This window comes from Klebsiella sp. PCX (assembly GCF_021869705.1).
Classification (GTDB): domain Bacteria; phylum Pseudomonadota; class Gammaproteobacteria; order Enterobacterales; family Enterobacteriaceae; genus Klebsiella; species Klebsiella quasipneumoniae.
Genome location: NZ_CP091527.1, coordinates 4,961,999 through 5,018,996, shown reverse-complemented (window position 1 = coordinate 5,018,996; position 56,998 = coordinate 4,961,999). Strand labels below are relative to the sequence as shown.

The 56,998-nt window shown below is 58.1% G+C and carries 51 protein-coding genes (2 of these 51 cut by a window edge); 21 read left to right on the top strand and 30 right to left on the bottom strand.

Annotation, left to right across the window (positions count from 1 at the left end):
• The 6 genes from GQR96_RS24000 to rfaQ form a co-directional block, all read right to left on the bottom strand.
• Positions 1 to 731, bottom strand: the 5' portion of a protein-coding gene (locus GQR96_RS24000; RefSeq protein WP_023319330.1) for a glycosyltransferase family 2 protein. Its footprint begins 46 nt before the window's first position; 731 of the gene's 777 nt are visible here — the first part of the coding sequence; the start codon lies at positions 729 to 731; its stop codon lies off the left edge, out of view.
• Positions 731 to 2,005 (bottom strand): lipid IV(A) 3-deoxy-D-manno-octulosonic acid transferase, encoded by a 1,275-nt coding sequence (waaA, locus tag GQR96_RS23995; RefSeq protein WP_065903753.1) that lies wholly within the window; start codon positions 2,003 to 2,005, stop codon positions 731 to 733. The genes GQR96_RS24000 and waaA overlap by 1 nt, the downstream gene beginning before the upstream one ends.
• Before the next feature lie 91 nt (positions 2,006 to 2,096).
• A complete protein-coding gene (locus tag GQR96_RS23990; protein ID WP_004205064.1) occupies positions 2,097 to 3,086 on the bottom strand; it encodes a glycosyltransferase in 990 nt (329 codons plus the stop codon).
• Between the two features lie 29 nt (positions 3,087 to 3,115).
• Positions 3,116 to 4,210: a glycosyltransferase gene (locus GQR96_RS23985; protein ID WP_065802753.1), complete on the bottom strand. Its 1,095-nt coding sequence runs from the start codon at positions 4,208 to 4,210 to the stop codon at positions 3,116 to 3,118.
• Between the two features lie 2 nt (positions 4,211 to 4,212).
• Positions 4,213 to 5,340, bottom strand: a complete 1,128-nt coding sequence (locus GQR96_RS23980; protein WP_065903755.1) for a glycosyltransferase family 4 protein — start codon at positions 5,338 to 5,340, stop codon at positions 4,213 to 4,215.
• The gene (gene rfaQ / locus GQR96_RS23975) at positions 5,337 to 6,413 is read right to left on the bottom strand and encodes a putative lipopolysaccharide heptosyltransferase III (RefSeq protein ID WP_017900048.1); all 1,077 of its coding nucleotides are present in this window, start codon (positions 6,411 to 6,413) and stop codon (positions 5,337 to 5,339) included. The genes GQR96_RS23980 and rfaQ overlap by 4 nt, the downstream gene beginning before the upstream one ends.
• A gap of 111 nt (positions 6,414 to 6,524) precedes the next feature.
• Between rfaQ and GQR96_RS23970 the strand changes: the two genes are divergently transcribed.
• Both GQR96_RS23970 and GQR96_RS23965 read left to right on the top strand, forming a co-directional pair.
• The gene (locus GQR96_RS23970; RefSeq protein WP_012540311.1) at positions 6,525 to 7,487 is read left to right on the top strand and encodes a polysaccharide deacetylase family protein; all 963 of its coding nucleotides are present in this window, start codon (positions 6,525 to 6,527) and stop codon (positions 7,485 to 7,487) included.
• A gap of 18 nt (positions 7,488 to 7,505) precedes the next feature.
• Positions 7,506 to 8,585 (top strand): glycosyltransferase family 9 protein, encoded by a 1,080-nt coding sequence (locus GQR96_RS23965; RefSeq protein WP_049092429.1) that lies wholly within the window; start codon positions 7,506 to 7,508, stop codon positions 8,583 to 8,585.
• Between the two features lie 44 nt (positions 8,586 to 8,629).
• On the opposite strand, the gene GQR96_RS23960 is transcribed toward GQR96_RS23965, so the two are convergent.
• From GQR96_RS23960 to rfaD, 5 genes are read right to left on the bottom strand one after another with little or no spacing between them, the layout of a single operon-like run.
• The gene (locus GQR96_RS23960; RefSeq protein ID WP_017900046.1) at positions 8,630 to 9,799 is read right to left on the bottom strand and encodes an O-antigen ligase family protein; all 1,170 of its coding nucleotides are present in this window, start codon (positions 9,797 to 9,799) and stop codon (positions 8,630 to 8,632) included.
• Positions 9,777 to 10,685: a sugar glycosyltransferase gene (locus tag GQR96_RS23955; RefSeq protein ID WP_017900045.1), complete on the bottom strand. Its 909-nt coding sequence runs from the start codon at positions 10,683 to 10,685 to the stop codon at positions 9,777 to 9,779. The genes GQR96_RS23960 and GQR96_RS23955 overlap by 23 nt, the downstream gene beginning before the upstream one ends.
• Complete coding sequence (gene rfaC / locus GQR96_RS23950) at positions 10,685 to 11,656, bottom strand: lipopolysaccharide heptosyltransferase RfaC (RefSeq protein ID WP_004205056.1); 972 nt, start codon at positions 11,654 to 11,656, stop codon at positions 10,685 to 10,687. Before rfaC ends, GQR96_RS23955 begins: the two co-directional genes overlap by 1 nt.
• Positions 11,657 to 11,659: 3 nt before the next feature.
• Positions 11,660 to 12,718, bottom strand: coding sequence for an ADP-heptose--LPS heptosyltransferase RfaF (gene rfaF, locus GQR96_RS23945; protein ID WP_004205055.1), 1,059 nt, complete (start codon positions 12,716 to 12,718; stop codon positions 11,660 to 11,662).
• Positions 12,719 to 12,726: 8 nt separating this feature from the next.
• The gene (gene rfaD / locus GQR96_RS23940; protein ID WP_004205054.1) at positions 12,727 to 13,659 is read right to left on the bottom strand and encodes an ADP-glyceromanno-heptose 6-epimerase; all 933 of its coding nucleotides are present in this window, start codon (positions 13,657 to 13,659) and stop codon (positions 12,727 to 12,729) included.
• A gap of 213 nt (positions 13,660 to 13,872) precedes the next feature.
• On the opposite strand from rfaD, the gene kbl reads away from it, so the two are divergent.
• The 3 genes from kbl (at position 13,873) to GQR96_RS23925 (ending at position 17,062) form a co-directional block, all read left to right on the top strand.
• On the top strand, positions 13,873 to 15,066 hold the full coding sequence (gene kbl, locus GQR96_RS23935) for a glycine C-acetyltransferase (protein ID WP_017900044.1): 1,194 nt from the start codon (positions 13,873 to 13,875) through the stop codon (positions 15,064 to 15,066).
• Positions 15,067 to 15,078: 12 nt separating this feature from the next.
• Entirely contained in the window at positions 15,079 to 16,104 is a 1,026-nt protein-coding gene (tdh, locus tag GQR96_RS23930; protein WP_004205051.1) for an L-threonine 3-dehydrogenase, read from the top strand.
• 169 nt (positions 16,105 to 16,273) lie between these two features.
• Complete coding sequence (locus tag GQR96_RS23925; RefSeq protein ID WP_017900043.1) at positions 16,274 to 17,062, top strand: glycosyltransferase family 2 protein; 789 nt, start codon at positions 16,274 to 16,276, stop codon at positions 17,060 to 17,062.
• A gap of 5 nt (positions 17,063 to 17,067) precedes the next feature.
• On the opposite strand, the gene GQR96_RS23920 is transcribed toward GQR96_RS23925, so the two are convergent.
• The 3 genes from GQR96_RS23920 to gpmM are packed head-to-tail and all read right to left on the bottom strand — an operon-like array spanning position 17,068 to position 20,853.
• Positions 17,068 to 18,024 (bottom strand): divergent polysaccharide deacetylase family protein, encoded by a 957-nt coding sequence (locus GQR96_RS23920; protein ID WP_004205049.1) that lies wholly within the window; start codon positions 18,022 to 18,024, stop codon positions 17,068 to 17,070.
• Between the two features lie 3 nt (positions 18,025 to 18,027).
• A complete protein-coding gene (envC, locus tag GQR96_RS23915) occupies positions 18,028 to 19,299 on the bottom strand; it encodes a murein hydrolase activator EnvC (protein ID WP_004205048.1) in 1,272 nt (423 codons plus the stop codon).
• A gap of 9 nt (positions 19,300 to 19,308) precedes the next feature.
• A complete protein-coding gene (gene gpmM / locus GQR96_RS23910) occupies positions 19,309 to 20,853 on the bottom strand; it encodes a 2,3-bisphosphoglycerate-independent phosphoglycerate mutase (protein WP_004205047.1) in 1,545 nt (514 codons plus the stop codon).
• A 245-nt stretch (positions 20,854 to 21,098) separates the two neighbouring features.
• On the opposite strand from gpmM, the gene GQR96_RS23905 reads away from it, so the two are divergent.
• The 5 genes from GQR96_RS23905 (at position 21,099) to cysE (ending at position 24,328) form a co-directional block, all read left to right on the top strand.
• Positions 21,099 to 21,530 carry a rhodanese-like domain-containing protein gene (locus GQR96_RS23905; RefSeq protein ID WP_004205046.1) on the top strand — a complete coding sequence of 144 codons (432 nt, stop codon included), beginning with the start codon at positions 21,099 to 21,101 and terminating at the stop codon, positions 21,528 to 21,530.
• Between the two features lie 104 nt (positions 21,531 to 21,634).
• Positions 21,635 to 21,886 carry a glutaredoxin 3 gene (gene grxC / locus GQR96_RS23900; RefSeq protein ID WP_002922429.1) on the top strand — a complete coding sequence of 84 codons (252 nt, stop codon included), beginning with the start codon at positions 21,635 to 21,637 and terminating at the stop codon, positions 21,884 to 21,886.
• Between the two features lie 60 nt (positions 21,887 to 21,946).
• A complete protein-coding gene (gene secB, locus GQR96_RS23895) occupies positions 21,947 to 22,414 on the top strand; it encodes a protein-export chaperone SecB (protein WP_002922428.1) in 468 nt (155 codons plus the stop codon).
• Complete coding sequence (gene gpsA / locus GQR96_RS23890; protein WP_004205045.1) at positions 22,414 to 23,433, top strand: NAD(P)H-dependent glycerol-3-phosphate dehydrogenase; 1,020 nt, start codon at positions 22,414 to 22,416, stop codon at positions 23,431 to 23,433. Before secB ends, gpsA begins: the two co-directional genes overlap by 1 nt.
• Before the next feature lie 73 nt (positions 23,434 to 23,506).
• Positions 23,507 to 24,328 (top strand): serine O-acetyltransferase, encoded by an 822-nt coding sequence (gene cysE / locus GQR96_RS23885; protein ID WP_002922426.1) that lies wholly within the window; start codon positions 23,507 to 23,509, stop codon positions 24,326 to 24,328.
• A gap of 102 nt (positions 24,329 to 24,430) precedes the next feature.
• Here the strand turns inward: cysE and trmL are convergent, their stop codons facing one another.
• The 5 genes from trmL to GQR96_RS23860 all read right to left on the bottom strand — a co-directional run bounded on the left by trmL (position 24,431) and on the right by GQR96_RS23860 (position 29,402).
• Positions 24,431 to 24,904 carry a tRNA (uridine(34)/cytosine(34)/5-carboxymethylaminomethyluridine(34)-2'-O)-methyltransferase TrmL gene (gene trmL, locus GQR96_RS23880; protein WP_004205043.1) on the bottom strand — a complete coding sequence of 158 codons (474 nt, stop codon included), beginning with the start codon at positions 24,902 to 24,904 and terminating at the stop codon, positions 24,431 to 24,433.
• A 242-nt stretch (positions 24,905 to 25,146) separates the two neighbouring features.
• Positions 25,147 to 26,331 (bottom strand): FMN-dependent L-lactate dehydrogenase LldD, encoded by a 1,185-nt coding sequence (lldD, locus tag GQR96_RS23875; RefSeq protein WP_004205042.1) that lies wholly within the window; start codon positions 26,329 to 26,331, stop codon positions 25,147 to 25,149.
• On the bottom strand, positions 26,331 to 27,104 hold the full coding sequence (gene lldR / locus GQR96_RS23870; protein WP_004205041.1) for a transcriptional regulator LldR: 774 nt from the start codon (positions 27,102 to 27,104) through the stop codon (positions 26,331 to 26,333). Before lldR ends, lldD begins: the two co-directional genes overlap by 1 nt.
• On the bottom strand, positions 27,101 to 28,756 hold the full coding sequence (gene lldP / locus GQR96_RS23865) for an L-lactate permease (RefSeq protein WP_004205040.1): 1,656 nt from the start codon (positions 28,754 to 28,756) through the stop codon (positions 27,101 to 27,103). The genes lldR and lldP overlap by 4 nt, the downstream gene beginning before the upstream one ends.
• Positions 28,757 to 29,039: 283 nt before the next feature.
• The gene (locus tag GQR96_RS23860; RefSeq protein WP_002922410.1) at positions 29,040 to 29,402 is read right to left on the bottom strand and encodes a YibL family ribosome-associated protein; all 363 of its coding nucleotides are present in this window, start codon (positions 29,400 to 29,402) and stop codon (positions 29,040 to 29,042) included.
• Positions 29,403 to 29,674: 272 nt separating this feature from the next.
• Between GQR96_RS23860 and GQR96_RS23855 the strand changes: the two genes are divergently transcribed.
• The gene (locus GQR96_RS23855) at positions 29,675 to 29,899 is read left to right on the top strand and encodes a hypothetical protein (protein ID WP_002922402.1); all 225 of its coding nucleotides are present in this window, start codon (positions 29,675 to 29,677) and stop codon (positions 29,897 to 29,899) included.
• Here GQR96_RS23855 and mtlR read toward each other — a convergent pair.
• The 3 genes from mtlR to mtlA all read right to left on the bottom strand — a co-directional run bounded on the left by mtlR (position 29,888) and on the right by mtlA (position 33,642).
• Entirely contained in the window at positions 29,888 to 30,484 is a 597-nt protein-coding gene (mtlR, locus tag GQR96_RS23850) for a mannitol operon repressor MtlR (protein WP_025999221.1), read from the bottom strand. The two genes, GQR96_RS23855 and mtlR, sit on opposite strands and share 12 nt — an antisense overlap.
• Entirely contained in the window at positions 30,484 to 31,632 is a 1,149-nt protein-coding gene (gene mtlD, locus GQR96_RS23845; protein ID WP_053809869.1) for a mannitol-1-phosphate 5-dehydrogenase, read from the bottom strand. Before mtlD ends, mtlR begins: the two co-directional genes overlap by 1 nt.
• A 102-nt stretch (positions 31,633 to 31,734) precedes the next feature.
• The gene (gene mtlA / locus GQR96_RS23840; RefSeq protein WP_017900038.1) at positions 31,735 to 33,642 is read right to left on the bottom strand and encodes a PTS mannitol transporter subunit IICBA; all 1,908 of its coding nucleotides are present in this window, start codon (positions 33,640 to 33,642) and stop codon (positions 31,735 to 31,737) included.
• A gap of 538 nt (positions 33,643 to 34,180) precedes the next feature.
• Between mtlA and GQR96_RS23835 the strand changes: the two genes are divergently transcribed.
• From GQR96_RS23835 to selB, 5 genes are all read left to right on the top strand, one after another.
• Entirely contained in the window at positions 34,181 to 34,549 is a 369-nt protein-coding gene (locus GQR96_RS23835) for a DUF3302 domain-containing protein (protein ID WP_004205035.1), read from the top strand.
• Positions 34,550 to 34,552: 3 nt separating this feature from the next.
• Complete coding sequence (locus GQR96_RS23830) at positions 34,553 to 35,689, top strand: HlyD family secretion protein (protein ID WP_004205034.1); 1,137 nt, start codon at positions 34,553 to 34,555, stop codon at positions 35,687 to 35,689.
• Between the two features lie 92 nt (positions 35,690 to 35,781).
• On the top strand, positions 35,782 to 36,390 hold the full coding sequence (locus GQR96_RS23825) for a glutathione S-transferase (RefSeq protein ID WP_065903759.1): 609 nt from the start codon (positions 35,782 to 35,784) through the stop codon (positions 36,388 to 36,390).
• A 105-nt stretch (positions 36,391 to 36,495) separates the two neighbouring features.
• Positions 36,496 to 37,884 (top strand): L-seryl-tRNA(Sec) selenium transferase, encoded by a 1,389-nt coding sequence (selA, locus tag GQR96_RS23820; protein WP_065903762.1) that lies wholly within the window; start codon positions 36,496 to 36,498, stop codon positions 37,882 to 37,884.
• Positions 37,881 to 39,722 carry a selenocysteine-specific translation elongation factor gene (selB, locus tag GQR96_RS23815; protein ID WP_064150999.1) on the top strand — a complete coding sequence of 614 codons (1,842 nt, stop codon included), beginning with the start codon at positions 37,881 to 37,883 and terminating at the stop codon, positions 39,720 to 39,722. The genes selA and selB overlap by 4 nt, the downstream gene beginning before the upstream one ends.
• Before the next feature lie 74 nt (positions 39,723 to 39,796).
• On the opposite strand, the gene GQR96_RS23810 is transcribed toward selB, so the two are convergent.
• Both GQR96_RS23810 and GQR96_RS23805 read right to left on the bottom strand, forming a co-directional pair.
• A complete protein-coding gene (locus tag GQR96_RS23810; RefSeq protein WP_065903764.1) occupies positions 39,797 to 41,746 on the bottom strand; it encodes a glycoside hydrolase family 127 protein in 1,950 nt (649 codons plus the stop codon).
• A gap of 9 nt (positions 41,747 to 41,755) precedes the next feature.
• On the bottom strand, positions 41,756 to 43,156 hold the full coding sequence (locus GQR96_RS23805; protein WP_004205029.1) for an MFS transporter: 1,401 nt from the start codon (positions 43,154 to 43,156) through the stop codon (positions 41,756 to 41,758).
• Between the two features lie 251 nt (positions 43,157 to 43,407).
• Here GQR96_RS23805 and GQR96_RS23800 point away from each other — a divergent pair, with 251 nt between their 5' ends.
• Positions 43,408 to 44,223 (top strand): AraC family transcriptional regulator, encoded by an 816-nt coding sequence (locus tag GQR96_RS23800; protein ID WP_004205028.1) that lies wholly within the window; start codon positions 43,408 to 43,410, stop codon positions 44,221 to 44,223.
• Positions 44,224 to 44,333: 110 nt separating this feature from the next.
• Positions 44,334 to 44,819 (top strand): 4Fe-4S dicluster domain-containing protein, encoded by a 486-nt coding sequence (locus tag GQR96_RS23795; protein WP_004205027.1) that lies wholly within the window; start codon positions 44,334 to 44,336, stop codon positions 44,817 to 44,819.
• Between the two features lie 42 nt (positions 44,820 to 44,861).
• Here GQR96_RS23795 and avtA read toward each other — a convergent pair whose 3' ends face one another.
• Both avtA and GQR96_RS23785 read right to left on the bottom strand, forming a co-directional pair.
• Positions 44,862 to 46,118 carry a valine--pyruvate transaminase gene (avtA, locus tag GQR96_RS23790; RefSeq protein WP_004205026.1) on the bottom strand — a complete coding sequence of 419 codons (1,257 nt, stop codon included), beginning with the start codon at positions 46,116 to 46,118 and terminating at the stop codon, positions 44,862 to 44,864.
• 167 nt (positions 46,119 to 46,285) lie between these two features.
• A complete protein-coding gene (locus tag GQR96_RS23785; RefSeq protein ID WP_017900031.1) occupies positions 46,286 to 48,319 on the bottom strand; it encodes an alpha-amylase in 2,034 nt (677 codons plus the stop codon).
• 313 nt (positions 48,320 to 48,632) lie between these two features.
• On the opposite strand from GQR96_RS23785, the gene GQR96_RS23780 reads away from it, so the two are divergent.
• Positions 48,633 to 49,451, top strand: coding sequence for a protein bax (locus tag GQR96_RS23780; protein WP_017900030.1), 819 nt, complete (start codon positions 48,633 to 48,635; stop codon positions 49,449 to 49,451).
• A 61-nt stretch (positions 49,452 to 49,512) separates the two neighbouring features.
• On the opposite strand, the gene xylR is transcribed toward GQR96_RS23780, so the two are convergent.
• From xylR to xylF, 4 genes are all read right to left on the bottom strand, one after another.
• Positions 49,513 to 50,691 carry a D-xylose utilization transcriptional activator XylR gene (gene xylR, locus GQR96_RS23775; RefSeq protein ID WP_004205023.1) on the bottom strand — a complete coding sequence of 393 codons (1,179 nt, stop codon included), beginning with the start codon at positions 50,689 to 50,691 and terminating at the stop codon, positions 49,513 to 49,515.
• A 233-nt stretch (positions 50,692 to 50,924) separates the two neighbouring features.
• A complete protein-coding gene (gene xylH, locus GQR96_RS23770; RefSeq protein ID WP_017900029.1) occupies positions 50,925 to 52,106 on the bottom strand; it encodes a xylose ABC transporter permease XylH in 1,182 nt (393 codons plus the stop codon).
• Positions 52,084 to 53,625, bottom strand: a complete 1,542-nt coding sequence (locus GQR96_RS23765; protein ID WP_069135575.1) for a xylose ABC transporter ATP-binding protein — start codon at positions 53,623 to 53,625, stop codon at positions 52,084 to 52,086. Before GQR96_RS23765 ends, xylH begins: the two co-directional genes overlap by 23 nt.
• A 63-nt stretch (positions 53,626 to 53,688) precedes the next feature.
• Complete coding sequence (gene xylF, locus GQR96_RS23760) at positions 53,689 to 54,684, bottom strand: D-xylose ABC transporter substrate-binding protein (protein WP_017900027.1); 996 nt, start codon at positions 54,682 to 54,684, stop codon at positions 53,689 to 53,691.
• Between the two features lie 495 nt (positions 54,685 to 55,179).
• Between xylF and xylA the strand changes: the two genes are divergently transcribed.
• Both xylA and xylB read left to right on the top strand, forming a co-directional pair.
• A complete protein-coding gene (xylA, locus tag GQR96_RS23755) occupies positions 55,180 to 56,502 on the top strand; it encodes a xylose isomerase (protein WP_004205019.1) in 1,323 nt (440 codons plus the stop codon).
• 92 nt (positions 56,503 to 56,594) lie between these two features.
• Positions 56,595 to 56,998: the 5' portion of a xylulokinase gene (gene xylB, locus GQR96_RS23750; protein WP_043522689.1), read on the top strand. It continues 1,051 nt past the right edge of the window; 404 of the gene's 1,455 nt are visible here — the first part of the coding sequence; its start codon is at positions 56,595 to 56,597; the stop codon falls past the right edge of the window.

The window sequence follows — 56,998 nt, the reverse complement described above, 5'->3', positions numbered from 1 at the left end:
TCGGTATATTTTGTAAACGTATACTGCGCGTTGACCATCGCCAGTAACCAGCCCTGCTTGCCGTCCAGCACCCCACCGCGCAGCAGCAGCGTTTTCAGGAACGCCCCCAGCGTATGGCTGAATATCCCCGCCATCGAGGTCTTCTTGCCCTTCTGATGGCGTTCCAGCGCCCACGCGGCGGCATACGCCAGCTGTTTTTGCTGGAAGCCAGCGAAGTCGCGGCACGTCAGATGCAGGAGATCGCCGGTCAACGGAATGACCTCGGCGCCCAGGCTATCCAGCGATTCATGGACCAGATTATCGTTATAGCGGTAACGGGCGCGTTCGTACAGGCGCAGGACGCGATCGGGGTACCAACCGCTGTGGCGCATAAAGCGTCCGAGAAAATAGTTACGCCGGGCGATGCTGTAGATGGCGCCGCGCTGCGGGGCTTCCAGTACCTTAAGAATAGCCTGCCTGAGTTCTGGCGTGACGCGCTCATCGGTATCGATCATCAACACCCAGTCGCCGGTGGCGTAGTCCTGCGCGCGCTGGCGCTGAATGCCATAGCCTCGCCAGTCGGTATGGGTATAGACCTGCGCCCCGAGGCGGCGAGCCAGCTCGACGGTGCTGTCAGTACTGCCGGAGTCGAGGACGATAATTTCATCCGCCCAGCTAACGGAGTCCAGACAATCCGGCAGCAGGTCCGCTGCGTTTTTGGCGATCATCACCACGGAAAGCCGGTTAGACATTAATGACTCCGCTGCGGCAGGTAAGGTTGCAGTAACTGTAGCAGACGCGACAGCGCGCCCTGGTTCTGGTGCAGCACTTCCACCGCGTGACGGCCATACCACAGGCGGTAGTCTTCATCGGTCAGGAGCGTGGAAACCTCTTTGACCAGCGAGTTCGCGTCGGTGACGGTGATCAGGCCATCGTCCTGCTGCAGCTTGGCGCAGATATCTTTGAAATTGAAGGTATGCGGCCCCATCAGCACCGGAATGGCGTGCGCCGCCGGCTCGAGCGGGTTATGGCCGCCGCGCTCCACCAGGCTGCCGCCGACGAAAGCGAGGTCGGCAATGCCGTAGAGCAGCATCAGTTCGCCCATGGTATCGCCAATAACCACCTGGGTACTGGAGGAGGGGATCTCGCTGGTGCTGCGTAGAGTGAAGCTCATTCCGGCTTTTTGCACCATGTCGCGGGCGTCAGGGAAGCGCTCCGGATGGCGGGGAACAAGGATCAGCAGCAGGTTCGGAAAGGTCTCCAGCAGCTTTTTATGCGCCTGGAGGATAATTTGCTCTTCGCCATCGTGGGTGCTGGTGGCAATCCAGACTTTGCGGTGCGGCGCCCATTGCCGACGCAGCGTCACCGCGCGCGCCGCCAGCTCTGGCGTAACGGAGATATCGAATTTCAGGCTGCCGGTGACCGCCAGCTGATTGCGCTTCAATCCCAGCGCGAGGAAGCGGTTGCCATCTTCTTCATTCTGCGCGGCGATAAGCGTAATACGGCTCAACAGGCGGCGCATAAAGCCGCCCAGTTTGGCATAGCCTTTGGCGGAACGTTCGGACAGGCGGGCGTTGGCAATCACCAGCGGGATCTTACGCTTATGCAGCGCGGCCACCATGTTCGGCCACAGCTCGGTCTCCATGACGATCACCAGCTTCGGCTGAACGGTGTCCAGGAAGCGGTTCATGGCGCCGGGCAGATCGTAGGGCAGATAGACGTGATGGACATCTTTGCCGAAGGCCGACATGGCGCGCTCGGAGCCGGTCGGCGTCATGGTGGTGACGGTGATCGGCAGAGAAGGGTAGCGGTGGCGCAGGGCGCGAACCAGCGGAATGGCGGCTAAGGTCTCGCCGACGGAAACGGAGTGCAGCAGAATGCCATCCGGCTCTACCTTGTTCTGACAGAAGCCATAGCGTTCCGCCCAGCGTTTACGGTAGGCAGGAGCCTTACGACTGCGCAGCAGCAGCCGCAGCCACACCAGCGGCTGAATAAGGTAAAGTAGGGTGGTATAAAGCAATTCCAAACTATTTATCCGTTCTCTGTTTTGGCGGGCAAATTCTAAGCATTTAGCCCGCGTAAAGCTATCTCTTTGGCGGAAACAGCGGGTTTTTGGTCTATCCCGCGTGGCGATAACGCTTAATACGCAGATAACGGCGTCCCAGGCGCCAGCGTAAACGGAAAGTACAGGCGTTTTTCCAGATTAACCGCCAGATACCGCGGTCGAAGAATTCTTTAATAATAACATGCTTTTTCGACTCATCTTTCATGCTGTCGAAGGTGTGGATGATCCCCAGGCCTTCTTTGGCGATCTGCCAGCGACAGGCGGCGATATGGCGCACTTTATCCGGGTAACGCTGGTTGATCGCCTCCAGCATCTCCAGAATTTTCATGTAATGGCGCGCCGAACGCATCAGCGTGTCGTCGTTGTCCGGCTTATGCGATACCGACTCAGAATGGATGTAGTAATCATAGAATTGCTGACTGGTGTACTGCACGCGCTCCGCGGCCAGCAGCGCCTCGGTGGTCCACGGGATATCCTGATGGCGCAGGCCGGGCTCGAAATGGAAGTGATGCTGGCGGATAAAATCGTGGCGATAGATATTGAGCCAGGTGACGTGCAGAAATTTCCGCGAGTCCAGGGCCTGCTTGAGCCAGACATGGCCCGGCAACACGCCGGTCGAGGGCAAGCGATCCAGCGGGAAGATCGGGTGGCTCTCGCGGCGCTTTTCGTACACGTAGGTGCCGTTGCAGGTGGCGACATCGAGATGTGCTTTCTCGGCCATTTCCAGCAGCGTGCGATACATGCCCGGATAGAGTTTATCGTCGATGTCCGGAAACGCGAGGTACTTGCCGCTGGCGGCGGCGAGGCCGGTATTACGCGCGACCGAGACGCCCTGGTTTTCCTGCTCCAGCACCTGGACGTTCTGCAGCCGATCCCGCCATTCGGCGATCACCGCCAGGCTGTTGTCCGTCGACCCATCGTTCACCAGGATCAGTTCATAGCTGTCCAGCTGCTGCTGTTCAATGCACTCAAAGAATTGCGCAAGAAATTTCTCACCGTTGTAGACGGCAGCCACGATGCTCAGTAAAGGCGTTTGACTCATAAATCTTCGATCCTGGTTAACTAACGGCGTCAGGTGCGCTGCAGCTGACGGTACTGCTGACAAATGGACACGACGCTGAATTTTTCCAGCGCGGCATCGTCGATGGCCGGCGGGTTATGGTAAATGCTTTGCATCGTCTGAGCCAGCGCCGGACTGGTGAGATCCGCCAGACCGCGGGCAAGTTCGCCGGTGAGGATCTCGGTGACGCCGCCGGGGCAGCGGGTGCTGGCGACCGGGGTATGTAACAGCAGCGCCTCCACTACCACATTGCCGAATCCTTCGCTATCCGAGCTCAAAACCAGCATCCGCGCGCCTTTGATCCACGGTAAGGGGTTTTTCTGAAAACCCTTGAACCACACCCGGTCTTCAATCTCAAGCGTTTTGGCCAGCTGGCGCAGGCGTTGCTCTTGCTCCGGTTTCCCCTGTCCTAACAGCACCAGCGGCGCGTCAATGCCGCTTTGCGCGTAGGCTTCGAGCAGGCGGTCGTGACGTTTACCGGGATGGAAGCGGCCGACGTGAATCAGGTAGTCGCCGTCCGGGCGCTCGCTGTCGGCTTCCGCTTCTGCGCGCAGGGCGGCGATATCGAAGGGGTTATAGATGGTTTTCAGCTGCGCCGGGCGTAGGGCGAAGGCTTCCACCAGATCGCGCCCCACGGCGTCGGAAACCGCCACCACGTTGCGCCCCTGGTAAATCCGCTTAATTTTCTGCTGCTTCATCCAGCGGTCAAAGCCGGTACGGTGACCGAGATAAGAGGCCGAGAAGACGCCGTGCAGGCAGAACCAGACGTTGCGCTCGCGCAGCGCCCGGCTGCGGGCGACGATGCGGTCGGTTTTATGCAGGTTGGAGAGCACAAGGTCAAATTGTCCCTGCTGCTCGGCCCGGATGACCGCGGCGTCCAGCTGGCGGGCGCGGCGGGACAGCTCGGTCAGCTTGCGCCAGGGTTTGCGGCAGCGATCGGCCACCACCTGGTAGTCGAGCCCCTCGGGCAAGGGGTACTCGCAGACGTCGCGTAGCGAAATGAGTGATACCCGATCGCCGTCGCGCAGGAACTGTGCCGCCAGGGTCAGGACCACTTTTTCCGCGCCGCCGCCGGGCAATCCATCAATCACAAATAAGATGCGCATCGTTATTTCACCAGATCCTGATAAAGGGAAAGCAGCTGGGTGGAGAGGCGCTCGCTGGTGCAGGCCATGATGCGCTCGCGGGCGCGGTCGCCTTCCACGGAGCCCAGCGCGCGGGCGGGGAGGGCCATCACCGCCTGCTGCAGCGCCGGGATATCCAGGGCGTCGCAGACGTAACCGTTGTGGCCGTTGACGATAAACTCCGCCCCGCCGCAGCCGGTGGTGGTGATCACCGGCAGACCGCAGGCCATTGCCTCGAGGATGACGTTGGGGAACGGATCGTAGAGAGTGGGCAGCAGCAGGCCATCGGCCATCTGATAGAACGGCAGCGTCTCCGACTGCATGCCGAAGAAGCGCACCCGCGCTTCGCAGTTCAGGCTTTTCGCCAGCGCCTGGTAGCGCGGCTGATCCTTATCTTTGCCAACCACCAGCAGATAGCGATCGGTCGGGGCGATGGCGCGGATCGCCGCCGCCAGCCCTTTACGCTCAAAGCCGGAGCCGACGTAAATCAGGCAGGTTGCCTGCAGCGGCAACTGCCATTTGGCGCGTAAGGCGGCAAAGGTGTCTTCGCCCGGCGGCAGGAAGCACTGGTTATCAATGGCGTTATAGATAACGTGGATCTTGTCCGCCGGCAGGCCAAAGTCTTCAATGATCTCGCGCTTGATCATCTCGGCGTTGCAGATCACCCCGCGCAGATGCGGGTCTTCGTACATCTCCCGTTCCGCTTTCATCACATAACGGTGGTAGCGGTCGGCGAACAGCAGGCGGCTTTTCCAGGCCGGTAAGATGCGCGAGCGCTGTTGCAGCCAGCGGCGATGAACGCCATCGCCGGCGCGGTAGAGATCGCAGCCGGGAATACGCTCATGGCTCTGCACCAGGTCGAAGGACTCGCGCTGCCAGAGCGCTCGCGCGGCGTTGGCAAACCCACGCTCGCGGCTGATGCGCCCCCATTTGCGTGGGTTACAGATATGGATCTGCCAGTCGGGCTTGACCGGCCCCTGCCATTCGCGGGTGATGACGTTCAGCTGCAGATGACTGCTGTCGAGGGCTTCCAGCGCGCGGGAGACAAACCGTTCTGCGCCGCCGTCCGGGCGGTACTTCTGCCGCACCAGAGCCAGCCTGAATTTACTCATGCCAGTACCTTTTTCGCCGCCGCGATCACGGCGTCGGTAGGAATTAAATCGAGATAACGTTCGTCGGTGTTGGTGTTGATGGCGTCCGGGTCGGGCAGCGGTCCGAAGTCGCCGGCCCAGATCACCTCGCCTTTCGCCTGCCACGGACGCCAGAAGGTCAGCTTCGAGGGGCCGAACAGGGCGACCAGCGGGGTGCCGAGAGCCGCTGCCATATGCATCGGCACCGAGTCGACGCCGATAAACAGCCGGGCGTGATCGATCACCGCCGCCAGCTGGCGCAGCGTTAACTGACCGGCTAAAGAGTGCAGCCGCGCCTGCGGGCAGCCGGCGATGATGGTCTCCACCATCTGCTTCTCTCTGTCGTCGGGGCCGGAGGTGAGCACCACCGCGTACCCTTCGGCGGACAGCGCGTTGATCAGCGCGCTCATCCGATCTTCGCGCCAGCATTTAAAGAACCAACGCGACGTTGGCTGGATGACGATGTAGTTATCCCGGAAGTCCTCCGGCAGCAGGGCGCGGCTGGTGGCCCAGTCTGCTTCGCTGTAGCCCATCCGCGCCGGCGCGTCGTTCAACTGGATACCGAGCGGAGCGAGGATAGAGAGATTCTGCTGTACCGTATGCAGCTGATTATGCTGTTGGGTGGCGGCCAGCGCGGTGTGGCAATAGCGCCAGAACGGGTGGCGACGCTTCGGAAAATCAAAGCCGATCCGCGTCGCGGCGCCGGTCAGTTTGCTGATAATCGCGCTCGGCCACTGGTCGGCAAGGTTAAGCACCATATCGTATCGCTGCTGGCGCAGCGTCTGAATGAGCTGCCATTGCATCTTCAACTGATGCTTTTTCCCCTGCTTTTTCCAGCGGCGGTCGAGACCATAAATTTGGTGAATATCGGGGTTGGCGGCGAGCATATCCCGGGTCTCTTCATACAGCAGGACATCCACGCAGGCGGCGGGGTACTGCTGTTTCAGCGCGTGAATAAGCGGGGTGATCAGCAGCATGTCGCCATGATGGCGCAGCTTAATGACCAGGATCCGCGCCGGGTTCAAGGGGCTGCGGGAGAGGGTTTCAGGCGTCATACTCTGTTCTTCATCCAGGATAAGGGTTCCGATTCTAGGGGATCAGACAGATTGAGAGAAGCGTTGTATTGCTCTACCATGACCCGATACGTATGGCCTGAGGACGTTTTCGTGCACAATCCCGCATTTCTCATCACGATTGATACAGAGGGCGATAACCTCTGGCAAAAACATGACAGCATCACCACCGAGAATGCGCGTTATCTCCCGCGTTTTCAGCAGCTTTGCGAAAAGTATGGCTTTAAACCGGTCTATTTGACCAACTATGAAATGGCCATCGACCCCTTTTATATCGAATTCGCCAGAGACGTGATTGCCCGCGGCACCGCGGAAGTCGGTATGCATTTGCATGCCTGGAACAGCCCGCCGACCGAGCCGCTGACCGCCGACGACTGGCGGCATAAGCCTTATCTCATTGAATACAGCGATGCCATGATGCGTGAAAAGGTCGACTATATGACGCATCTGCTGGAGGACACCTTCCAGACCAAAATGGTTAGCCATCGCGCCGGGCGCTGGGCCTTTGACGAGCGCTACGCGCGTCTGCTGGTGGAGCACGGTTATCAGGTGGATTGCTCGGTGACCCCGCGGGTGAACTGGAAGACCGCCAAGGGGGCGCCGCAGGGCGATGGCGGGACCGATTATCGCCGCTTCCCGCAGCATGCCTATTTCCTCGATGAAAATGACATCAGCCGCGAAGGCCACTCGCCGCTGCTGGAAGTGCCGATGAGCATTCAGTACAAGCACTCCGCGTGGATGAACAGCGTGAAGCAGGGCTACGACCGCCTGCGCGGCAAAGTGCGTTCCCCCTCCGTACACTGGCTGCGACCGATGGGCGGCAATGTGGAGACGATGAAAAAAGTCGTCGAACAAACGTTGACGCAGGGCAATGACTACGTGGAATATATGCTCCACTCTTCAGAGTATATGCCCGGCGGCAGCCCTACGTTCCAGAATGAACGGGATATTGAGCGTTTATACGCTGACCTTGAAGCCTTTTTTAGCTGGCTGGCGCCGCAGGTGAAGGGCATGACGTTGGCAGAATATTACCAGCGGAAAATCACACAGCGCTAACACAGCTCAAGGTACCGTATGCGTATCCTTAAACAACTGACGCGGAAAAAGAACGCTTTTTTCCGCGGCATTAAATTTAATTTAATTAACTATCGATACAGAAATAAGCCGGCGCGCAAACCCTTCGACCCGGCCCCTGTGCGCCGCGTGCTGCTATTGCGCCTGGACGATAAAGTCGGCGATATGGTGGTGACCACCGGCTGCGCCAGAATACTGGCCGAACGGGGATATCAGGTTTCGGTGTTAACCGGACCAATATGCTGCGAAATATTAGCCGGCTCAGAATTCATCGAGCAAGTATATTTATATCGACCACGCATGTCCTTAAATACGTTACGGGCGGCGGGTTTTGATGCGGTTATCGATTTTGATGACGTGACCAGCTATGAACGTTTTAAATTACTCGCCGATTTACGGGCGACCAGCGTGATTGGGTTTAATAAAGAGCCCTATAAACTTTACGATCATTCGATCGCTTTTTTTGACAGCAACAGCCATATTTCCCAGCGCTATAAACAGGTGGTGAAGCTTTTTGGCGTCGTTGACGACCAGCCATACGACTATCATCTCCCTGGCTGTCGCCATGAGCGGGAGAAGGTGGCGCGCTTGCTTTCCCAGGCCGGAGAGGTCGCACTGCGCATCGCCATTAACCCTTTTACCGCCTCCGAAGATAAAGACTTCTGTCGTCATCAGGTGGCGACCCTGGTCGAGCGGCTACATGCTCTGCCTTACCGGGTCTGTATCGTGATGGTGGGGCGCAGTGAGAAGATTCAGCAGCTGGGGCTGGATATGGCGCTGTACATCGCCGACAGCACCATCAACTCCGCCGTGGAGGTGATCCGCAGCTGTGATTTAGTCATTACGCCGGACACCTCGATCGTGCATATCGCCCGCGCCTTCGATAAACCGATGGTGGCGGTCTATAACAAACGTAAACTCAAGGATACCGGCCTGCCCGGCTATCATATCTGGGCGCCGGGCTATGACAAAGCGAGGCAGATCGTCTGTGAAGAAGCGAATGTCGCCGATGTGGCGATTGAGTCGGTGTGGCCGGTGATTAAAGAGCAGGCCGACCGGCTGGTCGCCGCCCGCAGTTAATATAAAAGTGACTATAAAAAAGGGCCGTCAGCGGCCCTTTTTTGTTAACGCTTTTCCGCCAGCCCTTTGCTGAGCGCAATGCCCAGCGGCAGCCAGAACAGCACCCAGGTCTCCCGGGGGTTGCTGATGATAAACATCCCCTGCGAGGCCATAAACACCAGAGCGTAAAACAGGATCGCCAGACTGTAGCGGCTGTCGGAGCGGCGCTTGCGCCACGCCTGCCAGAGTCCGCAGGCAATGACCGCCAGCAGCAGCAGTAAACCCACGATGCCGCCTTTCAGCAGGGCGCCCATATACACGCTGTGGGTGGTGGTGATGTGTTCGCCGCTGTAGTTGATGAAATCCAGTTCATAGCTGAAACCGCGTCCCAGCCAGGGCTGGCTGGCCATCTCCGACAGCGTATGGTGCCAGATACTCAGACGCAGCCCGCTTTGGGTGCCCAGCTCTTCGAAACGGGCGAGCAGCATGTCGCCCACCGGCGTCATGACTAAAAGCAGAGCCACCAGCACGGCCAGCGCCGCGGCGATCAGCAGGTTGCGGCGGGTGAAGACGTGCAGGTGCAGCGTACAGCCGACCGCCAGCACCAGGGCGATGATCGGCCCGCGGCTTTGGGTCAGCAGCATCATCACCAGCATGATGGCCACCGGCAGATAGAGCCAGTGGCTGGCTTTTTCTTTCAGTAGCATGCCGCAGATTAAGATGCCGATGCCGCAGTATCCGGCAAGGTCGATAACGTTTGTTGGCCCGGGGTTCTCGGGGGAGACCGCTCGTTCGGTGAGGACCAGCGTGTGGTCGAACATCAGCGTCCACAGCGAGAGCACGGTGATCCCGCCAACCACCGCCAGCATGGCCAGGCGGCGGGTTCGTTCGTCGCTAAGCAGCATCGCCATCAGCAACAGATAGCCCGTCAGATACACACCGTGGGTGATCGGCGAATCAATATGCTGCGGCGTATGGCCCCACAGGTTACTGAGGGCGTAATAGGTAAAGAAGGCCGCCAGCAGCGTCCAGGTCTGCCACTGCTCGCGTAACACGTCGGCCAGCGCCTGGCGATTTTCCTGGCGTACCAGCGACAGCAACAGCAGCAGGATCGATAAATGCAGCAGATTATTGGTCCGGGTGGACATACAAAAAATCGCGCTGAAAAATAAAAACAAAGGAAAGACAATCGAGTAACCCTGTCGGGCGAAGTTACTCACTTTTAAAGTACTCATTAAACGCAACCTTTTCGAAAATAGTATCCGGTACAGCGCTTTCTGGGGAAAAATTAATCACCCGGATCTGGCGTTGCTGCAGTACCTGCGCGGCATGTGCAAAGGAGGGCATGACGAGGGTATCCACTTTTGTTGCCAGGTAAGAAGGCAATTTTTCTTGTTGTGTTTCGTAGAATCGCGGCTGGTTAAAATTGGTCATATCCAGGCCGCTCACCAGGATAGTATTGAAGCCCAGCCAGGCGAGAACTTGCAGCGCCCAGTAGACCACCGTACCGGCATCAAAGACGCCCTGGCGAATATCGGTGCTAAAACAGATATCCGGGCGCTGGGGATGAAAGCACATCGCCGGATTCTGCTGGTAAGTGCGCTTTATCGCTTCGCTGGCGACTTTCGGCTGGTAAATCTTATAGCAACCGTCCTCAATCAACGCCAAACGGCAGCGCAGCGCGTCCGGATAGCGATCGACGATTTTGGCGATCCCATGCATGGTGGTGAACAGCAGAATGTCCGGTTGGCTGACGATAGCGCGGATAATGTCCGGCTTCTTATCGAAAAACTCCATGTCGACGATGGTATAGAGCGAAAAGTGCAGGCGGTCGGCAAGATGCCAGGCGCCATTGACGCCCATCACTGGGATCGTTTTCGACAACAGGGAAAAATCGATATTGCGGGTCGAAGGGCCGGTGGCGGTCAGCAGGACTTCACCCTGCATGCTGTTTTTCAGCGCGCTCAGGCTGACCAGCGGCACCGTTTTCCCTTTATAGCGCAACGCGCTTATTTCGCCGCTCGGCGCGCGGGTGATGCGGGTAAAAGGCCACAGATTTTCATTGTGACGATAAGCGCGAGGGCGGGTGTAGCGATAGATCTGCTTAAACAGAGATCCCATCAGAGCAGCCCCTGATTGTGCAGAAGAAGATGAACCCGGCTGGCGGTAATATCGCCGGTGCTGGCGCTGTTTTCCGGCCGCACGATGTGCTGGTTTTTACCGTATCCGCCAATCAGCCCCGGATCGGTCGGGCCGTAAAGCGTGAAGTTCGGTTTATCCAGCGCGGCGGTCAGATGACTGAGGCCGGTATCGACCGAGACGACGGCCCGGGCGCTGGCCAGAACCTGCGCTACCTGCTCAAGGCTCATGCGCGGCAGCACTTCAACATACTCCCGGCCTTCCGCCAGCCGCTTCGCCCGCGCCTCTTCGTGCGGGGCGCCCCACGGCAGCTTAATGCGGACGCCACTGTCGGCCAGCAGATCGAGCAGCTCCTGCCAGCGGTTTTCCGGCCAGTGCTTATCGTCGCGGGTGGTGGCATGAAGGAACACCAGATAGGGGGCGGCAGCGCTAGCCTCGTGCTGCAGGAAATGGCGCGCAATGGCGTAATCCCCCTGGGTTTGGGGTTTCGCGTAGCCGAGACTTTTGGCGAACAGCTCGCGGGTACGCTCCACGGCGTGCTGCTGTTTCGCAATGTGGTGGCGGCGGTTGTAAAACAGGCTGGCCAGCGGCTCGCGGGCCGTTTGCCAGTCCATACCATGCTTGACGCCGTGCGCCAGGCGGGTGACCAGCGCAGCGCTTTTCACCAGCCCCTGGGCGTCGATGATGGCGTCATACTTTACCGCCTGGACGGCCTCGCGAAAGGCTTTACGCTCCGCTTTGATCGGCGCGGAGAACCAGGCTTTACGCCAGCGGCGGATCGCCACCGGGATCACCCGCTCGACGCTTTCATGCCAGGAGGGGATCTGCGCGAAGCCTTCTTCCACTACCCAGTCGAAGCGGATGCCGGGGATAGCCTGCGCGGCGTCGGTCAGCGCGGGCAGCGTGTGCAGCACGTCGCCCATCGATGAGGTTTTTACAATCAATACCCGCATCCGCTACGCTTCCTCGTGCCCGGTTTTATCCGTCAACAATTCATTCAGCTCTTGCAGGACGCGCTCTGGCGTAATGTCGATCAGGCTCTGATGATAGCCTTCGGCGGCATCGCCTTTGCGCACTTTGTGGTAGCCGCTAATCAGGCGGATCACGCGCGCTTTATGCGACAGCGGCGGGGTAAAGTCCGGACTGCTCGGGCCATACAGCGCCACCAGCGGGCGGTCCAGCGCCGCGGCGACGTGCATCAGCCCCGAATCGTTAGTCACCACCGCTTTACAGGCGGCAATCAGGATCACCGCCTGCTCCAGCTGGGTTTCACCCGCCAGATTCCGGCACCAGGCCTGCTGCTCGCTGCTGAGGGCGGCGATGATCTCTTTGCCGGCCTCGTTATCTTTTGCCGAGCCAAATAGCGCAATCTGATAACCATCGTCGATGAGCTTTTTCGCCAGCGCAGCATAGTGATAGTGCGGCCAGCGTTTTGCCGGACCGAACTCCGCGCCGGGGCAGAAGCCGATGATCGGCCGATCGTTGGACAGGTTAAAGGCGCTGCAGGCCTGCGACTTTTCCCCTTCGTTGACCTGCAGCTGCGGCCACAGCAGCGGCTGCGGCAGATCTTTGGCGCAGCGCATCACGCCGTTGTCGTAGGCCAGCGCCACGTAGCGTTCCACCATCAGCGGCCAGGCGTCTTTGTCCAGCACCCGGGCGTCGTTGAGCAGGCCGTAGCGCATCTCGCCGCGCCAGCCGGTGCGCAGCGGGATGTTGGCAAAGAAGGGGACTAATGCCGATTTAAACGAGTTCGGCAGCACGTAAGCGCGATCGTAGCGACGCTCGCGCAGGCTGTGCCCGAGCTTGCGGCGTTCGCCGATAGCCAGCGCGCCGTGGCCCAGCGGCATCGGGATCGCTTCGTTCACTTCCGGCATGCGCGATAACAACGGACGGCACCAGGCAGGCGCCATCACGTCGATAATCGCCTGGGGATAGCGCGCCCTGAGCGTACGATAAAGACTTTGCGACATCATCATGTCGCCCACCCAAGACGGGCCTACCACCAGAATTTTCATGTTATCTCTTACGCGCCCCGATTCAGCCAGGCCATATACTCCGTTACGCCTTCGGCAACGGTTTTGAACGGTTTGTCATAGCCCGCTTTACGCAGGTTAGTCAGATCCGCCTGGGTGAACGCCTGGTAGCGGCCTTTCAGTTTGTCCGGGAACGGGATGTACTCGATGCTGCCTTTTTTGTGGTACGCCAGGGTCGCATCGGCGACGGCCTGGAAGGATTCCGCGCGGCCGGTGCCGAGGTTGAAGATGCCGGAAACGCCGTTTTCCCAGAACCACAGGTTGACGTCAGCCACGTCGCCGACGTAGACGAAGTCGCGCTTGAAGCCGTCGCTGCCTTCGAACAGTTTCGGACTTTCGCCATTATTCAGCTGGGTGTTGAGGTGGAAAGCGACGCTCGCCATGCTGCCTTTGTGGCCTTCGCGCGGCCCGTAGACGTTGAAGTAGCGGAAGCCGACGATCTGCGAATTGGCTTCAGGCAGGATCTGACGGACGTATTCATCGAACAGGAATTTGGAGTAGCCGTAGACGTTCAGCGGCTGCTCGTACTCGCGGGACTCGATGAAATCGCTGGTGCGTCCACCGTAGGTGGCTGCCGAAGAGGCGTACAGGAACGGAATTTCGCGCTCCAGGCAGTAGTGCAGCAGCTCTTTGGAGTACTGATAGTTGTTGTCCATCATGTACTTGCCGTCCCACTCCGTGGTGGAAGAGCACGCGCCTTCGTGGAAGATAGCGTCAATGTCGCCGAACTCTTCGCCTGCCATAATCTGGATCAGAAAGTCTTCTTTATCCATGTAGTCAGCGATGTTCAGGTCAACCAGGTTCACAAACTTGGTGCCGTCTTTCAGATTGTCGACAACCAGAATGTCGGTAATGCCCTTGTCGTTCAGCGCTTTAACGATGTTGCTGCCGATAAAGCCTGCGCCGCCGGTTACGATGATCATAACTGTACCTTTGAAGTTGAGAGCCCGGAGACAATCCGGACATGAATGCTCATATCATATCACCACATGAGCAAGCCTACAGCCATTCGCAGAATAAGGTGCTGGGCTGACGTGATTTATGCTGCAAATAATTCATTCAGGCATGCATCATCTCGTATCAGCGTATAGCTTTGGGTAATATGTGCCAAATTTTGCCGAATCTGGAGAGTTGCAATGCGTGGTGATTTCTACAAACAGTTAACTAGCAATCTGGAGACCGCTCGGGCCGAAGGCTTGTTTAAAGAAGAGCGCATCATCACCTCGGCGCAGCAGGCGGATATTACCGTCGGCGACAGCCACGTGATTAACTTCTGCGCCAATAACTATCTGGGTCTGGCCAACCACCCGGCGCTGATCGACGCGGCGAAATCCGGTATGGACAGCCACGGCTTCGGGATGGCCTCGGTACGCTTCATCTGCGGCACCCAGGATACGCACAAGCAGCTGGAGAAGAAGCTGGCGGATTTCCTCGGTATGGAAGACGCGATCCTCTACTCCTCTTGCTTCGACGCCAACGGCGGCCTGTTTGAAACGCTGCTCGGCCCGGAAGACGCCATTATCTCCGACGCCCTGAACCATGCCTCTATCATCGACGGCGTACGCCTGTGTAAAGCGAAACGCTTCCGCTATGCCAACAACGACATGCAGGAGCTGGAAGCGCGCCTGAAAGAAGCCCGCGACGCCGGGGCGCGTCACGTGTTAATCGCCACCGACGGCGTCTTCTCGATGGACGGCGTGATCGCCAACCTGAAAGGCGTATGCGATCTGGCGGATAAATACGATGCGCTGGTGATGGTCGATGACTCCCACGCCGTCGGCTTCGTCGGCGAAAACGGCCGCGGCTCCCACGAATACTGCGACGTGATGGGTCGCGTCGACATTATCACCGGCACGCTGGGTAAAGCGCTGGGCGGCGCCTCCGGCGGCTACACTGCCGCACGCAAAGAGGTGGTCGAGTGGCTGCGCCAGCGTTCCCGTCCGTATCTGTTCTCCAACTCTCTGGCGCCGGCCATCGTGGCCGCCTCCATCAAAGTGCTGGAGATGGTCGAAGAGGGTGCAGACCTGCGCGATCGCCTGTGGGCCAACGCGCGTCTGTTCCGTGAAAAAATGACCGCGGCAGGCTTCACTCTGGCGGGCGCCGACCACGCCATCATTCCGGTGATGCTGGGCGAAGCGGTGGTGGCGCAGAACTTTGCCCGCGAGCTGCAGAAAGAAGGGATCTATGTCACCGGCTTCTTCTATCCGGTGGTACCGAAAGGCCAGGCGCGTATTCGCACCCAGATGTCGGCGGCGCATACCCCTGAACAAATTGAGCGTGCGGTGGAAGCCTTTACCCGCATCGGTAAACAACTGGGCGTCATCGCCTAATAAGGGTGTGAGATGAAAGCGTTATCCAAACTGAAAGCGGAAGAAGGCATCTGGATGACCGACGTACCGGAACCGGAAGTCGGCCATAACGATCTGCTGATTAAAATCCGCAAGACCGCCATTTGCGGGACCGACGTGCACATCTACAACTGGGATGAGTGGTCGCAGAAGACTATTCCGGTACCGATGGTGGTCGGGCACGAATATGTCGGCGAAGTGGTGGGGATTGGCCAGGAAGTGCGCGGCTTTAAGATTGGCGACCGCGTCTCCGGCGAAGGGCATATCACCTGCGGCCACTGCCGTAACTGCCGCGCGGGCCGTACCCACCTGTGCCGCAACACCATCGGCGTGGGCGTCAACCGCCCGGGCTGCTTTGCTGAGTATCTGGTGATCCCGGCCTTTAACGCCTTTAAAATCCCCGACAATATCTCTGATGACCTGGCGTCTATCTTCGACCCGTTCGGCAACGCTGTGCACACTGCGCTCTCCTTCGATCTGGTGGGGGAAGACGTGCTGGTCTCCGGCGCCGGCCCGATCGGCGTGATGGCGGCGGCGGTGGCGAAACACGTCGGCGCGCGTAACGTGGTGATCACCGACGTCAACGAGTACCGTCTCGAGCTGGCGCGCAAAATGGGCGTCACTCGCGCGGTGAACGTGGCGAAAGAGAACCTCAATGACGTGATGGCCGAGCTGGGGATGACCGAAGGTTTCGACGTGGGCCTGGAGATGTCCGGCGCGCCGCCGGCGTTCCGCAGCATGCTGGATACCATGAACCACGGCGGTCGTATCGCGATGCTGGGTATTCCACCGTCAGATATGTCCATTGACTGGACCAAGGTCATCTTTAAGGGGCTGTTTATCAAAGGGATTTACGGCCGCGAGATGTTCGAAACCTGGTATAAGATGGCGGCGCTGATCCAGTCTGGTCTGGATCTTTCACCGATCATCACCCACCGCTTCGGCATTGACGACTTCCAGAAGGGTTTCGACGCCATGCGCTCCGGCCAGTCTGGTAAAGTGGTTCTGAGCTGGGAATAACGCCTCCGGTCAGTTGTAAAAACCAGCAAAAAAGGCGCCTGCGGGCGCCTTAATTTAGATTTGGATAACATTTTTAGCCTGCTTAATATCAAGCGCACAATTTCTACATCGATTTTACGGTTATTCGCTTATACAGTGTGTTTAGTCGCGGTTTAACTTTGTAACTATCATGCTTAAACTCTCCGTATGCTTACTGACCTGTAACTCTGCACGTCTGCTCATGGAGGTGCTGCCCCCGCTGCTGAGGGTGGCCGATGAGTGTATTGTCGTCGACTCCGGTAGCACCGACGAAACGGTCTCTATTTGTCAGCAGTTTGGTCTCACCGTCCATCACCATGCCTATAAAGCCCACGGCGCGCAGATGAACTATGCCATTGGGCTGGCCAGCCATGACTGGGTGCTGTGCATGGACAGCGATGAAATTCTTGATAACGACGTCGTGTCGGCCATTCAGGCGTTAAAAGCGGGGGAGGAGCCTGACCCGGCATGCGCCTGGCGTTTGCCGCGCTACTGGTTTGTCCTCGGCAAGCAGGTGCGGACGATCTACCCCATTTCCTCGCCGGATTACCCGGTGCGCCTCTTTAACCGCCAGCAGGCGCGATTTAACGACCGGCCGGTGGATGACCAGGTGGTTGGACACGCGCGATCCGTCAGGCTGCCGGGCTTTGTACGCCATGACACCTTTTATTCGCTGCATGAAGTGTTTAATAAGCTGAACAGCTATACCACCCGGCTGGTGAAGCACCAGCAGATCAAACCTTCGCTGGCGCGGGGGATCGTCAGCGCGATTGGCGCTTTCTTTAAATGGTATCTGTTCAGCGGGGCGTGGCGCTATGGCAAAGTCGGCGTGGTCACCGGCCTGTACGCCACGTTTTATAGCTTTCTCAAATATTTTAAGGCGTGGTACGCCCACGAAGATAACCAGGCGCCCGTCGCGCAAAAGCGAACGGACCCCTGAGTGGTCTAGTTGCCGGGATTGTCCCAGCCCTGCCATTTGAGGCGATAGTACTGGACCAGCGCGCTCTGGCTGATGCTGTCGCTGAGGATAGTGAAGAAGCGGCTGGCGTTCACGGGCTCCAGCGGGCGCTTCGGCTTGCAATACTTCACGCCGTGGAACGGATTACGCGGCTTCTGCTGCTGCGGCGCCGTTTGTTGCGCGGGCGGCTGAGCGTAGTTTGGCGTCGAATTGTCGACCTGCGGCTCGTTGAGCAGGCTGCTCGGGCGCACCAGCGTGATATCCGGCGGCAGGTTATAGACCATCTGCTGCAGCACCCGCACCGTCGTCGGATGCGGATGGCCAATGGCTATCGCCGAACCGTTACGCCGCGCCAGGGCGATGGCGCGGTTGAACTGGGTGCGGATATCGGCTTCATTCTGCGTATCGTCAAGAAACACCTTGCGCTTAATCACTTTCACCCCGGTGCCCTGCGCGGCGCGCATGGCCTGGGTATTGCCGATGGTCACGCTGTCGAGAAAATAGAGATTGTAGCGCTCCAGGGCCTGCATCACCTTCTGCATGCCAAACAGGTTGGAGGTCATCGCGCTGCCCATATGGTTATTCAGCCCGACGGCGTAGGGGACTTTGCCGTAAGCTTCGCGAATGATGCGCTCGATCTCCTCGCTGCTCATTTCGGGACGCAGGGTGTCTTTTTCCAGCGGCTGTTTGCTGAGCGGCGCCATCGGCAGGTGGATGAGCACTTCATGGCCCAGATTATGCGCTTTCGTGGCCATTTCCCGGGCGTGCGGCGCGTTCGGCAGCACGGCGACGGAGATAGTGGACGGCAGCGCCAGCACCTGATTTTCGGTCTGCGGGCGGTAGCCAAAATCGTCAATAACGATGGAGAGTTTGCCAGCGAACGCTGGCGCCGCCAGAGCCAGCGAACCGGCTACGGCAAGAGCAATTGCGCGAAATTGAAGCAAAACTTATCTTCCCAACCACGGCTGTGGATTGACCGCCTGACCCTGGCGGCGAATTTCGAAATAGAGCGACGGACGGCCCTGACCGCCGCTGCTGCCTACGAGCGCGATAGGCTGACCGGCACGCACCTGCGTACCGACGCTGACCAGCGCGCTTTGGTTATAGCCATACAGGCTCATGTCGCCTTTGCCATGCTCGACCACCACCACCAGACCATAGCCCTGCAGCCAGTCGGCCAGAATGACCCGACCATCGGCAATGGCTCTGACTTCGGTGCCTTCAGACGCGGCGATAACCATCCCTTTCCAACGTAGTTCACCTTGCAGCTGTTCGCCATATCGATGAAGGAGCGGACCGCGAACCGGCCAGAACGCCTGACCGCGCGGCGAGCCCAGTCCGCCGGTGCGTGACATCAGCGAACGCTCGCTTTCCGTTGGTTTATAGGTGGTGCCTTTGCGCGATGCTTCCTGCTGGCGGTCGCGCACCGCCTGCGCATCGCGTGCTTCCCGATCGGCTCGGGCTTTGGCGGCAGCCTCCGCCTGGGCGATACGACCGCGTAGGCGCGATTCGTTAGCCCGCAATTCACTTAACTGTTGCTGACCTTGCTGAATGGAGGATTCCAGGCCGGAAAGGGTCTTTTTCCGTTCGTTACGCGCCTGCTCCAGCTTCGCCTGCTGAGCTTTTTGCTCGTAGACCAGCGTCTGCTGCTGGCTCTGCTTCTCTTCGAGCATCGACTTTTGCACCGCCATCTCTTCGCGCGTTTTCTTCAGTTCCGCGATGGTTTCCTGACGGGCCTGGTTGAAATAGCTGAAGTAGACCTGCATCCGCTGATTGCGCTGGCCCTCTTCACCGCTCAGCACCATCTGGATGCCGGTATGCGGCCCCTGGCGGAACGCGGCGTCAAGCTGCGCGGCGAGGTTACGCTCCTGAGACGCGCGCTGGCGCTCCAGCTTGGCGAGAGAGGCGTTCATTTCGTCAATCTGCTTATTGAGCTGGTTCAGGTTGTCCTGGGTTTCGCGCAGTTTGCGGGCCGCGGCGGCGATCGCTTCTTCCTGCGCTTTGAGCTGGGCGAGCAGGCTTGCGCGCTGCTGCTGCTGTTGCTTAATCGCCCGCTGCCTGGCGGCGATGTCGGCCTGGATGGACTTAAGCTGATCGCGATCGTCGGCGTGCGCAGATGACGCGCACAGTAATACGCCAGCGCTGAGCGCGCTGGCGTAAAGGACGGATCGAACTGCCGTTGCGATCCATGTAGTTGAATACGTCGCCTTTCCCCTCATGGGGAAGGATTATTCCACGATGAACAGCGGCTTGCCAGTCATCTCTTGCGGGATTTCCATTCCCATCAGCGACAGCATGGTTGGGGCGATGTCGGAAAGTTTGCCGCCATTGACCGCTTTAACCGCTTTGTTACCGACGTAGATCAGCGGAACCGGCAGGTTGGTGTGGGCGGTATGCGCCTGACCGGTGGCCGGGTCGCGCATCTGCTCGGCGTTACCGTGGTCGGCGGTGATCAGCAGCTGACCGCCAACGGATTCCACCGCCTGCGCTACCTGATCGATGCAGTGATCCAGCGCTTCAACGGCTTTTACGGCGGCTTCCATCACCCCGGTATGGCCAACCATATCGCCGTTCGGGTAGTTACAGATGATAGTGTCGTACTGGCCGCCTTTGATGGCCGCGACCAGTTTCTCGGTCAGCTCGGCGGAGCTCATTTCCGGCTGCAGATCGTAGGTCGCTACTTTCGGCGAATTAATCAGAATCCGCTCTTCGCCTTTGAACGGCTCTTCTACGCCGCCGTTGAAGAAGAAGGTGACGTGGGCGTATTTCTCAGTTTCGGAGATGCGCAGCTGGGTTTTATCGTGCTTGGCCATCCACTCGCCGAAGGTATTGGCCAGCGAGGCGGGCGGGTAGGCGCAGGCCACTTTGATGTCGGCGGCATATTCGGTGAGCATCACGAAGTCGAGGTTAACCACTTTCTTACGCGCAAAGCCGTCGAAGTCGGCGTTGACGAAGGCGCGGGTGATTTCGCGCGCGCGGTCAGCACGGAAGTTCATGAAGATCAGCGCATCGCCATCTTCCATCGCCGCATCGGCCTGGCCGGCGGCGCGGATCACGGTCGCTTTCACGAACTCGTCGTTTTCGTCACGGGCGTAGGCAGCCTGCAGACCGGCGACGGCGGTATCGGCCTGGAATTCGCCTTTCGCCAGGGTCATCAGGTCATAGGCCTGCTCAACGCGATCCCAGCGGTTGTCGCGGTCCATGGCGTAGTAGCGGCCGATGAGCGACGCGATGCGGCCTTTGCCCAGCGCGGCAAATTTGGCTTCGAATGTCGCCAGCGTTTTTTCCGCGCTGCGCGGCGGCGTATCACGGCCGTCGAGGAAGGCGTGCAGGTAGATCTTCTCAGCGCCGCGCTCTGCCGCCAGCTCCACCATCGCCATGATGTGATCTTCGTGGCTGTGGACGCCGCCTGGCGACATCAGACCCATGATATGTACCGCTTTGCCGGCGGCAACCGCTTTATCGACCGCGGCGGTCAGTACCGGGTTGGCGAAGAAGGTGCGTTCTTTAATTTCCACATCGAGACGGGTCAGGTCCTGATAGACGATACGACCGGCGCCCAGGTTGACGTGACCCACTTCGGAGTTCCCCATCTGACGGTCCGGCAGGCCAACTTCCAGGCCGGATGCATCGATCAGGGTATGCGGACATTTGGCCCACAGGGCGTCCATTACCGGCGTTTTAGCGCTGTAAATGGCGTTATCCTGTTGGTCTTCGCGATAGCCGTAGCCATCCAGAATCACCAGTACCATAGGTTTTTTAGTAACCGACATTGCGACAACCTCATGCTCAAAGACAGAAATTTTGCGTAATTTTACTACAGCTGAATCGTTTAAATCCCCGTGAAAGATCAAAGAAAGGGAGCGGCCAGTCCGCGGCGCGTCAGCGAGAACGGCTTTTTTTCGCCGCCGCCCGCAGAAAATACATTACATCGCGCTCACTGGCTGTAATTGCCGCAAGGCACAGGTATACTCCTTTCCTGGTTTTTTTCTCACTTAGTCGGGAGTTGTAACCCCCCATGCAAGAAATTATGCAATTCATCGGCCGTCACCCTGTTCTGAGCATCGCGTGGATCGCGCTGCTGGGGGCGGTGCTGTTCACCACCTTCAAGGGCCTGATGTCGAAAGTTAAAGTCATCACCCGTGGTGAAGCGACGCGTCTTATCAATAAAGAAGACGCGGTAGTGGTCGACCTGCGTCAGCGTGACGATTTCCGTAAAGGCCATATTGCCGGCGCCATCAACCTGCTGCCCAGCGATATCAAAGCGAATAACGTCGGCGAGTTGGAAAAACACAAATCGCAACCCATTATTGTGGTAGACGGTTCCGGCATGCAGGCGCAAGAGCCAGCCAACGCGCTGAACAAAGCCGGGTTTGAAAAAGTCTTTGTACTGAAAGAGGGCATTGCTGGCTGGAGCGGCGAAAACCTCCCTCTGGTACGCGGCAAATAACTTACCCCGCGTGGTGATGCCGCCGCGTTTTCCCCGTCGCGCCTGACGTGAGGGGAACACAGGCTGCGGCGTAAAACCCTCAGGGTAATAACAGGAGTGAAGTCATGGCCAATATTGAGATCTACACCAAAGCGACCTGCCCGTTCTGCATCCGCGCGAAAGCGCTGCTGAACAGCAAAGGCGTAACGTTCCATGAGTTGCCGATCGATGGCGATGCCGCGAAGCGTGAGGAGATGATCCAGCGCAGCGGACGGACGACGGTTCCGCAGATTTTTATTGATGCGCAGCACATTGGCGGCTGTGACGACTTGTATGCGCTTGATTCACGTGGTGGACTTGATCCCCTCTTGCGCTAATTTTTGCGCGCTTTCCCTGCCGGAAGCGCGTATTTAAGGACAACACGAAAGGGTTTTACTATGTCAGAACAAAACAGCACCGAAATGACCTTCCAGATCCAGCGTATCTATACCAAAGATATCTCTTTTGAAGCGCCGAACGCGCCGCAAGTTTTCCAGAAAGACTGGCAGCCGGAAGTTAAACTTGATCTGGATACCGCCTCCACCCAGCTGGCTGAAGGCGTTTATGAAGTGGTGCTGCGTGTAACCGTGACCGCTGCGCTGGGCGAAGAGACCGCGTTCCTCTGCGAAGTACAGCAGGGCGGTATTTTCTCCATCGACGGCATCGAAGGCACCCAGATGGCGCACTGCCTTGGCGCATACTGCCCGAACATTCTGTTCCCGTACGCGCGCGAGTGCATCACCAGCCTGGTTTCCCGCGGTACCTTCCCGCAACTTAACCTTGCGCCAGTGAACTTCGACGCGCTGTTTATGAACTATCTGCAGCAGCAGGCTGGCGAAGGTGCTGAACAACATCAGGATGCCTGATGAACGCACTTAATGCTGCAATGACTGTGATCGGTGCCGGCTCTTACGGCACCGCTCTTGCCATCACCCTGGCAAGAAATGGCCACCACGTTGTGCTCTGGGGCCATGACCCGAAACATATCGCGACGCTGCAACACGATCGCTGCAACGCCGCGTTCCTTCCCGATGTGCCTTTCCCGGATACGCTGCATCTTGAAAGCGACCTGGCCACCGCGCTGGCCGCCAGCCGCGATATTCTGGTGGTGGTGCCAAGCCATGTGTTTGGTCAGGTGTTACGCCAGATTAAACCGCTGATGCGTCCTGACGCGCGTCTGGTGTGGGCGACCAAAGGCCTTGAGGCCGAAACCGGTCGTCTGCTGCAGGACGTGGCGCGTGAAGCGCTGGGCGATGATATCCCGCTGGCGGTGATCTCCGGGCCAACCTTCGCCAAAGAGCTGGCCGCCGGCCTGCCGACGGCGATTTCGCTGGCGGCGACGGATCCGCAGTTTGCCGAGGATCTGCAGCACCTGCTGCACTGCGGCAAGAGCTTCCGCGTCTACATCAACCCGGACTTTATCGGCGTACAACTCGGCGGCGCGGTGAAAAACGTCATCGCCATCGGGGCGGGGATGTCGGACGGCATCGGCTTCGGCGCCAATGCGCGGACGGCGCTGATTACCCGTGGCCTGGTGGAAATGTCTCGCCTTGGCGCGGCGCTGGGCGCCGACCCGGAAACCTTTATGGGGATGGCCGGCCTCGGTGACCTGGTGCTCACCTGCACCGACAACCAGTCCCGTAACCGTCGCTTCGGCATGATGCTCGGCCAGGGGATGGACGTGCAAAGCGCCCAGGAAAAGATTGGCCAGGTGGTTGAAGGCTACCGCAATACCAAGGAAGTTCGCGTTCTGGCACAGCGTTTAGGTGTCGAAATGCCAATAACCGAGGAAATTTATCAGGTATTGTATTGCGGAAAAATTGCGCGCGAGGCAGCATTGACCTTATTGGGTCGCGCCCGCAAGGACGAGCGCAGCAGCAATTAGCTTTCCTTTGTCACCTGAATGACCCTGCCAGCGCAGAACTGGCAGGTCATTACCATATCGCCTGGAGTATGCAATGCCGTGTGAAGAACTGGATATCGTCTGGAATAATATTAAAGCCGAAGCCCGGGCTCTGGCTGACTGTGAGCCAATGCTCGCCAGTTTTTACCACGCAACGTTACTCAAGCATGAAAATCTGGGCAGCGCACTGAGCTATATGTTGGCCAATAAGCTGGCTTCCCCGATTATGCCGGCGATCGCCATTCGCGAAGTGGTGGAAGAAGCCTACGCCGCCGACCCGGAAATGATCGCCTCCGCCGCCTGCGATATTCAAGCGGTGCGCACGCGTGACCCGGCGGTGGATAAATACTCCACGCCGCTGCTCTATCTGAAGGGTTTCCATGCTCTGCAGGCCTATCGTATCGGCCACTGGCTGTGGACGCAGGGCCGGCGCGCGCTGGCGATTTTCCTGCAAAACCAGGTCTCCGTCTCTTTCCAGGTGGATATCCACCCGGCGGCGAAAATCGGCCGCGGGATCATGCTCGACCACGCCACCGGCATTGTGGTTGGTGAAACGGCGGTGATTGAGGATGACGTCTCTATTCTGCAGTCGGTCACCCTCGGCGGTACCGGTAAAACCAGCGGCGACCGTCACCCGAAAATTCGCGAAGGCGTGATGATTGGCGCCGGAGCGAAGATCCTCGGCAATATCGAAGTCGGGCGTGGGGCAAAAATCGGCGCAGGCTCAGTGGTGCTGCAGCCGGTGCCGCCGCATACCACCGCCGCAGGTGTTCCTGCGCGCATCGTCGGCAAGCCGGAGAGCGATAAGCCGGCGATGGATATGGATCAGCATTTCAACGGTATTCACCACACTTTCGAGTACGGCGACGGGATTTAACGTCTTGCCCGGTGGCGCTGCGCTTACCGGGCCTACGATCTCATCCCGCCAGCCTGTCGCCCGGATAAGGCTCCTTGCGCTGCAATCCGGGAATCGCTCAGGCTAGCTGCGCAGCACGGCGCCTGGATACCCCAGCTGCCGCCAGGCTTCATACACCACCACCGACACCGCATTCGACAGGTTCATGCTGCGGCTGTCCGGCATCATCGGAATCCGAATTTTCTGCTCCGGCGGCAGGGCATCAAGGATGCTCGCCGGCAGACCGCGGGTTTCCGGACCAAACATCAAGAAATCGCCATCCTGATAGCTGACCGCGCTGTGCGCCGGGGTTCCTTTGGTCGTCAGGGCGAACAGGCGCTGCGGCTGTGCGCTGGCGAGAAACGCCGCGTAATCGGCGTGGCGCTGCACGGCGGTGAACTCGTGATAGTCCAGTCCGGCGCGTCTCAGGCGCTTATCGTCCCAGGTGAAGCCCATGGGCTCAATGATATGCAGACTGAAGCCCGTGTTGGCGCACAGGCGGATAATATTCCCGGTATTCGGCGGGATCTCTGGTTCGAATAACACGATGTTCAGCATACTGCCCCCTTAATTGCGGGGGGCAGAATAGCAGATATTTGGTCAACCCTCACCCCGGCCCTCTCCCTGAGGGAGAGGGGGAAAACCGGCGCCGGTCGGTGGGCCGGAGGACGCGGGTGAAAGGACCCACCCAACCTTCGGTACTTCACCTGGACGGAGGGGAACGCTACTGCTAGCCTGGCTGCCGGACGGTTCCCTCTCCCTGACGGAGAGGGTGAGGAGAGAGAGCACAACGGCGCAGCTTATGCCGCGTTATGCTGCTTCAGCGCATCGAAGGTCTGCAGCGCCTCCGCGTTCTGCACCAGCGAATCACGGCTAATGTCCGCGATGGTTTTCGCGCCGGTCAGGGTCATCGCCACCTTCATCTCTTTCTCGATTAGATTCAGCAGATTCGCCACCCCCTGCTTGCCATGGGTCGCCAGGGCGTACAGGTAAGCGCGGCCCAGCAGTACGCTGTCGGCGCCCAGGGCGATCATCCGCACGACGTCGAGACCGTTGCGGATGCCGCTGTCGGCGAGAATGGTAATGTCGCCTTTCACGGCGTCGGCAATTGCCGGCAGGGCGCGAGCGGAGGAGAGCACGCCGTCAAGCTGGCGGCCGCCGTGGTTGGAGACCACAATACCGTCGGCGCCAAAGCGCACCGCGTCGCGGGCGTCCTCCGGGTCGAGGATCCCTTTGATCACCATCGGACCGTCCCAGAAATCACGGATCCACTCGAGGTCTTTCCATGAAATCGATGGATCGAAGTTATTCGCCAGCCAGCCGATGTAATCCTCCAGGCCGGTCGGCTGGCCGAGATAGGCGGAGATATTCCCCAGATCGTGCGGACGGCCGTTGAGGCCAACGTCCCATGCCCACTGCGGATGGGTGACCGCCTGCCAGTAGCGGCGCAGGGCGGCGTTCGGGCCGCTCATGCCGGAATGGGCGTCGCGGTAACGGGCGCCGGGGGTCGGCATATCGACGGTAAAGACCAGCGTTGAGCAACCCGCCGCCTTAGCGCGCTCCAGCGCATTGCGCATAAAGCCGCGGTCGCGCAGAACGTACAGCTGGAACCACATCGGCCGCTTGATGGTCGGGGCGACCTCTTCGATCGGGCAGACGGAAACGGTGGAGAGGGTAAACGGAATACCTTTGTCATCCGCTGCGCCGGCGGCCTGCACTTCGCCGCGGCGGGCGTACATCCCGCACAGCCCCACCGGCGCCAGCGCCGTCGGCATCGCCAGCTTCTCGTTGAAGAGGGTGGTCTCGAGGCTCAGGTCCGACATATTGCGCAGAATACGCTGGCGTAACGCCACGTCGGAGAGATCTTCCACGTTGCGGCGCAGGGTATGTTCGGCGTAAGCCCCGCCGTCGATATAGTGGAACAGGAAAGGCGGCAGGATACGCTGGGCGGCGGCGCGATAGTCGCTGGCGGCGGAAATAATCATCACGAATTCTCCCTGGAATTATCAATAGCATCGCCGGGCAGGCGGGTAATTCGCGCCTGGCGGGCCTGGTCTTCATCAAAACGTTTAATGGTGGCGTGGACAAAGCCTAAGTGGGCCATCATCGCCTGGCGCGCCGCCTCGGCGTCGCCGGCGACAATCGCCTCCATGACGGCCTGGTGCTGTTCGGTCAGGCGGGCAAATACCGGCGGCACCAGATACATACGCTGACGGCTCTGCTTGACGGAGGAGTGCAGCAGGTCGAAAAAGCCGCGCATGGTTTGCAGGAGCACCACGTTATGCGAGGCTTCGGCGATGGCCAGATGGAAGCGGACGTCCGCCTGCGAGGCGATATCCGGGTCTTCACTCTGGGTCGCTTCAAAGCACAGGCGAATTTTTTCTTTATCGGCGTCGGTGGCCCGCATCGCCGCGTGCCACGCGGTGCTGGCTTCGATGGCGTGGCGGGCCTCGAGGATGTCGAAGCTGTAGTCAGGGTCATCGGCTAGTAGCGTCTTCAGCGGCTGGACGATGTTTTGCTCCGACCACGGCTCATGCTGAAAGCGGACGAAAGTGCCACCGCCGCGACGGCTCAGCAGTACCCCTTCATTGACCAGCATCGCCAGCGCTTCGCGCAGGGAATTGCGCGAGACGCCGAGCTGAGCGGCGAGCTGACGCTCGGCGGGCAGTCGCATGCCCGCCTCCAGCTGTTGTTCTTCAATCAGCGCCCGGACGCGACGGGCTACATCGTCGGCCAGGCGTTTAGGCATCACTATCACGGGATCATCCAGGTTAAAACGTAGGCCTGCAGCGTGGTGATCAGGCCCACCATACAGGTGAAGATCAGACTGTGTTTGACGGTAAAGCGGAACAGATCTGACTCTTTACCCACCAGGCCAACCGCGGCGCAGGCGATGGCGATCGACTGCGGGGAAATCATCTTGCCGGTGACGCCGCCGGTGGTATTGGCCGCGACCAGCAGGATATCGGAGACGCCAATCTGCTGCGCCGCCGTTGCCTGCAGCGCGGCGAACAGGGCGTTAGACGAGGTGTCCGAACCGGTCAGGAATACCCCAAGCCAGCCCAGGAACGGCGAGAAGAAGGTAAACGCGTGGCCGGTATGGGCCAGCGCCAGGGCCAGGGTTGACGACAGCCCGGAGTAGTTGGAGATAAAGGCGAACGCCAGCACCATGCCGATAGAGTAGATCGGCAGCGCCAGGTCCTTCAGCGTCCCGGCGAAGGTGGTCAGCGCGTCTTTCGGCTTCATACGCAGCCAGACGATGGACAGCAGGGCGGCGAACAGAATGGCGGTGCCGGTTGCCGACAGCCAGTCAAACTTATAGATGGCGGCGTAAGGCGTCGCGGCGCTGACCACCGGCGGCATGCGGGCGACCATTTTGTCGAGGAACGGCACCGAAAAATTGATGACGAAGTCATACATCGCGCCGCCCGGTGCGAACAGCGCTTTGAACGGCGGCACGCTCCACAGGGTTACGGTGGCGGTCAGGAACAGGAACGGCGACCAGGCGCGGATCACTTGTCCTGCGGTGTAGCGCGTGCGGGCCAGCGTCATATCCACCTGCGAGGCGCCGATGTCGCCAAAGCGGAAGATGCGCACCGGTTGCCAGCGTTTGAGGAACAGGGTCAGGCAGACCAGGGAGACCAGCGATGAGATGATGTCCGGCAGCTCCGGGCCAAGGAAGTTAGAGCTGAGGTACTGGGCGATAGCGAACGAGCCGCCTGCGACCATCACCGCCGGCCAGGTCTCTTTGATGCCCCGCCAGCCATCCATGATGGCCATGATCCAGAACAGCACGATAATGGTCAGGAACGGCAGCTGGCGGCCCACCATCTGGCCGATGGCGAAGCTGTCGATACCGGTTACCTGGCCGGCTACCAGGATTGGGATGCCCATCGCGCCGAAGGCCACCGGCGCGGTGTTGACGATCAGGCACAGGCCAGCCGCATACAGCGGGTTAAACCCGAGGCCGACCAGCAGCGCCGCGGTAATCGCCACCGGCGCGCCAAACCCCGCTGCCCCTTCGAGAAAGGCGCCGAACGAGAATCCGACGATCAGCATCTGCAGGCGTTGGTCAGGCGTAATCGACAGGATCGACGAGCGGATAATGTCGAACTGTCCGGTCTTCACCGAGATTTTATAGACAAAGACCGCGGCGATAATAATCCACGCGATGGGCCACAGTCCGTAGAAGAAGCCATACACTACCGAGGCCAGGGCACGGTCCACCGGCATTTTATAGAACAGCAATGCGACGGCCAGGGCGATCGCAACGGTCCAGGTAGCGGCGAGATAGCCTTTCAGTTTGAGCTTAATCAGCGCAAAAAAGAAAAACAGAATCGGTAGCGATGCGATAAGACTGGATAACCAGATATTACCGGCGGGATCGTAGTTTTGTTGCCAGAGATTCATGCAGGGTCTCCATCGGGCCGCCAGGACGTGTGGGCTGAGTCTGCGCTCATTGCCGAATCCGTCTTAGGTAAAATTGGCCCGGCCAATTAGGGATAGCAGGGTTGATGACAACGAATGGTTAACCAGATGTTACTCTTAGGCAACGGGTTTGTGATGCATTTTGATGGATTTGTGAACTGCTGGGGGGTAGATGAATTTATTGGTTGGACCAATCTGCCGGCAGGGGACGAAAAAGGGTGGCGGTAGGTCAGAATAACCCTCTCCGGACGGAGAGGGCTGGGGATTAGAATTCGCTGCGGGCGAAACCGGTCATCTCTTTCAGACCCATTTCCCGGCCCAGGGCGGTCATCGGATGGACGACCACCAGGCCGCGGACGCTTTTCTTCAGCTTGCCCATATCGGCCTGCTCTTTTTTGGTAATCGCGCGACGGAACGGCAGGCTCATCAGCTTTTGCGCCTCTTTGCTCAGCTTCTGGCTCTGGACGGAACGCAGACGTTCAATCTCCGTTTCCAGAGTGGCTTTTTCTTTTTCCAGCTCAGCGTATTTATCGGCGGCTTCCACCAGCGACAGCTCGGCCTGCTGGTGGCGGATGGCGTCGAGACGATCGCTCAGACGTTTGATTTCATTCTTTTCGACTTCTTTCATGGTGATTTGATCTGTTAATAAAGGGGCTTCATTCGCCTATAGTATGTGCCGTGACCGCTATTGTTGATAGCTATTTATCAAAAATTCGCCGTTAATCGCCGTCAGAATACGATACCTGAACCTGCTAATAATTTGAATTTTATTAATATTCTTTCTGATACCCGCTCTAATTTCATTTCTGTGAAGCCGGTCGGCAGATAAGCACGTTTTCCTTAACCCACGCCGGTGAATTGGCTAATGCTTAATCAGATTATTCCCAAAAGGAGGACGTGATGGCAAAGATCGGCGACGGCGTACCACGTTTAATCGACAAAGCGGTTGATTTTATGGCTTCCAGTCAGGCGTTTATGGAGTATTTGAAAAAGTCTCCGCGGCTGCAGCATGTACCGCGAGATATCCCTCAGGATAAGGAAGCGTTGTTTCTGCAGCGTCTGGAATATTATCGGCAGCTTTACCGGCCGACCTGCGACCAGACGGAGCCGGAATCAGAGCGTTGATTTCTGGAAGGCTTTTTTTAAGCTGATTCGTGAAATCAGCTCAGTCAGGGACAACACCATCGTTGAACGCACCATCTGCTGGTAACGCAGTTTCTGCATTGCCAGCAGTTCGGCGTCGCTGTCATCAAACTGCGGCGTTGGCGGCAGGGCGGCGACGCAGTGCAGTTCGCCGAACGGACCGATAATTTCGTCGTCGGTAAAGCTGTACTCATTGCCGTCGTGATTAAGCTCCTCGCGCAGGGCCATCAGCAGCTCGGCGTCTTCATATTCGGCACGACTTATCACCCCAAGGCCATAAATCAGCTTCAGGCGTACAGAGAGATCGCCGAGCGGCCCGCTGCCCTCCAGCAAGGGCTCAACGGCGTATTTCACCGCGTAGTCGTCTTTACGGAACACCTGAAGCACCAGAATATTGACCGCTTCCGTTAACAGCTCGACGGTGGCGATCAGGAAGCTTCGCACGGTTTTGCCAGCATTCAGACGCTCAAGCACACGGTTTTCAAATGCTTGTGTTTCTTCCATCATTGCCTGCATATCTGACAGGAGTCGTAATGGGCGCGACGTCTGTCGCGCCAGGTTGTGCATCATTTTACCGCGTTGTAGTCGTTAACGGCCTCCGCGACGACATCGCTTGCCGCGTCAAGGCCGGAAATCTGGGCCAGCGCGGCCTGCGGCCCCTTGTCGGCGATCAGCGCCGCCAGCTCCTGAGCCTGCGGATCGTCTTCGCTACGGAAATGCATCGCCGCCGCGATCCCTTTCACCAGGTTGCGGTGCGGCAGGCCGTATTCCAGTGTACCCAGCAGCGGCTTAATTAAACGGTCGCCGGCGCTCAGTTTGCGCAGCGGCTGACGGCCAACGCGCTCAACATCGTCTTTCAGGTACGGGTTCTCGAAACGGCCAAGAATTTTCTGGATATAAGCCGCGTGCTTCTGCGGGTCAAAGGCGTAGCGTTTGATCAGCACCGCGCCGCTCTCCTCCATCGCGCCCTGCACGACGGCCCGAATTTTCTCGTCGAGGATCGCATCGCGAATCGTCTGGTGGCCCGCCAGTTTTCCGAGGTAGGCGGTTATAGCATGCCCGGTGTTCAAGGTGAAGAGCTTGCGCTCGACAAATGCCATCAGGTTATCAGTTAATTCCATTCCCGGGATGGTCGGCAGTTCGCCCTTGAACTGGGTTTTATCGACGATCCATTCGCTGAAGGTTTCCACGGTGACTTCCAGCGGGTCATGGGTAGCGGACGCCGATGGCGGCACGATACGGTCAACGGCGGAGTCGACGAAGCCGATATGGGTTTCCACCCAGGCCTTATCTTCCTCCGCCAGGGCGTTAAATACGTGGCCTTTTAACTGCGTGGTGCCGCGCACCATATTTTCGCAGGCGATAATGTTCAGCGAGCGTTCGGTGCCCTGCGCTTTGCGCTTCGCCAGCCCTTTGGCGATGGCCGGGGCGATGCGCTCAAGGACCACGGGACCGACGGCAGTGGTCACCAGGTCGACGCTGGCGATCAGATCCACGACCTCGTCGCCAATGCTGCTGACGGCATTCACGCCGGAGACGGTATCCACCTGCTCATTTTCGCCAACGACGTGAACCTGGTAGCTATGACGGGCATTCAGGGCATCAAGTACGGTCTGATTAACATCGGCAAACGTCAGTTCGATGCCCGCGTCGGCCAGCAGTTTACCGATAAAGCCACGTCCGATATTACCTGCGCCAAAATGTAATGCTTTCATAGTAGTAACCTTCAATTAATGTTTTTACCTGAGAGGGCTGGGGTGAGGCTTTTCCCCTCACCCAAACCCTCTCCAAAAAGGAGAGGGAATGGACCGGTCTGTTTATTTATTCAGCAGCGCCAGTACGTCGTCGACGCTGGTGGTGTTCGCCAGTCGCTCAATCACCGTTTCGTCATCCAGCGCGTTGGTCAGGCTGGTAATCACCTGAATGTGCTCGTTGTTGCGGGCGGCGATGCCGATCACCAGGCGGGCAACATCGTCTTCATCTTCCCCAAAGCGCACCCCTTCCGGGTACTGGCAGAAGACGACGCCGGTTTTCAGCACGCGGTCTTTCGCTTCGATGGTGCCGTGCGGCACCGCGATGGACTCGCCAAGATAGGTCGAGGTCAGTTTTTCGCGGTCCAGCATCGCCTGCACATATTCCGGCTCGACGTAGCCGCCTTTCACCAGTTGCTCGCCGGCGAAGCGGATGGCTTCTTCTTTTGTGGCCGCTTTGCGACCGAGGAAGATGTTATCCGCACCCAGCTTGAACAGGTTTTTGTCAGTATCATCAAAGCTGTCTTTCAGGCTATCGGTGACTTTGACTTCGTTGTCGATGTGGCGCTGGGCCGCCACCAGACGCTCGGTCAGGCTGGTGTAGAGACCGCTGTCGAGGAAGTTGGTCAGCGAAATATGCTGCGCCTGCGGTACCTGGCGCATGGCGCGCTCGGTCAGGTCGCGGTGGGTGATCACCAGGTCAACATCCGGCGGCAGATTATTGATCGCGCTGTTGGTGACCGAGATGTTGCTCAGGCCGGCATCCTGCACTTTCTTGCGTAGTACCCCGGCGCCCATGGCGCTGGAACCCATCCCGGCGTCGCAAGCGACGATGATTTTCCGCACATGGCTGAGGTCGTTGGTGACATTGCCTGCCGCCAGCGGGTTGGCGCCTTTGGATTGCGCCTTCATGTCATGCATACGACGGGTTGCCGCTTCGATATCGTCTTCTTCTTTGACTTTGCTAGTCTTCAGCAGAACCGCAGAGACCACGAAGGAGACCGCCATCGCGGCGATAATGGCTGCGATGTTCGCGAAGTAGGCTCCTTTCGGCGTCATCGCCAGCACCGCCAGGATAGAGCCCGGGGAAGCCGGAGAGACCAGACCGCCGTTGAGGATGGTCAGGGTGAAGACACCGGTCATCCCGCCGAGGATAACGGCCAGGATCAGACGCGGGTTCATCAGCACGTACGGGAAGTAGATTTCATGGATACCACCCAGGAAGTGGATGATAGCCGCCCCGCCTGCAGACTGTTTAGCGCTGCCGCGGCCAAAGAACATGTACGCCAGCAGAACGCCCATCCCCGGACCCGGGTTCGCTTCAATCAGGAAGAAGATGGATTTACCCAGCTCGTGGGACTGCTGAATACCCAGCGGCGAGAAGATACCGTGGTTGATGGCGTTGTTAAGGAACAGGATTTTCGCCGGTTCCACGAAGATAGACGCCAGCGGCAGCATGTCGTGCGCCACCATGAAGTTAACGCCAGCCGCCAGAATTTTCGACAGAACTTCTACCGCCGGGCCGATGCCGAGGAAGGCAAGAATAGCGAGGATCATCCCGATGATGCCGGCGGAGAAGTTATTCACCAGCATTTCAAAACCGGATTTGATCTTACCGTCGACCCAGTTATCGAACTTCTTAATGCAGTAGCCGCCCAGCGGGCCGGCAATCATGGAGCCGAGGAACATCGGCATATCCGCGCCGACGATAACGCCCATGGTGGTGATCGCCCCGACCACGCCGCCACGTTCGCCGCCGACTAATTTACCGCCGGTGTAACCGATCAGCAGCGGCAGCAGGTAGGTGATCATCGGACCGACCAGCTTCGCCAGCGTTTCGTTTGGCAACCACCCTGTCGGAATGAAAAGCGCGGTGATGATACCCCACGCGATAAACGCGCCGATATTCGGCATCACCATATTGCTGAGAAAACGACCAAAGCTTTGCACTTTGATCTTGATATCGGATGACATAAAACACCCCTTCTTCTGTTTTGCGTATCGCGCAGGCTAAAAGCCCGAGGTTTGTTGTTAATGTGGCGGCAGAGGTAGCCGGGCCCTGATTGATAGTGCGAAATCTGGCACTGAATCGTTTAGCTGTCCAGCTAACGCCTTTTTATGTGATGTAGATCACATGAATATAGGGTGCGCGGTGGGTTTTGTAGTGATTGTGATCACATAATTGCTGTGTAAAAAAACAACAGACCGTCGTTTTTGCCGCTAATCTGCGATTTTGTGTGATATTTGTCACAATTTTGTTTCGTGTTTTTGTTGTTTGTTTGTGATTTTGATCACAAAGAATTTCGCGGTGGATTTTCGCCGCTGTGATCTCGGCCCGGTTTTGCGGCCAGGGCGAGGTGGCTGTGTAACTAAGCAACCATGTTGGTTAAATAACTTTTTTCCACCGGATGGCAAAAATGAAAGGGGTGAATTATGCTCAAATCAGCGGCCCGGATGTCAGTGGGGCGTGAATAAAATTTATATAAATTATTAGCGTAAAGCCGAGGGAATTATGTTTCTCAATTATTTTGCGCTGGGTGTTCTGATCTTCGTTTTTCTGGTCATTTTTTATGGGATTATCGTTATTCACGATATTCCTTATTTGATTGCCAAAAAACGCAACCACCCCCATTCCGATGCTATTCATGTCGCCGGATGGGTCAGTCTTTTTACTCTCCATGTCATCTGGCCGTTTTTATGGATATGGGCCACGCTGTACCAACCTGAGCGCGGCTGGGGCATGCAGCATAAGGCGAATACGGACCCCGACGAACCTGAAAAAGAAAGCGATATACAACAGCTTCGCCAACGACTGAGCGACCTTGAACATCAGGTGGCGGCCATCCAGCGGCCACAGTCCACCTCTGCGGCGGAGAAATAAACTATGGATCTGTTGATAATTTTGACCTACGTGGCTATCGCCTGGTCGATATTTAAAATTTTCAAAATACCGGTAAATAAATGGACAGTTCCCACCGCGGCGCTGGGGGGCGTATTTATTGTTAGCGCGCTTATTTTATTAATGAACTATAACCACCCTTACACCTTTCTGGCGCAAAAGGCGGTGATATCTATTCCTATCACGCCGCAGGTTACCGGAGTAGTTGACAGCGTCACCGACAAAGCGAATCAGCGCGTCAAAAAGGGCGAGGTGCTTTTTACTATTGACCCGGCGCGCTATCAGGCGCGGGTCGACCGTCTGCAGGCCGACCTGGTGACAGCGCTGCACAGTATTAACACCCTCAAGGCGCAGCTCTCTGAAGCCCAGGCCAACACCACCCGCGTATCGGCGGAACGCGATCGCTTATATAAAGACTATCAACGTTACCTGAAAGGGAGCCAGGCCCGGGTGAATCCGTTCTCAGAAAGCGACATCGATAACGCCCGGCAGAATTATCTGGCCCAGGACGCGCTGGTCAAGGCGTCGGTGGCGGAACAGGCGCAGATCCAGAGCCAGCTGGACAGCATGATCAACGGCGAGCAGTCGCAGGTGGTTAGCCTGCGCGCCCAGCTGGCGGAGGCGAAGTACAATCTCGACCAGACTACCGTGCGGGCGCCCAGCGATGGGTATATCACTCAAGTGTTGATCCGTCCGGGGACCTACGCTGCCTCGCTGCCGCTGCGGCCGGTGATGGTGTTTATCCCTGAGCAAAAAAGGCTGATCGTCGCCCAGTTCAGGCAAAATTCGCTGTTAAGGCTGGAGAAGGGCGACGACGCGGAAGCGGTGTTTAATGCCCTGCCCGGACAGGTATTCCACGGCAAACTGGTGAGCATTTTACCGGTGGTGCCGGGGGGAACCTATCAGGCGCAGGGGGCGTTGCAGTCGCTGACCGTGACGCCGGGCAGCGATGGCGTGCTGGCGACCATTGAGCTCGATCCGAATGCCGAAATCGATGCACTACCCGATGGCATCTATGCGCAGGTGGCGGTCTACTCCGACCATTTCGCCCACGTTTCGGTGATGCGTAAAGTGCTGCTGCGCATGACCAGTTGGATGCACTACCTCTATCTCGACCATTAATGCGATCGGCGGCAGTTTGAGCGGGATGCTCACCTGCCTTTTACCTCGCCCTGAGCCATACTCATATCTTTGTTGGCGATAAGGAGCAGGCTATGAAACTGATCGGCAGCTACACCAGTCCCTTTGTGCGCAAAATATCGGTGATCTTGCTGGAAAAGCGCATCCCTTTTGAATTTGTCAACGAATCCCCCTACAGCGAAAGCAACGGCGTGTCGCGCTATAACCCGCTGGGCAAAGTGCCGGCGCTGGTGACAGATGACGGCGAATGCTGGTTTGATTCTCCGGTTATCGCGCAGTATCTCGAGCTGCTGGGCGTGGCGCCGCCGATGATCCCCGCCGATCCCAGAGCCGCTCTCAGGATGCGCCAGCTTGAGGCGCTGGCAGATGGGGTGATGGAGGCCGCCCAGGCGCTGGTGCGCGAAAAAGCTCGCCCTGCGGCCCAACAGTCAGAGCAAGAGCTGCTCCGCCAGCGGGAGAAAGTGGCGCGCGGCCTCGACAGGTTGGAAGCCTGCGCGGCGGACGGAACGCTACGCGGCGACGAGGTCAATCTGGCGACCATCTCTACGGCCTGCGCCATTGCCTACCTGAACTTTCGCCGGGTGGCGCCGGGCTGGTGCGCCACCCGGCCGCAGTTGGTGAAGTTGGTGGATGTGCTGTTCCAGCGCGCCAGCTTTGCGCGCACCGAACCGCCGCGGACTTGACCCAGGCAGGTAACAGTTTGCGCAAGGAGGCGTTACAATCGCCGCTGATTGTTGACTCCCTCTCCCGTCGGGAGGGGGGAAAATAACTTACCGCCAGGCCCATTCATGACTACCGAAATTCGTGCGCTTTATACCCGGCTTCCGGCCATTGACCGCTTACTCCGCGACCCCGCTTTTTCCTCCCTGCTGGCGCAGCACGGCCATTCGCAGGTGGTGACGCAGCTGCGCCAGATGCTGGACGAGGCGCGGAAACAGATCCGCCAGTGTCAGACACTGCCTGACTGGAGCCATGACTGGCTGAGTGCCTGCGCGCAGCGGCTGACCGCCAGCCAGCAGAGCGCCCTGCGTCCGGTGTTTAATCTCACCGGTACGGTGCTGCACACCAATCTCGGGCGCGCCATCCAGGCTGAGGCGGCGGTGGAGGCGGTCGTCAGCGCGATGCGCGCGCCGGTGACGCTCGAATATGATCTCGACGACGCCGGGCGCGGCCATCGCGATCGCGCTATTGCCGATCTGCTGTGCCAGATCACCGGCGCGGAAGATGCCTGTATCGTGAACAACAACGCGGCGGCCGTGCTGCTGATGCTGGCGGCCACCGCCAGCGGCAGGGAGGTGGTGGTCTCCCGCGGCGAGCTGGTGGAGATCGGCGGGGCATTCCGCATTCCCGACGTGATGCGTCAGGCAGGTTGTCAGCTGCACGAAGTGGGCACCACCAACCGCACCCACGCCAAAGACTATCGCCAGGCGGTGAATGACAATACCGCCCTGCTGATGAAGGTCCACACCAGCAACTACAGCATTGAAGGCTTTACCAAAGCCGTCGACGAAGCGGAGCTGGCGGTCATCGGCCGCGAGCTGGACGTCCCGGTAGTGGCCGACCTGGGCAGCGGGTCGCTGGTGGATCTCAGTCAGTATGGCCTGCCGAAAGAGCCGATGCCGCAAGAGATGATCGCCGCCGGGGTGAGCCTGGTCAGTTTCTCTGGCGACAAGCTGCTCGGCGGCCCGCAGGCCGGAATTATCGTTGGCAAACGCGCGCTGATTGCCCGCCTGCAGAGCCATCCGCTGAAGCGGGCCCTGCGCGCGGATAAAATGACTCTCGCGGCGCTGGAAGCCACGCTGCGCCTCTATCAGCATCCGGAAGCGCTGCGGGAAACCTTACCGACGCTGCGCCTGCTCACCCGCCCGGCGGACGAGATCCGCCGGCAGGCTGAACGCCTGCAGCCTGCCCTGGCGGCACACTATGCTGATTTTGCCGTCAACGTGGCAGCCTGCCAGTCGCAGATTGGCAGCGGCTCGTTACCCGTCGACCGTCTGCCTGGCGCGGCGTTGACCTTTACCCCCCATGACGGCCGCGGCAGCCGGCTGGAGGCTTTGGCGGCCCGCTGGCGCAGGCTGCCATGCCCGGTGATTGGCCGCATTTATGACGGCCGGCTCTGGCTGGATCTGCGCTGTCTGGAAGATGAAACCCGGTTTATGGAGATGTTGTTACGATGATTATTGCCACCGCTGGACATGTTGACCACGGCAAAACGACGCTGCTGCAGGCGATAACCGGCGTGAATGCCGATCGTCTGCCGGAAGAGAAAGCGCGGGGAATGACGATCGATCTCGGCTATGCCTACTGGCCGCAGCCGGACGGGCGGGTGCTGGGGTTTATTGACGTGCCCGGGCACGAAAAGTTTTTGTCCAACATGCTGGCGGGGGTGGGTGGGATCGACCATGCGCTGCTGGTGGTGGCCTGCGATGACGGGGTGATGGCGCAAACCCGCGAACACCTGGCGATCCTGCAGCTGACCGGAAAGCCGACGCTGACCGTGGCGCTCACCAAGACGGACCGCGTGACGGCCGCCCGGGTGGCGGAGGTTCAGGCGGAGGTCGAGCAGGCCCTGCGCGAACTTGGCTTTGACGCCGCCGCTTTCTTCCCCACCGCGGCGGTGGAAAACCTCGGTATTGCCGAACTGCGCAGCCATCTGCTGCAGCTTGCGGAGCGCCCCCATCCGCAGCAGCGGCGTTTTCGCCTGGCGCTGGATCGCGCTTTCACCGTCAAAGGGGCGGGGCTGGTGGTCACCGGGACGGCGCTCTCCGGCGAAGTACGGGTCGGGGATACCCTGTGGCTTACCGGCGTCAACACGCCGATGCGCGTCCGCGGTCTGCATGCCCAGAATCAAGCGGTTGAGCAGGCGCAAGCCGGGCAGCGTATTGCGCTGAACATTGTCGGCGATGCGCAGAAAGAGGCATTGCACCGCGGCGACTGGCTGCTCTCTTCCCCGCCGCCGGAGCCTGCAGAGCGGGTGATTGTCGAACTGCAGTGCCATACGCCGCTCAGCCAGTGGCAGCCGCTGCATATTCACCACGCTGCCAGCCACATCACCGGCCGGGTGTCGCTCCTTGAGGGCGACCTGGCGGAGCTGGTGCTGGATACCCCGCTGTGGCTGGCGGATAACGACCGGCTGGTACTACGCGATATCTCTGCTCGCTTGACGTTGGCCGGCGCACGAGTGGTGACGCTGGATCCCCCGCGCCGCGGCAAGCGTAAACCGGAGTATTTGCAGTGGTTGCACGCCCTGGCGGCGGTTGGCGCTGACGATGCGCAGGCCCTGGAGCTGCATCTGCAGCGGGACGCCGTCCGGCTTGAGCGCTTCGCCTGGGCTCGGCAGCTGAGTGAAACCGGAATGGCGGCCTTGATCCAGCGGCCTGACTATCTGCAGGCCGGACAGCGCTTGCTTAGCGCGCCGCTTGCCGCCCGCTGGCAGCGAAAATTGTTGGATGCCCTGGCGCGCTACCATGAACAGCATCGCGACGAGCCCGGCCCTGGCCGGGAGCGTCTGCGCCGCATCGCGCTGCCGATGGAAGATGAAGCGCTGGTGCTGCTGCTGATTGAGCAGATGCGCGAGAGCGGCTTAGTCCGCAGCCATCACGGCTGGCTGCATCTGCCCGAGCATAAAGCCGGGTTTACCGACGAGCAGCAGGCGGTCTGGCAGAAGGTGGAGACCCTGTTCGGCGATGATCCCTGGTGGGTGCGCGATCTCGCGCGCGAAGTCCATGTGGAAGAGTCCCTGATGCGCGCGGTGCTGCGCCAGGCGGCGCAGCAGGGGATAATTACCGCGATCGTCAAGGATCGTTACTACCGCAACGATCGCATTGTGCAGTTCGCCCAGCGGGTGCGCGAGCTGGATCAACTGCGCGGGTCAACCTGCGCGGCGGATTTTCGCGATACCTTAAACGTAGGGCGGAAGCTGGCGATCCAGATCCTGGAGTATTTCGATCGGATTGGCTTCACCCGCCGTCGCGGCAACGATCATATCCTGCGCGATAAGGCGTTGTTTCTGTAATCATTAACGCCTGCTCCCCGGCGGACAGCGAACGCTGTGTTGCCGGGGAAGAGGAGGTCGCGCTGTGCCGGGCCTTATTCGGCTTCCCGTACCCAGATACGCATTTCGCCTTCTCCGCGGTTTGCCCAGCTAAACCAGGGAATAAAGGTCAGCGTCTGTGAATGGGGGGTGGCCAGCGGGTGATCGTAGCTCCAGAGATTCTGCGCGTCGGCGTTTTCTGCATGTTTTCTGTAGCCTGGAGCCTGAATCAACATGTTGCGAGCAAACAGCCCCTTTCCTTCAAACACCGTGAACCTGGCATCGCGTGGCAGCAGCAGGTTATGCAGCGCTTCGCCGTTATCAGCTTGTTCGAGACAATAGACCAGTGGACCGCGCTGCAGCGCGACCTGGCCTGCCTGGTGACGAACAAGCGGATTGCCATATACCCGGCGAACCGGCATCGGCAAGGTAAGCATCAGGGTGTCACCTTCCTGCCAGAGATGATGGATATGCAGATAGCCCTGGCGAATATCCTGCGTGACCGGCGCGCCGTTCAGGGTGATGTGCGGACCCTCGCACCAGTCAGGTAGACGCAGCGCCAGCGTATGGTTCACTGTTGACGGTGATTCGATGACAATTTTGACCTGTTCCCGCCAGGGATAGTCACCGCTGATACGCAGGCGTAACGTCTTTTCCCCAACCGGGATCTCGACCTGATTGCCGACATAGAGATTGATATACAACGCCTCCTCGCGTGGCGTGTAGATATAATGCCCCAGTGAGGTCAGAAGACGAGCGATATTCGGTGGGCAGCAGGCACAGCCGAACCAACGCTGACGAACAGGCTTAACATGGTCATAAATATGATTGAATTTTAAAGACTTAGGCTGCACTTCCAAGGGGTTGACGTAAAAGAAATGTTTACCGTCCAGCGCCATACCGCCCAGAACGGTATTGTACAGCGCGCGCTCCATTACATCAGCATATTGGCTGTCGGCTTCCAGTTCCAGCATGCGGCGCGCGAACATCATCAGCCCGATAGAGGCGCAGCTTTCCGCATAAACGGTATCATTCGGCAGGTCGTAATCGCTGCTGAAGGCTTCCCCGCTGCTCTGTGAGCCAATGCCGCCCGTAATATACAGCTGACGCTGGACCATGTTTTTCCATAACCGCAGGCAATCCTGGCGTTTGCCTTCGTTCTTGCTCAGGCGCGCAAGGTGCGCTACGCCGGCCATTAAATAAACAAAGCGAACCGCGTGACCCACAGCGGTGGTCTGTTCGGCAAGCGGCAAATGCGCCTGGCTGTAGGGTTTATCCATCACCATCCACGCCGGCCCATAGGCATTCCAGAAGGAAGTTTTGCCGCGTTTTTCATACTCGATGTCATAGAAATGCGGCTGTGTCCCACGCTGTTCAACGAAGTAATTAGCCAGCGCCATATAGCGTGGTTCCTGAGTTACATCGTACAAACGCATTAACGCCAGCTCTATTTCAGGGTGTCCCGGGTAGCCGTGCAGTTGATTGTCGTCGGGACCAAACACGCTGTCGATATGATCGGCGAGGCGACATACCACCTCCAGCAGGCGGCGTTTACTGGTCGCCTGGAAGAATGCCACCCCAGCCTCAATCAGGTGACCGGCACAGTACAATTCATGGCATTCGGCGAGATTGGTCCAGCGTTCCCCGGGCGCTTTCACCGTAAAATAGGTGTTCAGATAACCATCTTCACATTGCGCGGCGGCAATCAGCTCAATCACCTCGTCGGCGGTTTTTTCCAGTTCCGCATCTGGCTTCTGGCACAATGACCAGGCGACGGCCTCCAGCCATTTCGCCACATCGCTATCCTGGAACACCATTCCGTAGAATTCTCCTGCCTGCTGACCTGCGGCGATACGGAAGTTTTCTATCGCATGGCTGGGCTCAGCCTCGGCGATCCGGTCATTGAGGGCCTCCCACTGGTAGGGAATGACGACATCACGCACCAGTTGCTGATACTGACCCAGAAACGGATCGTTAACTTTCAGTTTGTGCAGATCGACTTCCATGATTTCTCCTTAAGACTGAACGTGACGTGCGCGCAGATCGGCTGCAATACGCGACATCATGGGATTGTTGAGCTTGCAGGCGCGGATAGCGAAGGCCAGCAACAGATGGAACAGCGCGGGCAGCAGGGTTTCCATCGCCGTGATCCCCGATAGTGAGGATGGAGTCTGGTTGCTGGCGCCGGGTTGATAAGCGACGTAGATAAATACCAGGCTGATAATGCCCGCACTGGAGGCCCATGCCAGCTTGATAAAGAACAGGTTGAAAGCAAAGTTCATCCCCGACGAACGGACACCCGTCTTCCATTCGCCATAATCATCAGAGAAGGCCATCAACGAAAAATGCAGCGGTAGGGTAAAGCCCAGGATGATGCCATTGCCGAGAATGACCGCCAGCCACAGCGTTTGCCAGGACGGACCGGTGGGCAGGAACCACATTCCGACCGCCAGTAAGGCCAGTACCACATTGGTGTAGTAATAGAGCTTGACGGTATCAACGTGGCGCGACAGCCAATTGACGATCGCGGCGCCCAGAATCGAGGAAAAGGTGACCATGGTGAAAAACAGCGATGTATAGCCAGTAGAGCCGCCGAGTACATAGGTAATGAAGTACATGTAGCCGCCACCGCGAATGTTAAACACGTTGATCAACAGGAATGACATCGCCAGCATGAGTAACAGCTGATCGTTTTTACGCAGACCGGCGATATGTTCGCGCAGGGTGAATTTGCCGAGCATCTCCAGGGAAACACGCTCACGTACCCAGAAAAAGCAGCACAGAAACATCACCGCCGCGATGGCGCACAGTACGCCGACACCATACTGATAACCCTGGGCGGTATTCCCCTGACCGAGCGCTTTTACCAACCACGGCAGGCCCACGGAGACCAGGAATCCTGCCACGCCGCATAGTACAAAGCGCCATGCCTGGCAGGAGATCACCTCGCTATGGCGAGTGGTCATCGTATTAATGAGCGCGCAGTAAGGGACGTTAATCGCGGTATAGCTGACTGAAAGCAGCAGGTAAGTGCCGAAGGCCCAGGCGATTTTTACCCCCATGCCGGCATCCGGCACGGTAAAGGTCAGCACGCCGATCGCTGCAATAGGAACCGCAATCCATAGCTGCCAGGGGCGAAAACGTCCCCATCGGCTTTGGGTCCGATCGGCGAGGACGCCCATGATCGGATCGGAAATAGCATCAAACACGCGCAGCGCAAGGAACAGAGTACCGACCAGCGCCGGGGTGAGCCCAAAGACGTCAGTATAGAAAAAAGTGAGAAAGTTCATGATCAGGCAGGTGATGACCGTTCCACCGGCGTCGCCCAGACCATAGCCTATTTTTTCACGGAGAGATAATTTGTCGTCCTGCACGTGCTTCGTGAGGTCGCTTGTCGTAATCGGAGCCGTAGTCATAAATAACTCCCGAAAATAATGTTCAGAATTATTCCGCTGTCTGGCCGGCGGACATTTTTTGTCTTTTGCAAATACATTAATTATTTTGCACCGAATAAACGAGGCAACAAGGGAAGGGAAAAGTATAAAAAGAGAACGATTCCGACTTTGTCATAAAAGTGTGATTCCGATCCGGAAAGGCGTTAATTTATGATTAATAATCAGTTGGAAAGAGATGTTTTATCGTTTCGTTAGCGGAAAATTAAATATATATGCTTGAATTATCCATGTCTCTTCCGATTCGCGTACAAAATGGCGGCTTATTTATTTCCCGTGGCGTCGGCAGCCATCCGGCGCGTAAACTACAATCCTGGGAAATTATTTTTGTCGAAAAGGGAACGTTAACGATTTGCGAAGAGGATGAAATATTTAACGTTAATGCAGGGGAAAGTTTATTGCTGTGGCCAGAACGTTCTCATGTTGGGGTGGGAGAATTTCCCGCCGACCTGAAATTTTATTGGCTGCATTTTGAAGTACTGACGGAGAGTGTCCGGTCTCTGCCGCCAGCGCTGCTTAACGTTCCGCAACATACCCGCGTCAGCGATCCACAATACATTATTTCGCTGTTTCGCCAGTTTCTTCGTGAACAGGAGAACATTCACCGCAGCCTGGCGCTGGAGCTCCTGTTATTGCTAATACTGCAGCAGATTGCTGCGGCGGCAAGCGAAAAACCGGACGACAGTCCCGGCGCTGCGCTGGCCTGGAAAGCGCAGCAGATCATCCATACCCGTTACCACTTGCCTGTTTCAGCCTCGACGCTGGCGAAAGAGCTGCACTGTAATGCTGACTATTTAGGACGCGTGTATCGTCACGTTTTCCGCGTGACGTTGACCGAAGCGATCCATCGTCAGCGGGTCAGAGCGGCGGAAAAGCTGTTGATCAGCGATTCACTGTCGTTGACCGAAGTCGCGGGTCAGTGTGGCTTTAATGACGTCGGTTATTTTCGCAAGATCTTTCGTAAGCACACCAGCCTCACGCCTGCCGCCTGGAAGCGCCGCTACTGTAAGGAGCACATTAATTCAGCGTAATGAAAAATCAGTTGTGCTAGTGACTAAAAACAGCGCTGATTCCATTCAGGATCAAAGCGCGGGCAGGGACTATTCTGGCACCCTGCGGTTTTATCCCCAGGGAGCAGAGGATGAACCGGTTTCTTATTGCTAATGCCCAACAGTGTATTGGCTGTCGTACCTGTGAAGTGGCCTGCGCGGTGGCGCACCAGCAGGCGCAGGATGTGTCCATGCTGTCGACAAGCCATTTCGCGCCGCGGATCCGGGTGGTGAAAAGCGGCGAGATATCAACGGCGACGGCCTGTCGGCAGTGCGAGGATGCGCCCTGCGCCAGCGTCTGCCCGCAGGGGGCGATTCGTCTGGAGGAGGACGTCTGGTGGGTCGATCAGCGCCGCTGCATCGGCTGTAAAAGCTGCATGGTGGCCTGCCCGTACGGCGCGATGACCGTCACGGTGGTGAACCAGCAGGCGCAGGCGCTGAAATGCGATTTATGCCACCACCGCGCCGAGGGGCCGGCCTGCGTAGCCGCCTGCCCGACGCAGGCGCTGCGGGTGATGGCTCCCGCGGAGCTGGAGGCGCTATGCGCGCAAAAACGCCAGCGGCTTGCGCTGGCGTGAGCGGGTCCGCCGACGGACGTTACCCGTCAGCAGCGTCAGGAATTACGCTTCCTGTTCGCGCCAGGCGAATTCAACCTCTTCGGCGAGAATTTTCACCCCGGCCTCGATTTTTTGCGGGTCCGGCACATAGTTCATGCGCATGCACTGGTGGGTATGCGGCCACGGTTTATCGAGTCCCGGGAAGAAGTAATCCCCCGGCACCATCAGCACGCCGCGCTTTTTCAGCCGCTGATACAGCAGCTCGGTGGAGATCGGCAGATCCTTAAACCACAGCCAGAGGAAGATCGCCCCCTCCGGTTTGTGAATAAGGCAGCGCTCCTCCGGCAGATAGCGGCGAATAATGGCGATGGTCTCCTGCACCCGCTGGTAATAGAAGGGTTTGATCACTGTCTCTGACAGGCGCAGCAGATCCTGACGTTTAATCATTTCACACATCATTGCCGGCCCGATACCGCCGGGCGCGAGGCTGATAATGCCGTTCATGTTGCTGATGGCGGTAATGATTTTCTCGTTGGCGATGATAATCCCGCAGCGGCTGCCCGGCAGGCCGAGCTTGGACAGGCTCATACACAGCACGATGTTCGGATTCCACAGCGGTCGGGCGTTGCTGAAGATTATGCCCGGGAACGGCACGCCGTAGGCGTTATCAATCACCAGCGGGACCCCGTGCTGATTCGCCAGCGCATCCAGTTTGATCAGCTCTTCATCAGTGATGACGTTGCCGGTCGGGTTGGTGGGACGCGAGACGCAGATCATCCCGGTCTCCTCCGTCACCTGCAGATGCTCAAAATCAACGTGGTACTTGAACTGGCCTTCCGGCAGCAGTTCGATATTCGGCCGGGTGGCAACGAACAGATCCTCTTCCAGGCCGGCATCGGCATAGCCGATATATTCCGGCGTCAGCGGGAACAGCACCTTGCGGGTGGTGCCATCTGCCCGACGCCCTGCGAACAGATTAAATAAGTAGAAAAATGCGCTCTGACTGCCGTTTGTTAGCGCAATATTCTGTGGTTCTATCTCCCAGCCCAGTTCGTCGCGCAGCATCTTCGCCAGCAGGCTCAGCAGCTCGCTCTTGCCCTGCGGACCATCATAATTACAAAGCGCATCAAGGGCTTTGCCATTATCCAGCATGTCGGAGAGCAACTGCTGGAAGTAGTCATTCATCTCCGGGATCTGAGCGGGGTTGCCGCCGCCCAGCATAATAGCGCCCGGCGTGCGCAGACCGTCATTAAGGTCTTCCATCAGGCGGGTAATGCCTGAATGACGGGTGAATTTGTCGCCGAAAAGGGAAAATGTCATCGCGAATCGTCTGTCGGTGGTTCTGGAAAGTGGCTAACCATAACGCCAGCGCCAGCGTGGTGCAAATCGAAGGGAAGAGGGGTATTTTTGTTTTTATCCTGTGAATCGATATTTTATCAGCGTATTGTTCTGAATGGCTCCCCGCCGGGCAGGGAGCCACTCCTGTATTACTGCTGTTGTCCGGCCCAGATGACCATCACTTTGTCTTCACCGCTCTCGCGCACGAATCCGTAACCCCGCGGCATCGACAGCGTTGTCTGTTTGCCCATGCCGATCGCCGGATGGCGCGCGCGGAACTGGCCAATCTTCTGCCAGTGGGTAACGCTGCGGGCCGCTTTACCGTTAACATCCTGCCAGTTCATCTCTGAACGGGTGCCCTGCAGCGGGTCCGAGCCGGTGGGGCCGAGCGGGCGCGACGACTCGTCACCATAGAAGATCTGCACGGCGCCAGGGGCCAGCAGCAGCAGCTCTGCCGCCGTGGTGCCACCTTCGCGGAACAGGCGCGTATCGTGTGAGGAGAGGTAGCTCAGCACGTTGAAGCTCTGCAGCTTGTCCGCCATTTGCTGCCAGGTGAGGTCAATGTTGGCCATGCAGGTCGCCGCTTTCGCCGCCTGGTCCTGATAGTCGAAATTGATCATCGCATCAAAACCGTGGCGATAGTAATCGCTCTCCATCACCCCGTGTCCCCAGGCTTCCCCGGTCATCCAGAACGGCGCCGCATCCAGCGCTTTATCCGGATTGGCTTTTTTCCACTCCGCCAGCGCGGCGGTGGCTTGGGTTTTTAACTGCTGCCAGGCATCCATCTCCACATGTTTAGCGGTATCGACGCGGAAGCCGTCGATGCCGTAGTCGCGCACCCACTGGCTCAGCCAGTGCGTCAGGTAGTCGCGCGGCGTATAGCCCGGGATCGCCTTCGCCGCAGTGTCCGGTTTATGGCTATAGAAGTTCGGCAGGCCCGACGCCTCCTTCGATTCGGTTTTCAGGTCCGGCAGGAAGGCCAGCGACATGGTGAGGTCGTCATAGCCCGGGTTGTCGTAATCGCCGATATCGGTGCGGATCCACTTCTTACCCCACCATTTCTCCCAACCGGCCTTGTCGCTGAAGTTGATATAGTCGTTAAAGCTGTGCCAGGTCTGGCCCGCGCCGGGCTTCCAGTCCGTCCAGCGCTCGCCGAGGGTTTTTTTCAGCTCATCCCCTTGCAGATACAGGGAGCCGAACTGGAACTCCTGCATGTCGGCCAGGGTGGCGTAACCGGTATGGTTCATCACCACGTCGAACAGAATACGTATTCCGCGCTTATGCGCTTCATCCACCAGCCGGCGGAGATCCGCTTCGGTCCCCATGTTGGCGTCCAGTTTCGACCAGTCCTGAGTGTAATAGCCGTGGTAGGCGTAGTGCGGGAAATCGCCTTTCGTCCCGCCGCCTACCCAGCCGTGGATCTGCTCGAGCGGGGAGCTGATCCACAGGGCATTGACCCCCATCTGCTGCAGATAATCCAGCTTGCTGGTTAATCCCTGCAGGTCGCCGCCGTGGAAGGTACCTATCTCCTGCATGCCGTCTTTATGTCGGCCATAGCTATTGTCGTTGGCCGGGTTACCGTTCACGAAGCGGTCGGTCAGGACGAAGTAGACGGTGGCGTTGTGCCAGTCGAACGGCGCCGGCGCGGCCGTCTCGGCGCGTTCAAGCAGCAGCAGGCCATTGCTGCCGAAGGCGGGCTGCAGAGTGATTTTGCCGCCGCTGACGGTCGCGACATTGCCGCTGTAAAAATCGCGAACCTTACTGCCCTCGGCGAAGGTTTTGCTAACGTCGATGGTCAGAGGTTTTCCATCCCACTTCGGACACTGGCGGATCTGCGGCGCCGCGGCGCTGGCCTCTTTTTCCTCCAGCGAAATCATCATCGTCGGCGTGCCGGAGCGGGTATCCACCTCCAGGGTATACAGGCCCTGGCGGAAGATGCGCCATTGCGGCGGCGTGCCGCGACAGGGTTCCATGGAGAGCATCTGGTTGAGCTTAATGCCGCCGGAAGGCTGCCAGCACTGTTGGTCAAAATTTAGCTGCAGGGGACGTGTACCCTTCTCAACCACTTTCTGGCTGATGAAGCGGCCCGTCCCTTCTTCGGTGAAAGCAGGGAAGTCGGCGGTGGTCCAGGCGGCAAAGGCCATCCCAGGCACGAATAACGTGGCAAGCGCAGCGAGTTTCATTGCGGGATCCTTGAGCGGTTTTTATCTAGTGTGCCTTGTTGCCGCAAGGGTGAACTCCTCCCGGCGGACGTTTTGCCAGGAGGATGAAAAGGGGTGAGTGACACCGCTCAAAAAATAGGCTAAAAATGAGACGAAGCTAGCATTTTCGCGCTGGCGATGCGGCGCAGAAACCGATTTCAGATGACAGCAATTCGGAATTGGACTATTTCTGTTGATGCCCTCAGTGCGTATTTTTGATACTATTAGCGATTCAGCTATCGTTTTTTTGTGAAAAACAAGGTGTTGGAATGCATATATCCGACCAGGAGACCTGATGATATCGAATCCCATACGACGATATGGGGCCGCCATACTTATGTTACTAACCTGCGTCTTTTCAGGTAGTGTGTTGGCAACAACGCACACAGCAACAAAGAGTCATAAAGCCCCAACGGTTAAGAAGATCAGTAGTACTAAGGTAAGCAGTAAACAAGAGTATTCTCGCAATAGTGTAAAGAGCAGTTCACTTCCTGACTTGCGAAAATACCCTTCCGGAACACCAAGGAAAAAAGCGTTTCTCCGGACGGTCATGCCTTATATTACCAAGCAGAATCAGGCGATTACTGCGGATCGTAACTGGCTTGTATCCAAGCAGTACGATGCTCGCTGGTCGCCGAGCGAAAAGGCGCGCCTGAAAGATATCGCGACGCGTTACAAGGTGAAGTGGTCAGGCAATACGCGTCATGTGCCATGGAACGCGCTGCTTGAGCGTGTCGACATTATTCCGAACAGCATGGTTGCGACCATGGCGGCGGCGGAAAGTGGCTGGGGTACCTCTAAGCTGGCGCGTGAGAACAACAATCTGTTCGGCATGAAGTGCGGCGCTGGTCGCTGCCGCGGCGCGATGAAAGGCTACTCGCAGTTTGAGTCGGTGGAGCAGTCGGTGCAGGCTTACGTCACCAACCTGAACACCCACCCGGCCTATTCCTCTTTCCGCAAATCGCGCCTGCAGCTGCGTAAGGCGGATCAGGAAGTAACGGCCAGCACCATGATTCATAAGCTGAAGGGGTATTCGACCAAAGGGTCGAGCTACAACAACTATCTCTTCGCGATGTATCAGGATAACCAGCGGTTAATTGCCGCGCACATGTAATGTGCTTACCTACGTCATTATTAATGCCCGGCGCGCAAGCCCGGGCATTTTTCTTTGCTCTCTACATCATGACTTCACTGTGCCGGTCACGGTACTCCTTCGGCGTCACGTCGTACTCCTTCTTAAACACCGAATAAAAATATTGCAGCGATGGGTAGCCGCACATCTGTGAAATCTCATTGATCGACAGGCTGGTGGACACCAGCAGGCTGCGCGCCTTTTCCAGTTTTTCGCTGTGGATCACCGTGTGGATGGTCTCCCCCACTTCCTCTTTAAAGCGTTTCTCCAGGTTGGAGCGTGAAATGCCGACGGCGTCGAGCACCTGCTCCACCTTGATGCCTTTGCAGGCGTTGTTGCGAATGTAATGCATCGCCTGAATCACGGAGGGGTCGTTTAACGACCGGTAGTCGGTGGAGCGTCGCTCAACGACGCGCATCGGCGGGATCAGCTGGCGCTGCAGCGGGAGCGCCTCGTTATTCAGCAGCCGGTGGAGTAATTTTGCCGCCTGATAACCCATCTGGCGGGTGCCCTGGGCGACGGAGGAGAGGGCGACGCGAGAGAGATAGCGGGTCAGCTCTTCGTTATCGATGCCAATAACGCACAGTTTCTCTGGCACCGGGATATGCAGCAGCTCGCAGGCCTGCAGGACGTGGCGGGCGCGGGCGTCGGTGACGGCGATGATGCCGGTTTGCGGCGGCAGCGTTTGCAACCAGTCGGCGAGCCGGTTTTGCGCGTGCTGCCAGTTTTCCGGCGCCGTCTCCAGCCCCTGGTAGACCACGCCGCGATACTTCTCCTTCGCCACCAACTGGCAGAAGGCGTACTCGCGCTCTACTGCCCAGCGTTTACCGCTGGAGGTGGGGAGTCCGTAAAACGCGAAGCGGTGTACTCCTTTTTCCTTCAGATGAAGAAAGGCGCTTTCCACCAGCGCGGCGTTGTCCGTGGCGATATAGTGGACCGGCGGGTACTGCTCTGGCTGATGATAAGAGCCGCCGACGCCGACGATGGGGACGTTGACATCGGCCAGTAGCTTTTCGATTTCGGGATCGTCATAGTCGGCGATAACGCCATCGCCTAACCACTCTTTGATGTTTTCGATTCGCGCCCGAAAATCCTCTTCAATAAAGATATCCCACTCCAGCTGGGAGGCCTGCAGATACTCGCCGACACCCTCAACCACCTGACGGTCATAAGCTTTGTTGGCGTTGAATAACAGCGTAATACGGTGACGCTTTTCAAACATAGATGATGTTCCTGCTCTAACCCCGGTCATACCCCTTCATTCATGATGTTGCCGATGGCCTGGCTTTCTCATTCACCCCGGCCACGTACGCGATACGCGGCCGGGATGCGCCGTCTGCAACCCGAATGCTGTTGGGTATACACTACCGGCTAATGCCCGAGATATTTCAAGCGCCTTATGGCGAAGTTTGGCGGTAGCGCAAAGAATTCAGACATTCTTCAGAGAGCGCTTCCTTACGCGCGCCGCTTGGTGGCGGAGTCCATCCACACCGCCAGCAGCAAAATGGCGCCTTTGACGATATATTGCCAGAAGGTGGCGACGTCCATCATGCTCATGCCGTTATCCAGGGCCGACATAATAAACGCCCCCATTACCGCCCCGGCGACGCTGCCGATCCCGCCCGCCAGGCTGGTGCCGCCGATAACGCAGGCGGCGATGGCGTCCAGTTCGGCGATGTTGCCCGCCGAGGGCGACCCCGCGCCGAGGCGCGAGCTGAGGATCAGACCAGCAATGGCGACCATCAGGCCGTTAATGGCAAACACCGCCAGCTTGGTACGCTCGACGTTAATCCCGGACAGGCGTGCCGCCTCCAGGTTGCCGCCGATGGCGTAGATGCGGCGGCCAAAGGCGGTACGAGTGGCCATGAACAGCCCTGCCAGCAGCAGGGCGGCGAGGATCAGTACCGGCGTCGGCACACCGCGATAGTCATTGAGCAGCCAGATTGCGCCCAGCACAATCACCGCGGTAATGGCCTGGCGGCCAACAGCGGCGGTGGAAGACGCGGTCGCGAGACCTAACGCCTGCCGGCGCATCCGTCCGCGCCACTGCCAGATAATGAACGCCGCCATGCCGACAACGCCGATGCCAAAGCCAATGCCATCTGGCAGGTAGCTTTGGCCGATCTGCGCCATCGCCGGGCTGGTGGGCGAGACGGTGGTCCCGTTGGTGATGCCGATCAGAATGCCGCGAAACGCCAGCATCCCGGCGAGGGTGACGATAAACGAGGGAACCTTACGATAGGCCACCCACCATCCGTTCCACGCGCCGAGCAGCAGGCCCATCACCAGCGTCACCAGAATGGTGAGCGGCAGCGGCCAGCCGAGCCAGACGTCAAAGATCGCTGCCGCGCCGCCGAGAAGCCCCATCATCGAGCCAACGGACAGGTCGATTTCTGCCGAAATAATCACAAACACCATGCCGACGGCGAGGATGCCGGTGATGGCCGTCTGGCGCAGCAGGTTGGAGATATTGCGTGCGCTCAGGTAGGCGCCATCGGTAACCCAGGTGAAAAACAGCATAATGACGACGATCGCGGCGATCATCACGAAGACCTGGAGGTTAAGCCCCTTCAGCGCCGGCAGGGCGGTAGGGGCGGTTGGAGTAAGTTTGATTTCAGACGACGTGTTCTTCGACATGGCGTTCGCTCCTCAGCGCGGCTTCCATCACCTGTTCCTGGGTCAGATGTTGATTAACCAAATTGGCTTTTAGCCTGCCTTCGTGCATGACCAGCACCCGATCGCTAAGACCAAGCACCTCGGGCAGTTCGGATGAAATGACAATGACCGCGATGCCCTGCTGCACCAGCTGGTTAATCAGTTTATAAATTTCATACTTCGCCCCGATATCGATGCCGCGGGTGGGTTCGTCGAGGATCAGAATGCGCGGATTAAGCAGCAGACAGCGGGCCAGAATCGCCTTTTGCTGGTTGCCACCGCTCAGGCGGCCAATCGCCAGCTCCGGCGATGAGGTTTTAATTTTCAATCGCTGAATGGACTGCTCAATACAGTGCTGCTCGGCGGCGTCGTCCAGGCTGCTCATCGCGCCGGTGAACTGGCTGAGCGCTGCCAGGGTAATGTTCTTACCTACCGCCATTACCGGCACGATACCGTCTTTTTTGCGGTCTTCCGGCACCATGGCGATGCCGTGGCCAATGGCCTGCTGACAGTTAGTGATGCTGACCGGCTGGCCATCAATAAAAATCTCCCCCTGCCAGCGCCCCGGCCAGACGCCGAACAGGCACTGCACCGCCTCGGTCCGTCCGGCGCCGACCAGCCCGGCGATGCCAAGGATTTCCCCGCGACGCAGGGAAAACGAGACGTCGTTGACCCGTTTAATATGACGGTTTACCGGGTGCCAGGCGGTCAAGTGTTCGACCCGCAGGATCTCCTCGCCGTGGGCGTGCGGTTCGCTGGGATAGAGCGCGGTGAGCTCCCGGCCAACCATCATGGTGATGATGTCGTCTTCGCTCATGCCGCTGGCGTCGCGAGTGCCGATGTGCTGGCCGTCGCGGATCACGCAGATTGTATCGGAGATCGCTTTGACCTCATTGAGCTTGTGCGAAATATAGATGCAGGCGATATCGTGGTTTTGCAGATCGCGAACGATCGCCAGCAGCGTCGCGGTCTCTTGTTCGGTTAAGGAGGCGGTCGGTTCGTCGAGGATCAGCAGGCGAACCTGTTTATTCAGCGCCTTGGCGATCTCCACCAGCTGCTGCTGACCGAGGCCGAGGTCGCCGACGCGGGTGTCGGGCGAAATGGGCAGATTGACCTGCGCCAGCAGCTTCTGGCAGCGCAGCGTCATGGTTTCATAATCCAGCAGACCGTGGCGGGAGATCTCGGCGCCGAGGAAAATGTTCTCCAGCACGGTGAGATGTTTCACCAGCGCCAGCTCCTGATGAATAATGGCGATGCCTTTGCGTTCGGTATCGCGAATATGGTTTGCCTGCAGCGTTTCGCCGGCAAAAATAACCTCCCCCTCATAGCTTCCGTGCGGATAGATACCGCACAGCACTTTCATCAGCGTCGATTTTCCCGAACCATTTTCACCGCATAACGAGACCACCTCGCCAGCGTTCAGGCGCAGGCTGACATTATCCACGGCCTTAACGGCGCCGAAGGTTTTGGTGATGTTCTTCATTTCGAGTAGCCAGGCCATAAAGACTCCGAAAAGTGATATCCGGCGGGATGAAAATGACGCCCCGCAGCGGGGCGTCAGCCATTACAGTTCACTCTTTTTATGGAAACCGTCTTTAATCACCGTGGCGTCGATATTCTCTTTATTCACTTCAATTGGCGTTAACAGGCGCGAAGGGACATCTTTTAAACCGTTATTCAGCGTAGTGTCAGACTTCGGCTGCTTATCGTTGCCCAGCTCAACGGCGATTTCGGCGGCGTTGGTGGCCAGGGTGGTAATCGGTTTATAGACGGTCATCGTCTGGGTACCGGAAATAATGCGCTTCACGCCCGCCAGGTCAGCATCCTGACCGGAGATCGCCACTTTGCCGGCCAGCCCCTGGGCGGTTAAGGCCTGGATGGCGCCGCCGGCGGTGGCGTCATTGGAGGCAACCACGGCGTCGATTTTGTTATTATTCGCCGTCAACGCGTTTTCCATTATTTTCAGCGCGTTTTCCGGCAGCCAGCCGTCAACCCACTGATCGCCGACAATCTTAATTTTGCCCTCATCGACATACGGCTTGAGGACCTTCATCTGCCCGGCGCGGAACAGTTTGGCATTATTATCCACCGGCGAACCGCCCATCAGGAAATAATTACCCTGCGGCACTTTGTCGACCAGGCTTTGCGCCTGCATTTCGCCGACTTTTTCATTGTCGAAAGAAATATAAAAATCAATATCAGCATTATTAATCATGCGATCATAGGCCAGGACTTTAATACCTTCCTGTTTGGCCTCTTTAATAACGTTGCTGAGTACCTGACCGTTATAAGGAATAATGACTAAGACATCGACGCCGCGGTTGATCATGTTTTCAATTTGCGACATTTGCGTTTCTTCATTGCCATTGGCGGACTGAACAAAAACTTTGGCGCCTAAGGATTCCGCTTTATTGACGAAAATATCGCGGTCTTTCTGCCAGCGCTCCAGACGCAGATCGTCGATGGCCATGCCAATCTTCACTTCTTTCGCCATCCCCGCCATGCTGGCGAGCAGGAGGGAGCTGGCGCAAAGCGTAAGGCAAAGGTTCTTTATCTTCATAATAACGATACCTTTTTTGTAAGGGTAGGTAAGACGAACGGAAAATAATGTTTGATACATGAGGTTGCGGATACGTTACAGATTCTTAACGCGGAAAGCAGGGCTGGCAATTACCGGTTTTTATTTTGCGGTTATGAAATTTCGTTTAATGCGTAAATTATGACGGCGATCGTATTTTATTCATGCACACTCTTATTATTGCACTGGACTTCTCTGACAGGACGGCAGAAGAACGAGCAGATATTATTTTTTGCGAGCTAGCGCACGTTTGTGGATTCTCTCAATGGCGGTGTGAAATAACGTAATTGAGGAAGATGAAAGCGAAATTCTATATTGGCTTAAACCCGTCATACTTCAAGTTGTAGGTGTGTTGGTGACATTCGTTGCTTCGCCCCTTGGTTATCGGGGACTCGCGCTCCTGCCGCCTTCCTGCAACTCGAATTATTTAGGGTACCTGATTGGTTATTCGCCGCATCTCTGAATATGGAGTTCTCTATGCAGACCTATTTCGATCAACTCGATCGCGTTCGTTACGAAGGCCCGAAATCCACTAACCCGCTGGCTTTCCGTCATTACAACCCGGATGAACTGGTGCTGGGCAAACGGATGGAAGATCATCTGCGTTTTGCGGCCTGTTACTGGCACACTTTCTGCTGGAATGGCGCCGATATGTTTGGCGTGGGCTCCTTCGATCGCCCATGGCAGCAGCCTGGCGACGCCCTGGAGATGGCCAAACGCAAAGCCGATGTGGCGTTCGAATTTTTCCATAAACTCAACGTGCCTTACTACTGCTTCCACGACGTTGACGTCTCGCCGGAAGGGAGTTCGCTCAAGGAGTACAGCAATAACTTCGCCCGGATGGTCGAGGTACTGGCGGAGAAGCAGCAGCAGAGCGGCGTCAAGCTTCTGTGGGGGACCGCAAACTGCTTCACCAACCCGCGCTACGGCGCTGGCGCGGCCACCAACCCGGACCCGGAAGTGTTCAGCTGGGCGGCCACCCAGGTGGTCACCGCCATGAATGCCACCCATCAGCTGGGCGGCGAAAACTATGTTCTGTGGGGCGGTCGCGAGGGCTATGAAACCCTGCTGAATACCGACCTGCGCCAGGAACGTGAACAGATTGGCCGCTTTATGCAGCTGGTGGTGGAGCATAAGCACAAAATCGGCTTTAAAGGCACGCTGCTGATCGAGCCCAAACCGCAGGAGCCTACCAAGCATCAGTATGATTATGATGCCTCTACCGTTTACGGCTTCCTCAAGCAGTTTGGCCTGGAAAAAGAGATTAAACTGAACATTGAAGCCAACCATGCGACCCTCGCCGGCCACTCGTTCCATCATGAGATCGCGACGGCCATCGCGCTGGGGCTGTTCGGTTCCGTCGACGCCAACCGCGGCGATCCGCAGCTGGGCTGGGATACCGACCAGTTCCCGAACAGCGTCGAAGAGAACGCGCTGGTGATGTATGAAATTCTCAAAGCGGGCGGCTTCACCACCGGCGGCCTCAATTTTGATGCGAAAGTGCGCCGTCAGAGCACCGACAAATACGATCTGTTCTATGGCCATATCGGCGCGATGGATACCATGGCGCTGTCGCTGAAGGTCGCGGCGCGGATGATCGAGGACGGTGAACTGGATAAACGCGTGGCCAAACGCTACGCCGGCTGGAACGGCGAGCTGGGGCAGCAGATCCTGAACGGGCAGATGACCCTCAGCGACATTGCCCAGTATGCCGTTCAGCATCAGCTGGCGCCGCAGCATCGCAGCGGCCAGCAGGAACAACTGGAAAACCTGGTCAACCATTATCTGTTTGACAAGTAATCATGCGGCGGCGCCCGGCGTGACCGGGGTCGCCACCAGGATGCTCTGTTCGCGCCACGCTCAGCCGTGGCGCGCGTTTAAGGAGAGGGAGTATGTATATCGGCATCGATCTGGGGACATCGGGCGTCAAAGCCATTCTGCTCAATGAGCAGGGTGATGTGGTGGCATCGCATACCGAAAAGCTTACCGTCTCGCGTCCGCATCCGCTGTGGTCGGAACAAGATCCCGAGCAGTGGTGGCAGGCGACGGACACGGCGATGAAAGCCCTGGGCGCGCAGCATAGTCTGCGCGACGTGAAGGCGCTGGGGATCGCCGGGCAGATGCACGGCGCCACCCTGCTGGATAAATCGTTACAGGTGCTGCGTCCTGCCATTTTATGGAATGACGGCCGCTGCGGCGAAGAGTGCCAGCTGCTGGAGGAAAAAGTCAGCGCTTCCCGGCAGATCACCGGCAACCTGATGATGCCGGGCTTTACGGCGCCGAAGCTCTTGTGGGT

Excerpts from the sequence above, each read along its gene's own strand:
- GQR96_RS23990 (WP_004205064.1), bottom strand. The coding sequence starts at position 3,086 with ATGAGTCAAACGCCTTTACTGAGCATCGTGGCTGCCGTCTACAACGGT.
- GQR96_RS23985 (WP_065802753.1), bottom strand. The coding sequence starts at position 4,210 with ATGCGCATCTTATTTGTGATTGATGGATTGCCCGGCGGCGGCGCGGAA.
- GQR96_RS23980 (WP_065903755.1), bottom strand. The coding sequence starts at position 5,340 with ATGAGTAAATTCAGGCTGGCTCTGGTGCGGCAGAAGTACCGCCCGGAC.
- rfaQ (WP_017900048.1), bottom strand. The coding sequence starts at position 6,413 with ATGACGCCTGAAACCCTCTCCCGCAGCCCCTTGAACCCGGCGCGGATC.
- GQR96_RS23965 (WP_049092429.1), top strand. The coding sequence starts at position 7,506 with ATGCGTATCCTTAAACAACTGACGCGGAAAAAGAACGCTTTTTTCCGC.
- GQR96_RS23960 (WP_017900046.1), bottom strand. The coding sequence starts at position 9,799 with ATGAGTACTTTAAAAGTGAGTAACTTCGCCCGACAGGGTTACTCGATT.
- GQR96_RS23955 (WP_017900045.1), bottom strand. The coding sequence starts at position 10,685 with ATGGGATCTCTGTTTAAGCAGATCTATCGCTACACCCGCCCTCGCGCT.
- rfaC (WP_004205056.1), bottom strand. The coding sequence starts at position 11,656 with ATGCGGGTATTGATTGTAAAAACCTCATCGATGGGCGACGTGCTGCAC.
- rfaF (WP_004205055.1), bottom strand. The coding sequence starts at position 12,718 with ATGAAAATTCTGGTGGTAGGCCCGTCTTGGGTGGGCGACATGATGATG.
- rfaD (WP_004205054.1), bottom strand. The coding sequence starts at position 13,659 with ATGATCATCGTAACCGGCGGCGCAGGCTTTATCGGCAGCAACATCGTT.
- kbl (WP_017900044.1), top strand. The coding sequence starts at position 13,873 with ATGCGTGGTGATTTCTACAAACAGTTAACTAGCAATCTGGAGACCGCT.
- tdh (WP_004205051.1), top strand. The coding sequence starts at position 15,079 with ATGAAAGCGTTATCCAAACTGAAAGCGGAAGAAGGCATCTGGATGACC.
- GQR96_RS23925 (WP_017900043.1), top strand. The coding sequence starts at position 16,274 with ATGCTTAAACTCTCCGTATGCTTACTGACCTGTAACTCTGCACGTCTG.
- envC (WP_004205048.1), bottom strand. The coding sequence starts at position 19,299 with ATGAGGGGAAAGGCGACGTATTCAACTACATGGATCGCAACGGCAGTT.
- gpmM (WP_004205047.1), bottom strand. The coding sequence starts at position 20,853 with ATGTCGGTTACTAAAAAACCTATGGTACTGGTGATTCTGGATGGCTAC.
- GQR96_RS23905 (WP_004205046.1), top strand. The coding sequence starts at position 21,099 with ATGCAAGAAATTATGCAATTCATCGGCCGTCACCCTGTTCTGAGCATC.
- grxC (WP_002922429.1), top strand. The coding sequence starts at position 21,635 with ATGGCCAATATTGAGATCTACACCAAAGCGACCTGCCCGTTCTGCATC.
- secB (WP_002922428.1), top strand. The coding sequence starts at position 21,947 with ATGTCAGAACAAAACAGCACCGAAATGACCTTCCAGATCCAGCGTATC.
- gpsA (WP_004205045.1), top strand. The coding sequence starts at position 22,414 with ATGAACGCACTTAATGCTGCAATGACTGTGATCGGTGCCGGCTCTTAC.
- cysE (WP_002922426.1), top strand. The coding sequence starts at position 23,507 with ATGCCGTGTGAAGAACTGGATATCGTCTGGAATAATATTAAAGCCGAA.
- trmL (WP_004205043.1), bottom strand. The coding sequence starts at position 24,904 with ATGCTGAACATCGTGTTATTCGAACCAGAGATCCCGCCGAATACCGGG.
- lldD (WP_004205042.1), bottom strand. The coding sequence starts at position 26,331 with ATGATTATTTCCGCCGCCAGCGACTATCGCGCCGCCGCCCAGCGTATC.
- lldP (WP_004205040.1), bottom strand. The coding sequence starts at position 28,756 with ATGAATCTCTGGCAACAAAACTACGATCCCGCCGGTAATATCTGGTTA.
- GQR96_RS23860 (WP_002922410.1), bottom strand. The coding sequence starts at position 29,402 with ATGAAAGAAGTCGAAAAGAATGAAATCAAACGTCTGAGCGATCGTCTC.
- GQR96_RS23855 (WP_002922402.1), top strand. The coding sequence starts at position 29,675 with ATGGCAAAGATCGGCGACGGCGTACCACGTTTAATCGACAAAGCGGTT.
- mtlR (WP_025999221.1), bottom strand. The coding sequence starts at position 30,484 with ATGCACAACCTGGCGCGACAGACGTCGCGCCCATTACGACTCCTGTCA.
- mtlD (WP_053809869.1), bottom strand. The coding sequence starts at position 31,632 with ATGAAAGCATTACATTTTGGCGCAGGTAATATCGGACGTGGCTTTATC.
- mtlA (WP_017900038.1), bottom strand. The coding sequence starts at position 33,642 with ATGTCATCCGATATCAAGATCAAAGTGCAAAGCTTTGGTCGTTTTCTC.
- GQR96_RS23835 (WP_004205035.1), top strand. The coding sequence starts at position 34,181 with ATGTTTCTCAATTATTTTGCGCTGGGTGTTCTGATCTTCGTTTTTCTG.
- GQR96_RS23830 (WP_004205034.1), top strand. The coding sequence starts at position 34,553 with ATGGATCTGTTGATAATTTTGACCTACGTGGCTATCGCCTGGTCGATA.
- GQR96_RS23825 (WP_065903759.1), top strand. The coding sequence starts at position 35,782 with ATGAAACTGATCGGCAGCTACACCAGTCCCTTTGTGCGCAAAATATCG.
- selA (WP_065903762.1), top strand. The coding sequence starts at position 36,496 with ATGACTACCGAAATTCGTGCGCTTTATACCCGGCTTCCGGCCATTGAC.
- selB (WP_064150999.1), top strand. The coding sequence starts at position 37,881 with ATGATTATTGCCACCGCTGGACATGTTGACCACGGCAAAACGACGCTG.
- GQR96_RS23810 (WP_065903764.1), bottom strand. The coding sequence starts at position 41,746 with ATGGAAGTCGATCTGCACAAACTGAAAGTTAACGATCCGTTTCTGGGT.
- GQR96_RS23805 (WP_004205029.1), bottom strand. The coding sequence starts at position 43,156 with ATGACTACGGCTCCGATTACGACAAGCGACCTCACGAAGCACGTGCAG.
- GQR96_RS23800 (WP_004205028.1), top strand. The coding sequence starts at position 43,408 with ATGCTTGAATTATCCATGTCTCTTCCGATTCGCGTACAAAATGGCGGC.
- GQR96_RS23795 (WP_004205027.1), top strand. The coding sequence starts at position 44,334 with ATGAACCGGTTTCTTATTGCTAATGCCCAACAGTGTATTGGCTGTCGT.
- avtA (WP_004205026.1), bottom strand. The coding sequence starts at position 46,118 with ATGACATTTTCCCTTTTCGGCGACAAATTCACCCGTCATTCAGGCATT.
- GQR96_RS23785 (WP_017900031.1), bottom strand. The coding sequence starts at position 48,319 with ATGAAACTCGCTGCGCTTGCCACGTTATTCGTGCCTGGGATGGCCTTT.
- GQR96_RS23780 (WP_017900030.1), top strand. The coding sequence starts at position 48,633 with ATGATATCGAATCCCATACGACGATATGGGGCCGCCATACTTATGTTA.
- xylR (WP_004205023.1), bottom strand. The coding sequence starts at position 50,691 with ATGTTTGAAAAGCGTCACCGTATTACGCTGTTATTCAACGCCAACAAA.
- xylH (WP_017900029.1), bottom strand. The coding sequence starts at position 52,106 with ATGTCGAAGAACACGTCGTCTGAAATCAAACTTACTCCAACCGCCCCT.
- GQR96_RS23765 (WP_069135575.1), bottom strand. The coding sequence starts at position 53,625 with ATGGCCTGGCTACTCGAAATGAAGAACATCACCAAAACCTTCGGCGCC.
- xylF (WP_017900027.1), bottom strand. The coding sequence starts at position 54,684 with ATGAAGATAAAGAACCTTTGCCTTACGCTTTGCGCCAGCTCCCTCCTG.
- xylA (WP_004205019.1), top strand. The coding sequence starts at position 55,180 with ATGCAGACCTATTTCGATCAACTCGATCGCGTTCGTTACGAAGGCCCG.